Annotated in this window: 58 protein-coding genes (1 of these 58 running past the window's edge); 11 read left to right on the top strand and 47 right to left on the bottom strand. The window is 40.0% G+C overall.

Annotated features, from left to right (window positions below; genetic code table 11):
• The first annotated feature begins 62 nt into the window (after positions 1-62).
• Complete coding sequence (locus ADS77_RS08625) at positions 63-1286, top strand: EAL and HDOD domain-containing protein (protein ID WP_054203276.1); 1224 nt, start codon at positions 63-65, stop codon at positions 1284-1286.
• Positions 1287-1424: 138 nt separating this feature from the next.
• Here ADS77_RS08625 and ADS77_RS08620 read toward each other — a convergent pair whose 3' ends face one another.
• Genes ADS77_RS08620 through ccmA form a run of 10 tightly spaced genes read right to left on the bottom strand, consistent with a single transcriptional unit; the run spans position 1425 to position 9167 of the window.
• Positions 1425-2156: a VacJ family lipoprotein gene (locus ADS77_RS08620; RefSeq protein WP_054203277.1), complete on the bottom strand. Its 732-nt coding sequence runs from the start codon at positions 2154-2156 to the stop codon at positions 1425-1427.
• A 9-nt stretch (positions 2157-2165) separates the two neighbouring features.
• Positions 2166-3440, bottom strand: coding sequence for a c-type cytochrome biogenesis protein CcmI (gene ccmI / locus ADS77_RS08615; RefSeq protein ID WP_054453900.1), 1275 nt, complete (start codon positions 3438-3440; stop codon positions 2166-2168).
• Positions 3441-3902, bottom strand: a complete 462-nt coding sequence (locus ADS77_RS08610) for a cytochrome c-type biogenesis protein CcmH (protein ID WP_054203279.1) — start codon at positions 3900-3902, stop codon at positions 3441-3443.
• Positions 3899-4471: a redoxin family protein gene (locus ADS77_RS08605; protein WP_054203280.1), complete on the bottom strand. Its 573-nt coding sequence runs from the start codon at positions 4469-4471 to the stop codon at positions 3899-3901. Before ADS77_RS08605 ends, ADS77_RS08610 begins: the two co-directional genes overlap by 4 nt.
• Entirely contained in the window at positions 4468-6438 is a 1971-nt protein-coding gene (locus ADS77_RS08600) for a heme lyase CcmF/NrfE family subunit (RefSeq protein ID WP_054203281.1), read from the bottom strand. The genes ADS77_RS08605 and ADS77_RS08600 overlap by 4 nt, the downstream gene beginning before the upstream one ends.
• A gap of 1 nt (position 6439) precedes the next feature.
• Entirely contained in the window at positions 6440-6919 is a 480-nt protein-coding gene (ccmE, locus tag ADS77_RS08595) for a cytochrome c maturation protein CcmE (protein ID WP_054453898.1), read from the bottom strand.
• Entirely contained in the window at positions 6916-7119 is a 204-nt protein-coding gene (gene ccmD, locus ADS77_RS08590) for a heme exporter protein CcmD (RefSeq protein ID WP_054453897.1), read from the bottom strand. Before ccmD ends, ccmE begins: the two co-directional genes overlap by 4 nt.
• A gap of 2 nt (positions 7120-7121) precedes the next feature.
• A complete protein-coding gene (locus ADS77_RS08585) occupies positions 7122-7859 on the bottom strand; it encodes a heme ABC transporter permease (protein WP_054203284.1) in 738 nt (245 codons plus the stop codon).
• Position 7860: 1 nt separating this feature from the next.
• Entirely contained in the window at positions 7861-8547 is a 687-nt protein-coding gene (ccmB, locus tag ADS77_RS08580) for a heme exporter protein CcmB (protein ID WP_054453895.1), read from the bottom strand.
• Complete coding sequence (ccmA, locus tag ADS77_RS08575) at positions 8547-9167, bottom strand: cytochrome c biogenesis heme-transporting ATPase CcmA (protein WP_082355638.1); 621 nt, start codon at positions 9165-9167, stop codon at positions 8547-8549. Before ccmA ends, ccmB begins: the two co-directional genes overlap by 1 nt.
• 103 nt (positions 9168-9270) lie before the next feature.
• Here ccmA and ADS77_RS22675 point away from each other — a divergent pair, with 103 nt between their 5' ends.
• Positions 9271-12111 (top strand): flagellar hook-length control protein FliK, encoded by a 2841-nt coding sequence (locus tag ADS77_RS22675; RefSeq protein WP_054453894.1) that lies wholly within the window; start codon positions 9271-9273, stop codon positions 12109-12111.
• 15 nt (positions 12112-12126) lie between these two features.
• Complete coding sequence (locus ADS77_RS08565) at positions 12127-12435, top strand: EscU/YscU/HrcU family type III secretion system export apparatus switch protein (protein ID WP_054203288.1); 309 nt, start codon at positions 12127-12129, stop codon at positions 12433-12435.
• Between the two features lie 265 nt (positions 12436-12700).
• On the opposite strand, the gene ADS77_RS08560 is transcribed toward ADS77_RS08565, so the two are convergent.
• The 31 genes from ADS77_RS08560 to ADS77_RS08410 form a co-directional block, all read right to left on the bottom strand.
• Positions 12701-13105 (bottom strand): DUF2802 domain-containing protein, encoded by a 405-nt coding sequence (locus ADS77_RS08560; protein ID WP_054453892.1) that lies wholly within the window; start codon positions 13103-13105, stop codon positions 12701-12703.
• Between the two features lie 16 nt (positions 13106-13121).
• Positions 13122-13619: a chemotaxis protein CheW gene (locus tag ADS77_RS08555; RefSeq protein WP_054453890.1), complete on the bottom strand. Its 498-nt coding sequence runs from the start codon at positions 13617-13619 to the stop codon at positions 13122-13124.
• Between the two features lie 19 nt (positions 13620-13638).
• The gene (locus tag ADS77_RS08550; protein ID WP_054203291.1) at positions 13639-14433 is read right to left on the bottom strand and encodes a chemotaxis protein CheW; all 795 of its coding nucleotides are present in this window, start codon (positions 14431-14433) and stop codon (positions 13639-13641) included.
• Between the two features lie 3 nt (positions 14434-14436).
• On the bottom strand, positions 14437-15207 hold the full coding sequence (locus ADS77_RS08545; RefSeq protein WP_054203292.1) for a ParA family protein: 771 nt from the start codon (positions 15205-15207) through the stop codon (positions 14437-14439).
• Positions 15208-15215: 8 nt separating this feature from the next.
• Positions 15216-16175 carry a flagellar motor protein MotB gene (locus ADS77_RS08540; protein ID WP_054203293.1) on the bottom strand — a complete coding sequence of 320 codons (960 nt, stop codon included), beginning with the start codon at positions 16173-16175 and terminating at the stop codon, positions 15216-15218.
• 5 nt (positions 16176-16180) lie between these two features.
• A complete protein-coding gene (locus ADS77_RS08535) occupies positions 16181-16945 on the bottom strand; it encodes a flagellar motor protein (RefSeq protein WP_054203294.1) in 765 nt (254 codons plus the stop codon).
• Positions 16938-18092 carry a chemotaxis response regulator protein-glutamate methylesterase gene (locus ADS77_RS08530; protein WP_054453888.1) on the bottom strand — a complete coding sequence of 385 codons (1155 nt, stop codon included), beginning with the start codon at positions 18090-18092 and terminating at the stop codon, positions 16938-16940. Before ADS77_RS08530 ends, ADS77_RS08535 begins: the two co-directional genes overlap by 8 nt.
• Before the next feature lie 66 nt (positions 18093-18158).
• Positions 18159-20342 (bottom strand): chemotaxis protein CheA, encoded by a 2184-nt coding sequence (locus tag ADS77_RS08525; protein WP_054203296.1) that lies wholly within the window; start codon positions 20340-20342, stop codon positions 18159-18161.
• A 14-nt stretch (positions 20343-20356) separates the two neighbouring features.
• The gene (locus ADS77_RS08520; protein ID WP_054203297.1) at positions 20357-21121 is read right to left on the bottom strand and encodes a protein phosphatase CheZ; all 765 of its coding nucleotides are present in this window, start codon (positions 21119-21121) and stop codon (positions 20357-20359) included.
• 17 nt (positions 21122-21138) lie between these two features.
• Positions 21139-21522, bottom strand: coding sequence for a chemotaxis response regulator CheY (gene cheY / locus ADS77_RS08515; RefSeq protein ID WP_054203298.1), 384 nt, complete (start codon positions 21520-21522; stop codon positions 21139-21141).
• Between the two features lie 40 nt (positions 21523-21562).
• Positions 21563-22273, bottom strand: a complete 711-nt coding sequence (locus tag ADS77_RS08510; protein ID WP_054203478.1) for an RNA polymerase sigma factor FliA — start codon at positions 22271-22273, stop codon at positions 21563-21565.
• Positions 22274-22299: 26 nt separating this feature from the next.
• Entirely contained in the window at positions 22300-23160 is an 861-nt protein-coding gene (locus tag ADS77_RS08505; protein WP_054203299.1) for a MinD/ParA family protein, read from the bottom strand.
• Complete coding sequence (gene flhF, locus ADS77_RS08500; RefSeq protein WP_054203300.1) at positions 23153-24631, bottom strand: flagellar biosynthesis protein FlhF; 1479 nt, start codon at positions 24629-24631, stop codon at positions 23153-23155. Before flhF ends, ADS77_RS08505 begins: the two co-directional genes overlap by 8 nt.
• Positions 24632-24654: 23 nt before the next feature.
• Positions 24655-26763, bottom strand: a complete 2109-nt coding sequence (gene flhA / locus ADS77_RS08495; RefSeq protein ID WP_054203301.1) for a flagellar biosynthesis protein FlhA — start codon at positions 26761-26763, stop codon at positions 24655-24657.
• 93 nt (positions 26764-26856) lie between these two features.
• A complete protein-coding gene (flhB, locus tag ADS77_RS08490) occupies positions 26857-27987 on the bottom strand; it encodes a flagellar biosynthesis protein FlhB (protein ID WP_054203302.1) in 1131 nt (376 codons plus the stop codon).
• A gap of 9 nt (positions 27988-27996) precedes the next feature.
• A complete protein-coding gene (gene fliR, locus ADS77_RS08485; protein ID WP_054203303.1) occupies positions 27997-28776 on the bottom strand; it encodes a flagellar biosynthetic protein FliR in 780 nt (259 codons plus the stop codon).
• Position 28777: 1 nt separating this feature from the next.
• Positions 28778-29047 carry a flagellar biosynthetic protein FliQ gene (locus tag ADS77_RS08480; RefSeq protein ID WP_054203304.1) on the bottom strand — a complete coding sequence of 90 codons (270 nt, stop codon included), beginning with the start codon at positions 29045-29047 and terminating at the stop codon, positions 28778-28780.
• A gap of 44 nt (positions 29048-29091) precedes the next feature.
• A complete protein-coding gene (gene fliP / locus ADS77_RS08475) occupies positions 29092-29832 on the bottom strand; it encodes a flagellar type III secretion system pore protein FliP (RefSeq protein ID WP_054203305.1) in 741 nt (246 codons plus the stop codon).
• Between the two features lies 1 nt (position 29833).
• Entirely contained in the window at positions 29834-30220 is a 387-nt protein-coding gene (gene fliO / locus ADS77_RS08470) for a flagellar biosynthetic protein FliO (RefSeq protein ID WP_054203306.1), read from the bottom strand.
• A complete protein-coding gene (fliN, locus tag ADS77_RS08465; RefSeq protein WP_054203307.1) occupies positions 30217-30615 on the bottom strand; it encodes a flagellar motor switch protein FliN in 399 nt (132 codons plus the stop codon). The genes fliO and fliN overlap by 4 nt, the downstream gene beginning before the upstream one ends.
• Before the next feature lie 18 nt (positions 30616-30633).
• Positions 30634-31725, bottom strand: a complete 1092-nt coding sequence (gene fliM / locus ADS77_RS08460; RefSeq protein ID WP_054203308.1) for a flagellar motor switch protein FliM — start codon at positions 31723-31725, stop codon at positions 30634-30636.
• A gap of 9 nt (positions 31726-31734) precedes the next feature.
• Entirely contained in the window at positions 31735-32259 is a 525-nt protein-coding gene (fliL, locus tag ADS77_RS08455) for a flagellar basal body-associated protein FliL (protein WP_054203309.1), read from the bottom strand.
• 91 nt (positions 32260-32350) lie between these two features.
• Positions 32351-34861, bottom strand: a complete 2511-nt coding sequence (locus tag ADS77_RS08450; protein WP_054453886.1) for a flagellar hook-length control protein FliK — start codon at positions 34859-34861, stop codon at positions 32351-32353.
• Positions 34862-34995: 134 nt separating this feature from the next.
• On the bottom strand, positions 34996-35442 hold the full coding sequence (gene fliJ / locus ADS77_RS08445; RefSeq protein ID WP_054203311.1) for a flagellar export protein FliJ: 447 nt from the start codon (positions 35440-35442) through the stop codon (positions 34996-34998).
• Positions 35442-36776, bottom strand: coding sequence for a flagellar protein export ATPase FliI (fliI, locus tag ADS77_RS08440; protein WP_054203312.1), 1335 nt, complete (start codon positions 36774-36776; stop codon positions 35442-35444). Before fliI ends, fliJ begins: the two co-directional genes overlap by 1 nt.
• 18 nt (positions 36777-36794) lie before the next feature.
• Positions 36795-37613 (bottom strand): flagellar assembly protein FliH, encoded by an 819-nt coding sequence (fliH, locus tag ADS77_RS08435; protein WP_054453884.1) that lies wholly within the window; start codon positions 37611-37613, stop codon positions 36795-36797.
• A gap of 3 nt (positions 37614-37616) precedes the next feature.
• Positions 37617-38663 carry a flagellar motor switch protein FliG gene (gene fliG, locus ADS77_RS08430; RefSeq protein ID WP_054203314.1) on the bottom strand — a complete coding sequence of 349 codons (1047 nt, stop codon included), beginning with the start codon at positions 38661-38663 and terminating at the stop codon, positions 37617-37619.
• On the bottom strand, positions 38656-40371 hold the full coding sequence (gene fliF, locus ADS77_RS08425; RefSeq protein WP_054203315.1) for a flagellar basal-body MS-ring/collar protein FliF: 1716 nt from the start codon (positions 40369-40371) through the stop codon (positions 38656-38658). Before fliF ends, fliG begins: the two co-directional genes overlap by 8 nt.
• A 20-nt stretch (positions 40372-40391) precedes the next feature.
• Positions 40392-40724: a flagellar hook-basal body complex protein FliE gene (fliE, locus tag ADS77_RS08420; RefSeq protein ID WP_054203316.1), complete on the bottom strand. Its 333-nt coding sequence runs from the start codon at positions 40722-40724 to the stop codon at positions 40392-40394.
• A 155-nt stretch (positions 40725-40879) separates the two neighbouring features.
• On the bottom strand, positions 40880-42325 hold the full coding sequence (locus ADS77_RS08415) for a sigma-54-dependent transcriptional regulator (protein WP_054453882.1): 1446 nt from the start codon (positions 42323-42325) through the stop codon (positions 40880-40882).
• Entirely contained in the window at positions 42322-43434 is a 1113-nt protein-coding gene (locus tag ADS77_RS08410; protein WP_054203318.1) for a sensor histidine kinase, read from the bottom strand. The genes ADS77_RS08415 and ADS77_RS08410 overlap by 4 nt, the downstream gene beginning before the upstream one ends.
• Before the next feature lie 139 nt (positions 43435-43573).
• Between ADS77_RS08410 and ADS77_RS08405 the strand changes: the two genes are divergently transcribed.
• Complete coding sequence (locus tag ADS77_RS08405) at positions 43574-44161, top strand: DNA-3-methyladenine glycosylase I (RefSeq protein ID WP_054203319.1); 588 nt, start codon at positions 43574-43576, stop codon at positions 44159-44161.
• Positions 44162-44591: 430 nt separating this feature from the next.
• Here ADS77_RS08405 and ADS77_RS08400 read toward each other — a convergent pair whose 3' ends face one another.
• On the bottom strand, positions 44592-46028 hold the full coding sequence (locus ADS77_RS08400; RefSeq protein ID WP_054203320.1) for a sigma-54 interaction domain-containing protein: 1437 nt from the start codon (positions 46026-46028) through the stop codon (positions 44592-44594).
• A 164-nt stretch (positions 46029-46192) separates the two neighbouring features.
• Complete coding sequence (locus ADS77_RS08395) at positions 46193-46978, bottom strand: flagellin (RefSeq protein WP_054453880.1); 786 nt, start codon at positions 46976-46978, stop codon at positions 46193-46195.
• Positions 46979-47187: 209 nt separating this feature from the next.
• On the opposite strand from ADS77_RS08395, the gene pseB reads away from it, so the two are divergent.
• The 3 genes from pseB to ADS77_RS08380 are packed head-to-tail and all read left to right on the top strand — an operon-like array spanning position 47188 to position 50534.
• Entirely contained in the window at positions 47188-48189 is a 1002-nt protein-coding gene (gene pseB, locus ADS77_RS08390) for a UDP-N-acetylglucosamine 4,6-dehydratase (inverting) (protein ID WP_054203322.1), read from the top strand.
• Positions 48186-49340, top strand: a complete 1155-nt coding sequence (gene pseC, locus ADS77_RS08385) for a UDP-4-amino-4,6-dideoxy-N-acetyl-beta-L-altrosamine transaminase (RefSeq protein ID WP_054453878.1) — start codon at positions 48186-48188, stop codon at positions 49338-49340. Before pseB ends, pseC begins: the two co-directional genes overlap by 4 nt.
• Before the next feature lie 39 nt (positions 49341-49379).
• Positions 49380-50534 carry a Gfo/Idh/MocA family protein gene (locus tag ADS77_RS08380; protein ID WP_316244663.1) on the top strand — a complete coding sequence of 385 codons (1155 nt, stop codon included), beginning with the start codon at positions 49380-49382 and terminating at the stop codon, positions 50532-50534.
• A gap of 5 nt (positions 50535-50539) precedes the next feature.
• On the opposite strand, the gene ADS77_RS08375 is transcribed toward ADS77_RS08380, so the two are convergent.
• The 4 genes from ADS77_RS08375 to pseI are packed head-to-tail and all read right to left on the bottom strand — an operon-like array spanning position 50540 to position 54939.
• Complete coding sequence (locus ADS77_RS08375; RefSeq protein WP_054453876.1) at positions 50540-52069, bottom strand: class I adenylate-forming enzyme family protein; 1530 nt, start codon at positions 52067-52069, stop codon at positions 50540-50542.
• Positions 52062-53648: a UDP-2,4-diacetamido-2,4,6-trideoxy-beta-L-altropyranose hydrolase gene (pseG, locus tag ADS77_RS08370; RefSeq protein ID WP_054453874.1), complete on the bottom strand. Its 1587-nt coding sequence runs from the start codon at positions 53646-53648 to the stop codon at positions 52062-52064. Before pseG ends, ADS77_RS08375 begins: the two co-directional genes overlap by 8 nt.
• The gene (locus ADS77_RS08365; RefSeq protein ID WP_054203326.1) at positions 53645-53893 is read right to left on the bottom strand and encodes a hypothetical protein; all 249 of its coding nucleotides are present in this window, start codon (positions 53891-53893) and stop codon (positions 53645-53647) included. Before ADS77_RS08365 ends, pseG begins: the two co-directional genes overlap by 4 nt.
• 5 nt (positions 53894-53898) lie before the next feature.
• A complete protein-coding gene (gene pseI / locus ADS77_RS08360) occupies positions 53899-54939 on the bottom strand; it encodes a pseudaminic acid synthase (RefSeq protein WP_054453872.1) in 1041 nt (346 codons plus the stop codon).
• Positions 54940-55125: 186 nt separating this feature from the next.
• Between pseI and ADS77_RS08355 the strand changes: the two genes are divergently transcribed.
• The 4 genes from ADS77_RS08355 to ADS77_RS08340 form a co-directional block, all read left to right on the top strand.
• Positions 55126-55851, top strand: coding sequence for a cytidylyltransferase domain-containing protein (locus tag ADS77_RS08355; protein ID WP_082355637.1), 726 nt, complete (start codon positions 55126-55128; stop codon positions 55849-55851).
• Positions 55852-55919: 68 nt separating this feature from the next.
• Positions 55920-56867, top strand: a complete 948-nt coding sequence (locus tag ADS77_RS08350) for an NAD-dependent epimerase/dehydratase family protein (RefSeq protein ID WP_054453870.1) — start codon at positions 55920-55922, stop codon at positions 56865-56867.
• A complete protein-coding gene (locus ADS77_RS08345) occupies positions 56864-57469 on the top strand; it encodes an SIS domain-containing protein (protein WP_082355636.1) in 606 nt (201 codons plus the stop codon). Before ADS77_RS08350 ends, ADS77_RS08345 begins: the two co-directional genes overlap by 4 nt.
• Positions 57462-57671: the 5' end (the start) of a GDP-mannose 4,6-dehydratase gene (locus ADS77_RS08340; protein WP_054453868.1), read on the top strand. Its footprint extends 789 nt past the window's final position; the window shows 210 of its 999 coding nt (coding positions 1-210); it begins with the start codon at positions 57462-57464; its stop codon lies off the right edge, out of view. The genes ADS77_RS08345 and ADS77_RS08340 overlap by 8 nt, the downstream gene beginning before the upstream one ends.

The following is a 57671-nucleotide window of genomic DNA, read 5'->3' as shown; positions in this document are numbered from 1 at the left end:
ATTTGCTATGTTTTACCTTATATTGCTGATGTAATCGTTTAACTGATGTGGATCTGTTGTTTATGTATTTTTATGCTGCGCGCCAACCAATTCTAGACCGTGAAAAAAAACTTGTAGGTTACGAGTTACTATTTCGTGATGGCGTTGATAATGTATTTCCCAACATCGATGGCGATGAAGCGACCTCGCGACTAATTGAGGGCAGCCAGTTTAACTTTGGTTTAGAAGATTTAACCGATAACAAACCTGCTTTTATAAACTTTACACTCGACACATTGCAAAAAGGCTACCCTACTCTATTAGGCAAAGAACAAATTGTGGTCGAAATATTAGAGACAATTCAACCAGGGAAACGTTTACTTTCTTTAGTCAAAGACTTAAAAGAAAAAGGCTATACCTTAGCGCTTGATGATTATATTCACCAGCCTGTATGGCGTCATTTTTACCCTTTTATTGATATCATCAAAATCGACTTTTTGACCTGTGAACTTGATACTATCCATGAAGTTATTGAAGCAATTAAGCCATTCCCACAAATTAAATTATTGGCTGAGAAAGTCGAAACATACGAAAAGTATCAATTAGCACTTGAACTAGGGTTTACATACTTTCAAGGGTTTTTCTTTTCTAAACCTGAAATGGTACAAAGTAAAACACTGCCTCCATCAGAAATGGCACTTGCTGAATTACTCTATGAAACGTCGACTGTTGACTTAAACTTAAAGAAAATTACTGAAGTTTTTGAAAGAGATGTAAACTTATCTTACAAACTTCTGCGCTATAGTAATTCTGCTGCATTCAAGCGAAGAGCTGAAATAAATACCATAAAACAAGCCTTAATTGTTTTAGGCGCACAAGAAATTAAAAAGTTTTTATCGCTACTTTTTGCATCTCAAGTTGCCGCAGATAAACCTGCAGAACTAATTAGATTATCGCTCACTCGCGCACGCTTTACTGAGTTACTCGCAATAAATCATAATAAATTTAAAGATACAGGCATGGCATTTTTGACCGGTATGATGTCGTTAATGGATGCCATACTCGATGAAAGCATGGAAAGTGTTATGGAAAAGTTACCACTATCCAATGACATAAAATTAGCACTCGTTAAAGACGAAGGCTTGCTGGCACAATACTTACGTTTAGTAAAACTCTACGAACAAGCAAATTGGCAAGGCGCGAATGCAATACAAGAGCAGCTTGGCTTAGCGACAGATAAAGTGCCAGATGCGTACCATGACGCCGTAAACTGGGCAAACGAACAAATGAGAGTACTTGGTGAATAATAAGCTTTCAGCCTAATCATCTAATACCAATCAGCGTAGATATGGGGGCTATTTAATTCGTTAAATTGTTCAAATATTTATGCAGATTAGTATAAACATAAAAAATGCCAGCTTAGCTGGCATTTTTTATGTTTTCAATTACAAACTTTCTAAAAAGTCTTCATCAAAATCTTCAGGCTCTTTCTCAATTGGTGGATTACCATCATACAATTCATATAACTGACGTTGGAAATAGATATCCTTCATAAAAATATAAGGGTCTAAAGATTCATTCAGTAAGCTTTCTTGTGGAATTAATGACGCTCGCGCTTCAATTGCTTTAAAAGCAAATACTAGCACTGTTTGTGGTGTGGTTAAGGCTATCTCAGGTAATACAAAACCATCGACCACATCGCCAGCTAGATTACGCGCTGTTGATGGTCCCATACCTGGTAACATTAAATACGCACCATCGCCGACTCCCCACACACCTAGGGTTTGTCCGAAATCTTCATCTATAATATTTAGACCAAGAGAGCTGGCAACATCAAAAACACCAAAAATACCCACGGTTGAATTAACTAAAAAGCGAGCAATACTAATGCCCGCATTACCAGCTTTACCTTGTAATGTCGCATTAATAACATCCGTTGGGGCACTGATGTTATCTGTAAAATTAACTAAGCTTCGTCTTACAGGTGTTGGTGTAACAGCAACATACCCAACTGCAACAGGGCGAAGAATGTAAGCATCCAACACATCCATATTAAAGTCATACATTGGACGATTAAATGATTGCAGCGGGTCACGCTCATCCGCTTTTTCTTCTGGTACTTGTGCGCATCCCGCGCTCACTAGCAACCCTAATATAATCAAACTCTGTCTTAACATCTTTTATCCTTAAGGTATTAGCTCATCTATTAATAGAGTGTATTCGCTCGTTTCACTGCGCTGTAAAATACCTGATTTTCCTTCAAGCTCACCACTTGATGGCATTACAGAAGCGTCTTTTGAAATACGTGCTGTTAATATTATTTGCTCGGTACTTGAAAGCGTTAAACCTTCAACCATTGAGTTGTTATCGCTTAATTGGACTTGAAGAGGAAAACTATATTGCGTTAACTTTACAACTGCAAGCGGCATTGCAGGGCCACTGGCTGCTTTTGCAAATACAAATAAAGTGCCTTTTTCAGGTAAGTTTGCTATCAGTTGAGGAGCAAGCTCAATCGTGACGGAAATATTACTTGTCTCTGTACTTGCAGCAAACGACTTCTCTACAGGGGTGATCTGCGTGTTCTTGGCTGCAATATTTTGATCAATCTCTGCGATTCTCTGTGCAATCATATTATAACGACTATCTTGTTCATCCATGCTGTTTAAAAGCATCTCAAATGCAGCTTTTGCTTCCAGCCAATCGTGGCGTTCATAAGCAATAAGCGCTAATAATGAAATAGCATCAAGATTTGCAGGTTCATCTTTTAATACACGTGATAGCATTTGCGCTGCTTTATTCATACTAACATCGTCGCCTTGGAGCAACATTAACTGACTATAACTGATCAATACAGCCAAGTTTTCAGGGTTTAAACGCAGTACTTTATCAAATGATTGCTGAGCCATGTCATATTCATTTAAAGACATCGCAACGCGACCTAGTAACATCCATGCAACTTCATCATCACCACTTTGCGCAAGCTTAGTGCGTAAACCCAACGCGAACGCTTGAAGCTCATTCTGCGTTAATGGTTCACCTTTTTGCATCACTGCACGCTCACCATATTCAGGTAAATTTTCCATCGCAGCCTTCCAGCTTTCTAATTGATGCTGCGAACCTGTTGCGGTATAAAATATTAAGGTTAAGACGACTAAAAATGCACTGCCCGTCAACGCAAAAATACGATTATTTCCACGACTGAAGAGTGACTTTTCTGGCGATAGCTCATTTAACAATCGACATTTCAATTCAATAATTGACTCATCGTAACTTTGTTGTTCTATGCGCTGCTCAGCCAGATCTAAACTAAGCTCACCAAGTCGTTGCTCATAAATAGCAATTAATTCAGAGTTAGCATTATAGGTTAGATTCTGTATTCGCTCTTTGGTTAAAAAAGGCAAAGCCACAAACGCGATAGCCAAAAGCGTCAGTAGCACAAACGATGCCCACATTAAAATCATTTAGTTTTGCTCCTGACGCTGGTTTTTTGCAATTAACTTAGTTAATAACACTTCATCTTGATCATTCCATGTTTGTTTGACAGCCGCTTTACGTTGGCGAAACACAATGAAACCAAAACCAAAAATAACGATTAATACTGGTAATACCCACAATACTAACGTGGCCGGCGTAACGGGTGGTTCGTAATGAACAAAGTAACCATAACGATCTATCATATAGTCAATTACTTCATCTTTTGTTTTGCCATCTTTAACGAGCAACAGTACTTTATCACGCAAATCTTTTGCAACTACAGCATCAGAGTCTGCAATGTTTTGATTTTGACATTTTGGACAACGCAGTTCTTTTGTTAACTCACCAAAGCGCTGAGCTTGCTCATCATTGGCAAAAACGTAGCGGTTTTGTTCAGCGAGAATTCCTGTGCTGAATAATAAGAAAAAACTAATTAATACATACTTCATGGCTTTAACTCCTGCATTAACGGTGCAAATTTAGCACGCCACACGCGTGGATTAATATCCCCCGTGTGATGAAGCAAAATAGTACCTTTGCTATCCACTAAAAACGTTTCTGGTGCACCCGATACACCTAAATCCAATGCCAGTGTGCGGTTTAAGTCTAAGATATTAAATTGGTATGGGTCACCTGCACGACCTAACATCGTGCTGACTTCATCACGCAGTGCGACAATATCAAACTCACCATCAAAGTCACTGTCATAACTTTGTACGTAATAGAGCCCTATAATTCTGACGCCTTGTTCTCGTAATTGGGTAAGATAATCAAGTTCTGCTAAACACGTTGGGCACCATGTGCCCCACACATTTAATAAATAGACATCGCCTTTTAAATCACTTTCTTGCCAACGCTTTGAGTCTTGCATTAAATCTGGCAAATTAAATGCTGGCATTTGTTGACCCAAGCGACCCGTTTGAATCTCACGGGGATTAGCAAATAATCCCTGAAATAAAAACACGCATACCAGTGCGAATGCTAATAAAGGCAATAGCGCTAAAAATTTACGGTTCATACAACACCCTTCGGCTGTAATTGCTCGTCACTTTTTCTGCTTGTCCTGTAGCGTTTATCACCTAAAATCATAAACCCAGCCAACGAAATTAAAATACCACCTAACCACATCCATCTCACGTATGGTTTGTGATAAATGCGTAACGACCAGCCCCCATTACTGAGTTGCTCACCTAGCGCTAAATAAAGATCTCGAGTAAACCCTGCATCAATCGCCGCTTCAGTCATAAATTGCATGCCAATATCATACTGACGTTTCTCTGCGTATAATTTCGTTACGAGTGAGCCATTTTTCAATACGCTTACTACACCAGCATGACCACTGTAATTTGGCCCGCGAATGCTTTTTACACCCTCAAAGCGGTAGTCATACTCATTAAGCTGAACAACGTCCAATGGCTGCATTGAAACATCTCGTTCAACTGAATAAGCTGATGTTAAAGTTACTCCAGCAATAACAAAGGCAATACCAACATGCCCCAATACCATTGCCCAGTAGCTTAAAGTCAAACGTTTTAACCCTTTAATAAAGCTGCCATGAACAAGGGTTTTATCATATAAATCTGATGCTGTTGTGAACATAATCCACATGGCTAATGTCGTTGCTAATAATGTAAGGGGTGCAACATCCTCATAACTTAAAAATAGCCAGCCTGCGGTGACCACTATGCTTGCAACTGCTGCTATGAGTAATTTATTTTGTAAAAATGCCCATTTATTTTGCTTCCAACGTAATAGCGGCCCAATTCCCATTAGTATTGCAAATGGTACCAATAAAATTGCAAACATCTTATTAAAGAATGGTTCGCCAATTGAAATGCTGCCTAAGCCCATTTCTTTGTGGATCATAGGTAACAAAGTGCCTAATAAAACAATGAATGTCGCAACCACTAAAAAGATATTATTCAGCCATAATGCAACTTCTCGAGAGACTAACTTATAGCGCCCTTCACTTTTTACTTGCGATACTCTAAAGGCATAGAGCGTTAAACCACCGCCTACAACAATCGCTAAAAATGCAAGAATAAATAAACCACGATCAGGGTCTGTCGCAAATGCATGGACCGAAACAATAATACCTGAACGAACAATAAACGTGCCTAATAAGCTCAAAGAGAAAGCTGAGATAGCAAGTAAAACTGTCCATGATTTGAATACGCCACGTTTTTCAGTCACTGACAGTGAGTGTAATAACGCTGTGGCAACAAGCCATGGCATTAGAGATGCATTTTCAACCGGATCCCAGAACCACCAACCGCCCCAACCTAACTCCGCGTATGCCCACCAGCTACCGACTGTTATACCCAAAGTTAAGAAGCCCCAGGCAGTCATAGTCCAAGGACGTGACCATTTTGCCCATGTATTATCGAGTTTGCCGGTCAATAACGCAGCAATAGCAAATGAGAATGAAACAGATAAGCCAACATAGCCCATATATAATAATGGGGGATGGATAATCATACCGGGATCTTGTAATAACGGATTTAAATCACGGCCTTCAACTGGATAGTAAGGTAAGAGTAGCTCAAATGGACTAGACATTAAGAGCGTATAAAGCATAAAGCCTACCCCTAAAAAGCCTAGCACGCCAAGCACGCGAGCCCTGAGTATCCAAGGTAAAGAACCTGAACGCATCGCCACGACAGCAGTCCAACCAGCTTGCATGACTAACCACAATAAAATTGCGCCTTCATGTCCGCCCCATGTAGAGGTGATTTTATAATACCAAGGTAATGAACTACTTGAATGGTATGCGACATACGCCACAGTAAAATCATCGGTTAAACTTGCATAAATTAATGCTGCAAATGAGATTAAAACAAAAACGAATTGACCAATAGCCAATGAAGGCGCTGCACGCATTAGGCGTAAATTGCCTGTATGCGCACCCCACAATGGAAAAATACACAATAAAACACTCAGCACCATAGCGAGTGTTAAAGAAAAATAACCGATTTCAGGGATCATATTAATAGTCACTTCCTAAGTTGTACTTCGGTTTCTCGTGTTTAATTCCTTTTACTGCCTCAGCAACTTCAGCTGGCATATACTCTTCGTCATGCTTGGCAAGTACTTCAAAGGCTTCTATCACATTAGCTTCAACTAATAACCCTTGCGCCACAATCCCTTGTCCCTCGCGAAATAAATCCGGCAAAATACCTTGATAACGTATAGTCACTAAAGGCCCAGTATCAATTAGCTTAAAGCTCACTTCTAAGCTCGTTTCATCACGGACCACTGAACCTGGCACTACCATGCCACCGATACGTAATTTTTGGCCTATATACGGCAACTCTTTATTCGGTCCTTTACCTTCTATTAGTTCACTGGGGGTGTAAAATAAATTAATATTCTCTTGCAGTGCATAAAGCACTAATCCAATAACCGCACCTACACCAAATACAATTGCAGTGACTGCTAATAAACGTTTTTTACGTCTTGGGTTCATACTTGCTGCTCCTGTTTAGCCTGTTTTATACGTGCTTCACGGTCAACCTGTTGCTGAACAGACGATAAAATGCGTTTAGTGTCGTTTAACGAGCTGAGTAAAATACCTATTAAAATCAGCGCGCAGGAACCAAAAGATAACCAAACATAAAAGCCATAACCACCCATGGCTATAAAATCAGAAAAAGAATCAAACTGCATAACTAGCCCCTATTTAACAACTGACGAACCCAAGGACGGTGTTTTTCACGTTGTAAAATTTCATTTTTAAGACGCATTAAAGTTACAGTGCCGACGAATGCAGCAAACGCAACAATATTTAACATTAGTGGCCAAAACATACTTGGATCAATGGCATTAGTATTGAATTTAGTAATACTTGCTCCTTGATGTAGTGTGTTCCACCATTCAACTGAGAAATGAATGATCGGTAAATTTATAACTCCTACAATGGCAAGAATAGACGCAGCTCGACCCGCTGCTTTCTTGTCTTCAAAAGCGTGGTACAACGACAGCACACCTAGGTATAAGAATAATAAAATTAACTCTGAGGTTAAACGCGCATCCCACACCCACCAAGCACCCCACATAGGTTTACCCCATGCAGCACCAGTAATAAGTGCGATAGCTGTAACACATGCGCCCACAGGTGCAATTGCAATAACGGCAAGCTCTGCATTACGAAGTTGCCATACAAGTGCCACGATAGCGGCTATGGCCATAGAAGAATATGCTCCCATTGATAAAATTGCTGAAGGAACATGAATAAAAATAATACGATAGCTGTCTTTTTGTTGGTAATCAGCCGGCGCGTACGCCAAACCCCAAACCCAACCAACAATCATACACACAACCGTTATTACGGCAAAATAGGGCAGTAACGTATTACATAATTGATATGCACGATCTGCTTTAGCGTAGGGATGTAACCACTTCCACATATTAACTTACACTCACTTTTAATGCTGACGATATGGCAATTGGTGCGCTTAATATAGCAACGACTAACATCGCACCAAGGATGGCAAGCTGCCCACTATAATCCAGTGACATTGTACTGGTATCAATAGCAGACGTTGCAAAAATCAAAACCGGAATATACAAAGGCAGTACGAGCAAACTCATTAAAATCCCTCCCTTTTGTAATCCGACAGTTAAACCCGCGCCAATAGCGCCAATAAAACTTAATAATGGTGTGCCCAACAATAAAGTGAGCACTGTTGCGATTAACGCATTCGTGTCTAAATTCAGTAATAGCGCAAATAAAGGTGTCATTAGTACCAACGGCAGTCCTGTAATAATCCAATGAGCAACCACTTTTGCTAACACCGTAAGCGGTAGCGGGTAAGATGATGCTATTAACTGCTCAAGACTGCCATCGTGATAATCATCACGAAATAATTTATCCAACCCCAACATAGTAGATAACAGCGCAGCAACCCAAATAATACCAGGAGCTATACGTGCTAGAAGTCCTGGCTCAGGACCAATTGCTAACGGAAATAACGTAATAACAATTAAAAAGAATAATAATGGATTAACAATTTCTGCGCGTTGGCGAAAGGCTAACTGTAAATCTTTTTTACAAACAGCACTAAATAGCTGCCAATAAGAATGCTGGCGTATCATCAGTGTCTGTACTCCAACGTGACAGTTTGTAAATCATTAAAGTGGGTTGTTAAATCTTGGTGGGTAGTTAGTAAAATAGCCCCCCCCTGCTCTAGGTGGGTTATAAAGCGTTGCTGTAAAAAGGCAACACCAGCTTTATCTAGCGCAGTAAATGGTTCATCTAAAACCCATAACTTTGCGCTATTTAACCATAATCTAAGTAAGGCAACACGTCGCTGTTGTCCTGCAGACAACATTCGAACGGGGACATCTTCAAGGCCAACTAAACCAATTTTGGCAAGTAACGCATAAAGGTCTTGGGTATCGTTATAGCCTTGTATCTGTAACCAAAACTGTACATTTTCCAATGCGGTCAACTGACTATTAACGCCCGTTTTATGGCCAATAAATAAAAGCTCACGCGCAAATTCGTCATAGTTCTTAATTATCGACTTACCTTGCCATAAAACATCCCCCTCATCGGGGACTGAAAAACCCGCGATAATTCGCAATAATGATGTTTTACCTGCCCCGTTAGGGCCAGCTAACTGCATAATTTGTCCCGATTTCAAACTGAAATTAAGATCCTCAAACAAACAGCGCTCTTGCTTGATGCAGGTGACGGACTTAATGTGTAACAAGATGACGATTCTCTATCCCCAAAATTAGGTGTTAGTCTACCATAATGATAGGGTAATACGAATAATCCGATGAAACCGATTAATGATAATTTGATTTAAAATAATGAATAAACCTACACAGATATCTTTAGCTAACTCACTGACTGTTAACCAGCCTGCAGTCGGTGCTACGCAGCAAACAATCATCTCAGGTGAACAAACACTCAGCGCGAAAAATATCGTGTTTGCTAAAGGCTCTGTACAGATAGATATACTTGTTGATAAACACTGGCAAACGTTACGCTTAGCAACCACTCAATCTCCTGAGCAGGCGCAAAAGATTTCCAGTGCGCAAGTACAATTAAGTGCTGATGGTAAACAACTCACCATTTTACCAACGCAACTAAATATCCCTTTAACACAACATAAGCAGCTACAAAGTTTATTAAATTTCATAAACACTGGCAGTCAGTTAGACAATAAACCTTTCCCGGTTAATGTGATTACTGCGCCAATTGCAAAATTACTTATTAGCCAATTGCACGCCAGCTTACCGCTTAATAAAGAAGTCGCTCAGTTATTACAGGCAGAGCAACCTTTACAAGCGCTCATTAATGTCCAAGATAAAAACTTTAGGTTAACCGTAATTAATCGCTTTGCCGACAACCTCCATCAGCAACCTATTAGCCAAGGAAAACTAGCAACATGGCTTGCGAGTCTTGTTCCTCTAGCACAATTAAAAACGGTAAATAAAAGCGTACAATTAACTATTCCACAACAAAAAAATGCATTTAACATTCCAGTAAAAACTGAGCATGTACATCAACTCAGCAATACGATGCAAAAAGTCACTCTTGCAGCAGTGAATGAACAACTACAGATTAAAACGCATGTACCCAGTGTTGATCTTGTTTTAAAAAATTCTCTTACTCATACATTTAATTCATTACTCAGTGCTCAGCATTTAGCAAAGACAACTGCACTTTCGCAAGCAAATACGGTTACCTCAAGCCCTTCACTTTCCAGCAATAGCCCTATTAGCTCATGGTTGCAACATAGTTTCGCTGATTTAAAAACACGTATTAAAGATGCTGTGCAATACTTTGAAAATAAGCCGTTTACTAAGCCAAGCCCCTCTTTTAACAAAGACGAAATGAGTCAACCTCCATCACCGCGTACAATCAAAAAAATGGAATTGGCAACCCTATTACCTGAGTCATTGCGCAGAATTAACTTAACAGCCCTTGCTAATAATAATCTAGACCCACTACAAGCTGATATCAGTAAAGGGTCTTCGCTACCTAAACATTTTCATTCATCGCCTCCCTTAGTGCAATTTTTCCAACAAGTTAAAGCTGCGCTGAATACGTTAACAACACCAATACAGCCAGCGGTAGCAAACACTCAACATGCTGCCACTGAATTACCACTAAATAAATTAGACTCATTAAAGACTGTAAATACCCAGATGCCAACCTCTTCAACCAGTAACCGGCAAACAGCTGAGACGGGGCTATTTTTAACGCAAACAACCCCTAACTCACAAACAAAAATGGGGCAAGCTAATACGGACAAGGGATCGCAGATTACACCGACCGAAAAAATTCAGACTCCTGTGCTTAAAGAGCCTTCCATACCGTCTTCTATAAAGGATGACGCGACTGTTCGAATACCGAAAAGTGTGCCTATGAATGAACCTCTGATAACTAATTCAGCACAATCTCGAGATAAGAGTAAAATAAAAACACCTATTAATGAACTCGTTCAGAAACCCCTCCCCATCGACGAGAATAAAAATAAATCGACACAAACGAGTTCGCATTACGGCACAGTCAAAAACGTTGAAGTAGTAGAATCAAATAAAGTAACGCTTAAACCTGCTCATGCTCCTATACACAGCTCAATAGACTCAATGAAGCAAAGTCTTACTGCTAACATCAAAACAACACCACAAATGCATAACCCCTCAATACCGACGCTAAAAGCACCACTAACAGTATCGCCAATAGCAAGTCAATTAAGCCTACCCATTGAGGCAAAACTACTAGCCCCTTTATTAAATATGCCGATAGAAAAAACACCTCCTTATACACTATCGCATATATCACACAGTGAAAAAAATTTACTGTCTCGTCAAATACTCTCAGCAAAAATAGAGCAGTTAGCACAACCGAAATTTAGTGATAATGTTGATCTTAACCGCCTTGTTAATCAGGCCTTTAGCCGTATGATTGATAGCCAATCACATCAACCCTTGACCATTCAACGGGAAATCCTCAGTATAATTCAACCACAAAGCCTCCCCGCAAGTGCACTACACATGAGTTTTAGCCAAGCCATTGAGCACTTAACTGTTAGTATTTTAGCCGCACCGGCTTTAAATACGATCAGCGCATTGACGTTTAACGGCCAAAATTCTGTTGATGCATTATTGCAGGTGCTTGTACCAAACTTCAAAGCGGTTAATAGCCAAAAATTACAAGAGCAGCTGCTGCAAGCAAATAGCCAAGTCTTAGCGGCCGACTTGAGTCAAATAAAAACAGCACTAAGCCAAGTAACGACAACTCCAATAAACCAACAGCCAGATACCAACCCACTGGTGCAATTTTTACTGCCTATGCGGCTGCCACCAGAAGCAGCACAAACAGAAATATCACTTGGCCAATATAAAAAACCCAGTAAAGATAAGTTAGAGGCCAAGAATGTCTGGTTTGTACGTTTAAATTTTGACTATGCCACATTAGGTCAATTACAAATTACTGCGGAGTTAATGGATAAAGCATTAGACTGTAAGTTACTCGCATCTAGCCAAGAAATAACGGCTATGGCGCATCCGCATATAGAGAGTCTTCGGCACAAGCTCACAGCGCATGGTTTACAAGTGGGAGAGCTTAACCTTAGCCAAGGTGCGCCACAGCATCAGGCATTTTACCAATCCCACGCCATTATTAATATTAAAGTGTAGTTATGAGGTGTAGTTATGAATGAAGAGCCAAAACAAAAGTCGGCAATAGGCTTACTCTATGAAGCAGGCCGAGCACCTACCGTTAGCAGTAAAGGTTTTGGGGAGCTTGCAGATGAAATAATTAAAGCAGCCCAAGAAAAAGGTATTTTAATACATAAAGACGAAGCGCTGGCAAAAACACTGTCTCATTTAGAGCTTGGTGAAGAAATTCCAAAAGAGCTTTATTACGTTATTGCAGAGCTTATCGCATTTTCATATGTTTTAAGAGGTAAGTTTCCGCCAGGCTGGCAAGACTTCCACGGCAAATTAAATATAAAAGCTTAAAACCCTTTATTCATTGCTAATTGAATTTTCTGTCGCATGCTTGCTATTTAAATATAGCAAAATCTATGTAGTGTGATTACTTCATATAAAAAGGTGATAACACGGTATAACTACCAAACACGCACTGCTTGAACATTTTACTTAAGAGATATTGGCTTCTTGTAGCTCAATTCTTACTTAGCCCACAAGTCTCATGCCGTGATTAAGATTGAAAGTTCACTCATTAAAGTATCTGCAGTCCTTAAACTTATATAAATAAAAGGCGCTAACTAGCGCCCTTCTGTTGATGTAACGACATGAGTAACTCAGCTTCAGCACGCGGCAATTCGCATTCTCGAATGATCTCTTCTATATCTGCACCAAGTTCAACCATTTTCACTGCGCGTGAATAAATTTTCGCATCAGGGTCATCGTATTTTTGCGCATCTTGTTGCTGTGCAAGCTCTTGATTACGCTGCTCTACAGTCACCAAGCGCTTACCGATACTAAGCATACCAGTTCGCATTTCTGCAACTTCACTTCGCAAAATATTGGTTTGCTGTAGTACATCGCTCAATTTTTTTTGATGTAGAAATTCAATCTGAGATATTTTTCTATTCATGACATATAAAACAATAAAGCACACTAATATCAAAATTAGTGCGCCACAAACTAAAGAGAGTAACAACATAGTTTATCTGTAAGCGTTAAATATCGCTTAACTCATCCCACTCTTCATCATTTAGTAATTTATTTAAATCAACTAGAATGAGTAACTCACCATCACGGTTGCTTACACCTTGAATAAATTTAGCACTTTCTTCAGTGCCTATATTTGGTGCGCTGTCTATTTCTGAACTTCGAAGGTAAACAACTTCTGCAACGCTATCAGCAAGAATACCAATAACCTGCTCTTCCGCTTCAATAATCAAAACACGTGAGTTATCAGTAGTTTCCGCTGACATCAAACCAAAGCGTGAGCGAGTATCAATAACTGTCACTACGTTACCGCGTAAGTTAATGATCCCCAACACGTAACTTGGCGCACCAGGGACTGGGGCTATTTCAGTGTAACGCAAAATTTCTTGCACCTGCATTACATTGACACCGTAGGTCTCTGATTCAAGTTTGAATGTTACCCACTGCAATACTTCATCATTGCTATCGGCATTTCTACTGCTTGATAATACTCTTTTTTCGCTCATGCTATTACTCCGAATATCGTTACTGCTCACGGCTATCTAAGCCTTGCTCCAGTAATTGATTTAAATTTTCAACATCAATTAAGGCACACATTTTTTCTTTAATAACACCGGCAAGCCAAGGGCGCTTGCCATTTTTTGTCCGCCACTTAACATCTTCACTACGCAGTGTAATATTATTAACTAACTTTTCAGCTAACAACCCCCACTGGCTATCACCTAACGTGATCAGGTATTGGTAATTTAGCTTATCTTCTAATTCTTGTGTATACTTTTCAGGCATTACCCATCGAGCAGTATCCACAACATTTAGGTTTTCCTCACGGTTTAACATGACTCCTTTAAACCATTTTGGTTTCCCAAACAATTGATTCACTTCGCTTAACTGATGTATACCACCTAGCGCTTTTAACGGTACGGCAAGCGTTAAACCCGCCACTTCAAAGAACAACGCTTGAAATTCACCATCAAAATAATCCTCTTGACGTTGAATAGGGGTTTTCGGCTGCGTTGTACTAAGTTTCGGCTCAGTATTTGCTATACCTTTGATCTTAGCTTGGATCTGTGGTTTCTCAAGGACGGGGTTTAATTGTTCAGTAATTTCTTCTTCATGAGGCTTCACATCTTCAAGCGCATCCAACATTATAATTGGTTGTTGCGATGCCTTTGCTGGTAAATCTGTATTTTTTTGAGTTGAAGTAACTTGCTCAAGCAATTTAGCTACAGGCTGTAAATCAGTTGAATCTTCGTCCTCGCACAGTAAAGCCCCCAAATATTGGGTCATAACTTTTTCATTAGCAAATAACTGCTTGCTCATTAATTAACCTTGTTCAATCAAATAATCGAGTAATGCACGATAGGCGTATACACCACGAGATCGTGGACAATACTGAATGGGCACCTGTTGAGCAAGACTCGCATCACGAAATTTAGTATCTACTGGTATTACTCCAGGCCACACTTTTTCTTGATATGTTTGTTGCAGTGTTTTGTATGCTTCAAGAGAAGCATTAGTTCTCTTATCATACATTGTAGGGATAATGGTATATTGATACTGCTTTGATTGCGAGCTTTGCATTAACTCCATAGTTCGCATCATTCTATCCAGCCCTTTTAATGCTAAAAACTCCGTTTGTACCGGAACTAAAATACGCTCACTTGCAGCCAAAGCATTCACCATAAGAACACCAAGTACTGGTGGACAATCTAAAATAGCGTAATCATAATGATCACTAATTTTTGCTAAGGCTTTTTTTAATATCAACCCCATACCTGTTCTATTACCCATACTGCGATCGAGCGTCGCAATTGCCATGGTGGCCGGCAGGATATCTAAATTATCTATATTAGACGGACATAAAGCCTGTAAAATTTCTTCACTTTGCATCGAGTTACCCCGTGCAAAAATATCGTAAACACTGACTTCTAAATCTTCAGAGTCAATTCCAAAATAATAAGTTAATGATGCATGAGGATCAGTATCAATCAATAATACTCGCTTTCCCTGCAGCGCTAAAATACCAGCAAGACTGACAGCAGTGGTTGTTTTACCCACTCCGCCTTTTTGATTTGCCACCGTCCAAATTTTCACATCACACCTTATTTTTTTTCGTTGCGCGTTGTAATTCGTATTCCACCATGTGGTAATTGGATCACTTTAATAGTGTTATCGTCCGATGGCAACTCAATTGATTCAAGTTCGGGCTCTTCGATTGCTGGGCCACCTTCTACTTTCAGTATTTTTGGCGGTAATCCATATTTAGATAAGGCAACAACCACTTTACGATTTTCAGCGCGCCCTTGTTCTGTATCATTATCAGCAAATGGCGAATATTGACCGTAACCCTCAATTGCCATTCTGGCAGGGTTTATACCTAGGGCTTCTAACTCGACTAAAATAGAAGTTGCACGAGATACTGATAGCTCCCAATTAGAACGGTAAATTTCGTTCTGTATAGTCTCATTATCCGTATAACCACGCACTCTTATATAATTATCAACGGGCGCTATTATATCTTTAACGACACCGATCACCGTTTTCGCACGACTATGTGCGACAGCACTCCCGCTAGAAAATAGCATGCCTGAACTTAACTCAATAATTAACCAATCTTGATGTAATTCTAAACTTGCTTCACCATCACGAATTTCATCAATCAGTGCTGATTGCAATTTAGTTAACAAACTATCTAAGGGTTTGCCTAAATGTTTTTGTTTAATGTTACTAGTCTCACTTTGCCCATCGAGTAATTCGGGCCCAGCTTCTTGTTTTTGTATGCTTTCACCAAACAACAAGTCATTTTCTGGCGTAACGCGGTCAGTCAATAATCCTGTGCCTGTAACACCTTTACCTTCTTGACTATGTTGGCGAGCTGATTGATCAAACACCTGCTCCAATGAATCTGATAGTATTTGAAAGCTTTCATCTTTATTGATTGCTATTGCATACATAACAACAAAAAACGCAAACATAATTGTCATGTAGTCAGCATAAGATACAAGCCAACGCTCAGTGTGCTGATTGCTTGCTGCTGAAGAACGAAGACGACGGCGGATCATAAATATTACTCTTGCATCAAGTTAGGGCGCTCAACGCGATATGCTTCTAGCTTTAATTCAATATTTGCTGGGCTGTCACCTTGGCTCATTGCAATGATGCCTTCAGCTAATAGTTCATGTAAAAGCATTTTTTGTTCAACTTGATATTTTAGCTTATTCGCCATAGGTAAAAATAAAAGATTTGCCAAACCGACACCGTAAATAGTTGCAATAAATGCCGTAGCGACACCTGCGCCAAGTTTTTCCGGTTCGGTAATAAATGACATTGCCTGAATCAGGCCAAGCACTGCCCCCAGAATACCTATCGTGGGACTGTAGCCCCCTAAAGCCTCATAAACTCGACTTGATTCAAGTAGACGATCTCGCTCTAGTAATAAATCGATTTCAAGTGCATCACGAAGCTTATTCTCGCTTGCACCATCAATGAGCAAACTGAGGCCTTTCGCCGCATAGGGGTCCGGGTGGGTAAGAGCTGCATCCTCAAGAGCTAAATACCCCTCCTGACGAGCTTTATGAGACCATGCTTTTACTTGCTCAATCGCACTATCTATATCGCGTTTTGGCGGGAAAAAAACCCAATGGCTAATTTTTAAGGCTTTAATGAAAGTACTTGCTGGAGATTGCAACATCACAGCACCTAATGTACCACCGAGCACTATAACTAAAGCAGGACCATTGAATAAGGCACTAACAACGCCTCCCTCTAGTACATAACCAAAAGCAATCGCGCCTAACGCGATTGCTAAACCAAAAAAAGATAACTTATCCACAACCTATCTCTCGAACGATTCGCCCTGCTACTTCATCGAGCGCAAGACTTGCAGATGATAGACCTGCATTCGCAACGGCTTGTGGCATACCATAAACAACACTTGTTTTTTCGTCTTGTGCCCAAATAGTTGCCCCTGCTTGTTTAAGCATTCTAGCACCGTCGCGGCCATCAGCTCCCATACCAGTCAACACAACTGCTAATACATCACCTTGGTAAGCTTTTGCAGTACTTGCAAAGGTTACATCTACGCTTGGCTTATAAGTGATCCTAGCACTATCGTCTTCAAATACCTTTAATGTTCGACTGCCACCACGCCCCTCAATCAGCATTTGCTGACCTCCTGGCGCGAGGTAGGCGACACCAGGTAACAGTCTGTCACCTTGTTGTGCTTCTTTTACTTTAATTTGACACAACCCATTTAAACGAGCCGCAAAAGCAGGTGTAAACGCTGCAGGCATATGCTGTATCAGTAAAATAGGATGAGGGAAATTGGCTGGTAACTTTGTTAAAATTGCTTGCAATGCAACGGGCCCACCCGTTGATGTTCCTATCGCGACAATTTGGTATTTTTTTCCTGATGCACGTAAACTATTAGATGACGCTACAGAAGGACTGGCAGGTCTACTGCTAAAAGTACGATCAGGCTGAGGAGTTGTTAACGATCGCGCTGAAACTCCACCGACCCTTGTTGGTGTTTTAGGTGCTGTTGGTCGTGTTTGAGCTGTTGGCCTACTAATACGTGATAGGCGCCTGCGGCTAATTTCTTTTACTTTATTTTGTAATAACTTAACTGCGTCTTCATTATTACGAGCGATATCTTCAAATTTTTTCGGTAAAAAATCCAAAGCTCCAGCATCAAGCGCATCTAATGTTGCTGTTGCACCATCACGGGTTAATGAAGAAAACATTAAAATAGGTGTAGGGTTTGCAGCCATGATTTCTTTCACAGCACTAATACCATCAAGCACAGGCATTTCGATATCCATGGTGATTACATCTGGACGTAACTGACTGGTCTTTTCTACTGCTTCACGGCCATTAACCGCAAAACCAATAACTTCAATATCCTTATCTTGCTCTAGTATTTCACTCACACGGCGACGAAAAAAACTAGAATCATCAACAACTAATACTTTAACTGCCATTGGTATTCTCTTGTTAAGTTTATCAACGGGAGTAATTTAGACTCCCGTATTAAGATAAATATATGGTTATCCTGCGTAATGCTTCAATAGATTAGGAACATCTAAAATCAAGGCGATACCACCGTCTGAGGTAATTGTTGCCCCAGCCATACCAGGTGTCCCTTGCAATAAAGCATCCAATGGCTTGATTACTACTTCTTCTTGGCCTATTAAAGAATCCACCACAAAACCAACTTGCTGAGTTCCGATTTGCACAATAACCACATGGCCTTGTGCTTTTCGTAATGATCTATCAGCTCCTTTGACCAACCAATGCTCTAAATAAAACAGCGGTATCGCTTTCTTACGAACGATAATAGTCAACTGACCATCAACCACATTCGTTTTAGTTAAATCCAAATGAAATATTTCATTTACACCGGCCAAAGGTAAAGCAAATGTTTGCTCACCAACTACCACCATTAATGTGGGTAGAATCGCTAAAGTTAACGGCACTTTGATTTCAAGTATAGTGCCAACACCTAATTCCGATTGGATATTAACGGAGCCATTAAGCTGCGTGATTTTGGTTTTCACCACATCCATTCCAACACCACGCCCTGATATATCTGAAATCTCTTCTTTGGTAGAAAAGCCTGGTGCAAAAATTAAGTTATAGGCTTCAGTATCAGATAATCGACTCGCTTGATCATGATCTAACACGCCTTTATTAATCGCGATCTTTTTAAGTTTCTCTGCATCCATTCCTGCGCCATCATCTTTGATGGTCAGTAAAATATGATCGCCTTCTTGAGAAGCTGAAAGTGTGACTGTACCTGTTCGAGATTTACCACTTGCTTCACGCACGTCTGGCATTTCAATCCCGTGGTCAACAGAGTTACGTACTAAATGCACTAATGGGTCAGCTAAAGCTTCAACTAGATTTTTATCTAGGTCAGTTTCTTCACCAACAAGTAATAAGTTTATATCTTTTTTCAAACTACGCGCTAAATCTCTTACAACTCGTGGGAAACGACCAAACACTTTCTTAATCGGCTGCATTCGGGTTTTCATTACGGCACCTTGTAAATCAGCCGTAACGACATCGAGATTAGAGATAGCTTTACCCATAGTTTCGCTATCAGTATTTGTTGCTAAGCTTACTAAACGATTACGAACCAATACTAATTCACCGACCATATTCATTATTTGGTCAAGGCGCTTAGTATCAACACGAACTGTTGTTTCTGCTTGCGTTGGTGCTGGTTTTTTAGCTACCGCAGCTGGTTTATCAGCAACTTTTGCAGGCTGACTCACTGGTGCTGGCTTAGAAACTGGCGCAGGAGCAGCAGCTTTAGGTGCTGCGGGTGCTACTTTTGGAGTAGCCGCTGCAATAGGTGCTTCTTCTGTCGCTTTTGGAGCACTGCCTTTACCATGTAATTCATCAAGTAATGCTTCAAATTCATCATCACTGATTTCATCATCGGTTTGACTTACCACGGGTTTATTTACCGGTGCTATTGGGTCTTTTGGTGCTTCAGGTTTGCTGACCGGAATATCATTACTAACAGCACCAAAACTACCTACACCATGTAATTCATCCAATAAATTATCAAACTCGTCATCGGTTATATCACTACTATTAGCACTACTTGCCGTCGTACTTGATATTATCGGACTTTGTCCTTTGCCATGAAGTTCATCAAGCAAATTTTCAAATTCATCTTCCGATATATCATCAATTTGTGTATCGGCTTGCGGGCTATCTACTTGTCCATCAAATAACAAATCAAATGCAAATGGATCGTCACCTGAAGCTGACTCATCATTTACTTCAGCTGGTGCTTCTGTAACTTCGATGGCGCTTTCTTCATCAGCTGTGGGCGGTTGCCCCAATCTATGCATTATCGCTAATAATTCAGGATCAGCAGGGGTCGGCTTTTCTCTACTTTGAATTGTAGCGAACATCTCATTTATAGTATCTAATGCTTGTAGGATAACATCCATCAGCTCAGAATTTACTTTTCGAACACCCTGGCGTAACAAATCAAAAACATTCTCTGCACCATGACAAGCATCAACTAACTCGGTCATGCTTAAAAAACCGGCGCCGCCTTTAACCGTATGAAATCCACGGAAAATTGCATTGAGCAACTCGGTATCATCAGGGTTATTTTCAAGTTCTACTAGCTGTTCTGATAAAAGCTCAAGAATTTCTCCAGCTTCAACTAGAAAATCTTGTAAAATATCTTCATCGACTTCAAAGCTCATGCAGTCTTCTCCTCTTAGAAACCCAAGCTTGATAACAAATCATCAACTTCATCTTGTCCTGAGACAACATCATCACGTGATTCTTTATCAATTATTGGCCCTTCAGGACCTGCAAGTGTATCTTCAGCAGGCGGTGTTTCAATGGCTTGTTGTTGTACTTTAGTGTCGCCATCATCATGGGTACCAAATGCAGTAAGCAAATGGATTAAGCTATCTTCAACTTCTCTTACAAGTTCAATAACACGGCGAATTACTTGCCCAGTTAAATCTTGATAATCTTGTGCCATCAATACATTGGTCATTAGACCTTGTAATTCATCAGTCTTAGAATGCGAGTTATTCATAAACTTATCTAAGCTATGGCAGAGCGTTTTAAACTCGCCCAATTCAATTTCACGGTTCATCAAACGATCCCATGTGGGTTTGATATGTGAAATTTCATCTGCTAGTTGCTGAGCTATAGGTAAACTAGCCTCTACCGCATCCATCGTTTTATTAGCAGCACTTTCTGTCATTTCCATAACATAATTGAGCCGCTGTTTAGCATCCGGTAAGGCTTCGGTGGTTAAATCAGCTAGACGTGTATCGAGTTCAAAATTTTTCAGCGCATCATGAAGTTGGCGAGTTAACTTACCAACTTCTGCAAAAAGTTCTGACTGCTCTTTTGACGCCGCATCTAGAATTAGTTGATCAGCTTTGTCTTGTTCACCGTTTTCTAAGTAAACCACAAGCTGACGGGCTTGCTCTAAACTGATCTGAGGCGCAGCAGGTGCTGACATAAGCCTCTCCTCTTTATTTAACCTAAACGCTCAAACACTTTTTCCAATTTGGTTTTTAGTGTTGCTGCAGTAAATGGTTTAACGATGTAGCCGTTAACGCCGGCTTGTGCAGCAGCTACAATTTGTTCTTTTTTAGCTTCTGCGGTTACCATTAACACTGGAATATGCTTAAGCGTATCATCCGCTCTGATTGCTCTTAGCAAATCAATACCTTGCATTCCAGGCATATTCCAGTCTGTCACAACAAAATCAAACTCTTGATTTTGCAGCATCGGCAAAGCTGTTGAGCCATCATCAGCTTCTTGCACATTAGTAAAACCTAAATCCCTTAACAGATTTTTGATAATACGTCTCATCGTCGAAAAGTCATCAACAACAAGAATTTTCATGTTTTTATCCAAAACATCCTCCGGTGAGGTCTGAACCTATATTTACTTACTACTAGTTTATCCAGTCATTGATTTTTGCTTTAAGCTTAATCATCGCCTGACCATGTATCTGACTCACACGCGATTCACTTACATCGAGTATGTGCCCAATTTCTTTTAAATTCATTTCATCATTGTAGTAAAGCGATAGCACTAAACCATCTCGTTCTGGTAAAGACTTTATTGCCTCTAGCAATGATTGATTAAACTTATCATTTTTAACATTATTAAAAGGCTTATCTAGTGCTAAATCATGTCCAACTGGTGTAATTACATCTTCATCAACACCAAGGTCTTCAATGCCTAGTATTTTACTAGAATTCACATCATTAAGAATATGATGGTACTCATCTAGCGTAATATCAAGTTTTTCAGCAACTTCAATATCTTTTGGTTCACGATTAAGTCCACTTTCTAACTCTGATATCGCTTCTGCAACCATACGACTATTGCGATGCACCGATCTTGGAGCCCAATCACCACGCCTCATTTCATCAAGCATAGCACCACGAATACGAATACCTGCAAATGTTTCAAAACTGGCGCCTTTAGTGGCGTCAAAGTTTTTCGAGGCTTCAATTAAACCAATCATTCCTGATTGAATTAAATCATCCAACTGTACACTTGGTGGTAAACGAGCAATTAAATGGCACGCCACTTTTTTGACTAATGAAGCATGGCGCTCAACAATCACATTTAAGTTCTGTGTAGATTGATATCCCATCGCTTTATTCACCGATGCCGTCATAATTAGCCGTTTACTAATTTTTCTATGAAAAATTCTAAATGGCCAGATGGTTGATTAGGTATAGGCCATTTTACTGCTTTTGTCGCGAGTGTTTTAAATGCAATTGCAGCTGGTGAGCTAGGAAACAGCTCTACGATTACTTTTTGACGGCGCGTAGACTTTCGCATATTTTCATCATAAGGCACCGTTGCAACTAGTTCCATCGACACATCTAAAAAACGATCTGTGACTTTAGATAACTTTGCAAATAACTCATGACCTTCACGTATACTGCGTACCATATTAGCGACTATTTTGAACTTGTATACGCCGTGTTCACGACTTAATATTTTAATAAGCGCATAGGCATCAGTAATTGAAGTGGGCTCGTCACATACGACAACCATCACATCTTGTGCGGCGCGCGAAAAACTGAGCACCATATCTGAAATACCGGCTGCAGTATCAACAATTAATATATCAAATTCGGTATTTAGCTCACTAAAGGCACGAATAAGACCGGCATGCTCTGATGGCGATAATTCAACCATACTCTGCGAGCCGGAGGTAGCGGGGACTATTTTTATCCCTGCGGGGCCTTCAACTAAAATTTCATCGAGCTCACATTCACCCGACAATACGTGAGACAAGTTACGCTCAACACGTAATCCTAACATCACATCACAGTTTGCTAGGCCTAAATCGGCATCCAATACTAATACTCTGTTTCCGAGTTGACCCAAAGCAATCGCAGTATTAAGTGAAACGTTTGTTTTACCAACGCCTCCCTTACCACCAGTGACAGCGATAACCTTAACGCCGTTATTATTGTTTTGACTCATTTTACGCAGGCCACTTGCTTGATCTAATACTGTGTTAATCATACATCCCTACTGTGCTTGACGCTACTGCTTGACGTCGCGAATGTTGTGCTTTTGTTCTTTTTAAATACAATTGTTCAGCTTTTTTTACTAATTTCTCTGCATTAGCCACCCGGATGTCCTCAGGGACTCGCTGACCATTAGTAAGATACCCTATTGGGAGGCGATTTTGAATCGCTATACTAATTATCTCACCTAAACTTAGTGATTCATCTAATTTGGTGAAAATACAGCCACTTAATTGTACTTTTTTAAAGTGTCTTACGGTTTCTTGTAAAACGTTAATTTGCGCTGTTGCACTAAGCACCAAGTAATTGCGAATATCAACTCTTTGATTGCGCATTAAGGTGTTTAATTGCTCTGTTAAACGTAAATCACGCTGACTCATTCCCGCCGTATCTATTAATACTAGACGCTTATTTCGTAAATGGTATAAAACTTCAGCTAATTCATTAGCATCTTTAACTTGCTTAACACCACAGCCGATAATACGTCCGTATGTAGCTAGTTGCTCATATGCACCAATACGGTATGTATCTGTTGTGATCAGTGCCACTTTATCAGCGCCATACTTTTGTGCACCCAACGCAGCAAGTTTTGCAACTGTCGTCGTCTTACCAACCCCTGTTGGACCTACTAATGCAAATACACCACCTTGACGTAATATTTCATTATTAGTTGTATGCATCTGATTTTCAATCATTTGCAATAAGGCTTGCCATGCTTGTTGACGTGATACATCGTCAGGAATAAAGCATGCCATTTGGTCTGCAACTTCACTATCAATCCCCATACCTATCAAGCGATCTATCATGCATGCTCTTGTTGGGTCACGACGAGCCATATCCTGCTGCATTAAACCTGATACTTGATGCTCTAACAACTGACGCATTGCGGCCATTTCATCACGCATTGCTGTTATCTCATCTGTTTTTGCAACCTCTTTAGTAGGCATTGAGGTATCTAGATCATCAAAATCACGGTCTAAGTCGTCATCAAAACCTAAGCTATGAGCTTGAGTTTGTGGGCGTGACACTGGCGCGGTATCTCGATGATAAAAATCTTGTTTAGGCTTTACTTCACTGTGTTGACGAGCACTGTGTTTTTGTTCTTGGTATTGGCTGCCTGTATCAAATCCAGATTGACTAAACATTGATGCAAGTTCAGGTGAGCGTGGACGTGGTGTTTGACGCTCTAACAATGCTTGCAAGCTATCTGCAACTTTTGCTTGTGGTTCAGGCTGAGAGCGCTGTGGTGCTGGCTTTACAAAGTTTGAATTTGTTTGTGCCTGCGCAATAGCTGGTTTTGCTTCAGGCGCTTTTGGGGCTGCTTTGTCATAATCAACAGCGGCAACGATTTCAACACCGTTCGCAAGTTTTTTATTTGACATAATAACCGCATCAACACCTAGTTCATCTTTTACTTCTTTAAGTGCCGTGCGCATATCTTTAGCAAAAAAACGTTTAATTTTCATAATTCAACCCCTTTAAAATCCGATTATTGGCCTACTGAGCTGACAATCTTGATCTGTCTTTCGTCTGGTACCTCTTGATAAGACATCACCCGTAACCCTGGTATGGTGTACTTAACAAAACGAGATAACACAGTGCGTAACATTCCTGACGTTAGCAATATCGAAGGTTCACCGGCCATTTCTTGATTTTGATGCGCTTCATTTAATGATTGCTGAAGTCGCTCTGCAAGTCCTGGTTCAATTCCGGCACCTTCGTCGCCTGCATTCTGTAGTGACTGATGCAACATCTGTTCCAACTCAGGCGCCAAGGTTATGACAGGGATTTCTGATGACATACCAACAGCGTCCTGAACAATTAATCTACGCAGTGAAATTCGCACTGCAGCCGTTAATACATCAGGGTCTTGGCTACGTGGGCCATACTCTACTAGGGTTTGTACTATTGAACGCATATCGCGTATTGCGACACCTTCATTTAATAAATTTTGTAAAACTTTAACGATTGTTGTCAACGGTAATACATCTGGGACTAAACCTTCAACTAAACGAGGGTGACTCTTAGCTAGCATATCAAGTAAATTTTGTACTTCTTCATGGCCAAGTAGTAAAGCTGCACTATTTGTAAGTAGTTGACTAATATGGGTCGCGACGACAGTGGCAGCATCTACAACGGTGTAACCTAATGATTGCGCTTCATCTTTTTGATCGGGTTTAATCCAAACTGCATCTAAACCAAAAGCAGGGTCTTTCGTCGCAATCCCTTTAATCGCTCCAAACACTTGTCCCGGGTTAATCGCTAACTCGTCACCATGTTTAAGCTCCCCCTCACCACTTGAAACACCCATCAGAGTAATTCTGTATGCGTTTGGATCTAATTCTAAGTTATCGCGAATGTGTACTGGCGGTACCAAAAACCCTAACTCTTGAGAAAGCTTTTTACGTACACCTTTAATTCGATTTAGTAGCTCACCACCTTGTGATTGATCAACGAGCGGAATTAAACGATAGCCCACTTCCAAACCAATAACATCGACTTGCTGAACATCATCCCAGCTAAGTTCTTTTTGCTCTTTTTTATTTGCAACACCTGTTCCTGATGCACCACCATTCGCTGTTTCAGCTTCTTTTACCGCTGCGGCTTTGATCTTACTTTGTTGAGTGTAATATGCTAAATACCCCAGTAGTGCACCAAGGCTTAAAAATGCAAAGTGTGGCATGCCTGGCACTAAGCCCATTACAATCAAAATGCCTGAGGCGATAAATAGTGACTTTTCATTGCCAAGTTGTTTCTTAAATTGATCACCCATATTGAGCGATTCATTTTGACGGGTTACTACAATGGCCGTACCAATTGAAAGGAGTAATGAAGGTAATTGAGCAACTAGGCCGTCACCAATAGTAAGCAAAGTGTACACTTCCATTGCATTACTAAAACTTAAGTCATGTTGGATCATTCCAACAAATAAACCACCTACAATATTGATAATCAAAATAACGATACCGGCTATGGCATCGCCTTTTACAAACTTACTGGCACCATCCATAGAACCATAGAAATCAGCCTCGCGAGTAACCTCTTCACGACGGTCACGTGCTTGCTCAGCGCTTATAAAGCCTGCGTTCAAATCAGCATCAATTGCCATTTGCTTACCTGGCATTGCATCAAGGGTAAAGCGTGCAGATACTTCTGAGATACGGCCCGCACCCTTAGTGATTACTACAAAGTTGATGATGATCAGAATTAAAAACACCACTAGACCAACTGCGTAATTTCCGCCAATTACTACGGAGCCAAAGGCTTCAATAACTTTACCTGCAGCATCGCCTCCATTATGGCCTTCTAAAAGTACAACTCGAGTGCTGGCAACATTGAGCGCTAAACGCATGATGGTTGCAATAAGAAGTACAGCTGGAAACATGCCAAATTCTACTGGCTTCATGGTGTAAACTGTCACCAATAACACAACTAGTGCTAAAGCTATATTAAACGAAAAAAGAATATCGAGTAAAAATGGCGGTAACGGTAAAATCACCATTCCCAGCGCAGCAAGTACCAGTAAAGGGGTACCTACACCTTTTAAATACTCTTTTTTATCTCTATTAAGTTGTTGTAATACAGCTTTAAATTCCATAATTCTACAATTTCAAAAAATTGACACTACACGGAATTTGCAATAACTATTCCAGTTATTAATTATTTATTAAAATAGGTTAATAACTAAAAATCAATGCTTGTAGGCATCGGGGATGGGGAGGTTTTTATTAAGTTTTGTCGGGCGTTTACCACGGCCTTTTTGAAAGCGCTTAAGCTGAAAGACAAATGCGAGCACTTGCGCTACAGCCGTAAATAATTGATCCGGTATTTGATCGCCCACCTCAGCGGTATGATATAACGCACGCGTAAGCATTGGGGATTCTACAATTGGCACTTCATTACCTAATGCTACTTTTCTAATTTGCATAGCCATCTCATCCACACCTTTAGCAAGCACGATTGGTGCACCTGCACGCTCTGTGTCGTACTTTAATGCAACTGAGTAATGTGTTGGGTTAGTAACAACAACGTCAGCATCGGGCACATCTTGCATCATTCTACGTTGAGACATTTGTCTTTGAGTTTGCCTAATCCGCGCTTTTATTTGCGGATCACCTTCGGAGTTTTTATATTCATCTTTTACTTCCTGTAAAGTCATTTTAAGTTGTTTATGATGAGTATGACTTTGATAAGGAGCGTCTATTGCTGCAATAATTGCCATGGTGCATGTGAGTCCTAAAAACATCCACGCTAAAATTTCTAAAGAATGAAGAATGTTCCCGGGCGCCCCCTCAATACTCAGATGTAGAATTTCATCAAAAAAGGTATTAATCAAAAAAACAGCAAAACCGGCGACCACTGTAAATTTTAAAATAGATTTAATCAATTCAACGCCTGCTTGCGGCCCAAGCATGCGTTTAATACCTTTAGCTGGGGACATTTTACTCGCTTTGGGTGCCGCAGCTTCCCAGCTAAAATTGAAGCCGCCTAACAGTGTATTACCAATAATACCCGCTAAAACAATAATAAAAACAAACATCGCCATTGGAAAAACAAGTGCATCGGCAACTTCAGCCCAAACAGAGAACATCTTTGTTGTATCGTATGTTTCACTGCGATTTAAACTAAGCATTCGGCCCATAATATTATACAGACCCTTACCTATATCAGGGCCGTACATTAATAAGGAGATTGCAGAAAAAATCAGAACGAACATAGTACCCAACTCTTTTGAACGGGCTACTTGGCCTTTCTTTTTCGATTCATCTATTTTTTTACCCGTGGGTTCTTCTGTTTTTTCTTGACCTGAATCTTCAGCCATCACTGCCTCCTAAGGGGAACAACCAACTAAAGTACACATTAGCTCAACCATTTTTAACCATTGAAATTCAAATTGAGTCATAAAGTTACCAAGGGTAGCCCAAATAATGACTAAACCGGCCACCAATGTAAACGGAAAACCAATTGAGAAAATATTTAACTGCGGGGCTGCTCGGGTCATCACGCCAAATGACAGACTTATAACAAGCATTGCAGTTAAAGGTGCAAGTGAAAGAACTAATGCAGTGGTAAACATCCAGCCCCCCCAAGTAACAATATCCCAATAATGATCAACCGCCCACCACGTACCATCTATTGGTAATACTTGAAAACTATGTACCACCATTTGAATCATCATTAAATGACCATTAAAAACAAAAAAGAGTAAGGTGGCTAAGATTAAATAAAATTGCCCTACTGCTGGCACACTCATACCGTTTGAGGGATCAACTACCGACGCAAAACCAAGGCCTGTTTGCATTGCCAATATTTGCCCTGCTATTACAAAGGTATTTAGCATAAGCAGCGAAGCAAACCCAATTGCAACCCCAATCAACATTTGTTGGATCACCACAAGAACCATTTCAAATGAAAATAAATTATTGAAACTAGCGGGGGGCAGTACTGGGACAACAAGAAAAGTAGTGACTACAGCAAGACCCATTTTTATACGTGTAGGGACATTTTTTGCACCAATACCCGCCATTACCATGATCATTGAGCTAATGCGTACTAGTGGGAGTAAAAAATCGCTGAGCCATTGAATTATTACTGAAAAAGGAAATTCCATATTAACCTGCAATTTCAGGAATAATCAGCACCATGCGTGTAAAAAAATCCATTAACTCTTGCGTTAACCAATGCCCACCGACGATCAGGGCGCTAATCGTAATTAATAAACGTGGTAAAAAACTTAATGTTTGCTCATTAATTGACGTTGCAGCTTGAAACACGGCAACGACTAAACCTATTATCAGACCAGGTACAACGATTGCCGAAACTAATTTAATAACAAGAAACAAAGCGCCACTTAAAATATCAACAAATACTTCTGGTTCCATACTAGCCTCTTAATATTTAAAAGCGCTTCTATTAATAAACATTGTCATTCGCCAAGACCAAAACTTTTTGCCAATGTCCCCATTACTAAACTCCAGCCATCAACAAGTACAAACAACATTATCTTAAATGGCATGGATACAATCATTGGCGATAACATCATCATACCCATGGCCATTAATACTGATGCAACCACTAAATCAACAATCAAAAAAGGAATGAAGAACATGAAACCGATGATAAATGCAGTCTGTAATTCACTGGTGACAAATGCGGGGATAAGTACTATTAATGGTGTATCTTCGGGTGAATCTAATTTATCGTAACCGGCTATTTTTGCAAACGTTTCAATATCTTTAATACGTACTTGTGACAGCATAAATGCTTTCATTGGTTCTTTTGCAAGCTCAAGGGCTTGTACGGATGTTACTTGCTCATTGAGATAAGGCTCAATCGCTTGCTCGTTCACCTTTTGATAAACCGGCGCCATGATAAAAATACTTAAAAATAGTGACATACCTAAAAGTATTTGGTTTGAAGGCGTTTGCTGCAACCCAATTGCTTGACGCAAAATAGCTAATACAACAATAATACGAGTAAATGAAGTCATCATAATAATTGCCGCTGGAATAAAACTCATAGCGGTCATTATCGCAAGTACTTGCAAAGTCACAGAGTATTCTTGTGAACCATCAGCATTGGTAGTGATGTTCAGGGCTTCAATCCCTTCGGCACTTACAGAGGGCACAAAAACAAGGGTAAGAAGAATAAGCAGCCACTTAGTCATATTATAGATTCTTTTTATTTTGATTCGATTGTGGGTTTAGTAACTTGCTAAAGCGTTGTACTAATGCCGGTAACTCTTTTTCTGTTAGCGGGGTTTCGAGTTTATGTAAGTAATTGATGCTATGAGGAGTTACCCCTAGTAAATGCTGACAATTATCAATTTCAACCACCATTAACCGCTCACGAGTACTAAGTGGCAAACTTCTCACAATTTTAAATTCGTCACTGTTAGCAATATTCGGGTTGAGCTTTTTAACCAAAAAAGCCAGTATCACTATCAATACTAGCACCATGACTAATGACATAACCATCGAGATTAAATCGCCAGAAGCGGCAGCTTTCGGTATGACTGAGCTGCTCGCTGTTGATAATAAAAGCCAACTGCTCATCGCAGTTTTTTAATCCGTTCAACCTGGCTTATTACGTCAGTTAAGCGTATACCAAATTTATCATTTACGACGACAACCTCTCCATGCGCGATCAAGGTACCATTAACGAGTACATCTAATGGTTCACCCGCAACGCGATCTAGTTCAACAACCGAGCCTTGGTTTAGCTGAAGTAAATTACGAATATTAATTTTAGATCGCCCAACTTCCATTGAAATTGTAACGGGTATATCTAAAATAGTATCAAGCTTGCGCTTTTCATCGCTGCTCATTTCATGCTTAGCATCACTTAACTCATCAAGTTCAGCAAGTTGTGCATCGCCGCTATCATCGGTGCCTTCTGCTTCAGCTAACGCAGCAGCCCACTCATCCATTGTATCTTGGTCATCGCTCATACATTTAACCCTATTTCTTTACCAGTCTAAATCTACACCATCTGAAAGGTGTAAGTCATCTTCTAGTTCTGCTAATTCTGCATCTGAATCAAGTTTTTTGCCACCTTTAGTAAAGACGTGCAGTTCTGATTTAACTGATTCAGGACGTTTAATTTTTTCACTGATTTGTAAAGCTACATTATCGCGAGAGCGGCCCATTTTCGCCCTATAGGTAGGTAAGTCTTCAACAAATACAGTAATATGTTCAGGCATTTCAACTGGAATTATATCGCCAGCTTTAAGTTCCATAATTTGCGCTAAAGTTAAATCAACTTCAAGTAGTTGCGTTGACATTTCAACTTCTACATCCATTATTTCATCGCGCAGCGCCTTACTCCAGCGAAGATCTGTATCTTCTGTATCTGATTGCACACCGGCATCGAGTAGTTCACGAATAGGTTCAAGCATGGAATATGGAAGTGCAATATGAAAATCCCCGCCGCCGCCATCTAATTCAATGTGGAATGAGCTTATTACCACCACTTCTGTGGGGCTCACAATATTCGCCATAGCAGGGTTTACTTCTGAATCAAGATATTCAAATGAGACATCCATAACCGGCGCCCATGCTTCTTTATAATCTTCAAAGATTATTTTTAGTAGCATTTGCACAATACGTCGTTCGGTGGGAGTAAATTCACGGCCTTCTATTTTTGCATGGTAACGGCCGTCACCACCAAAGAAGTTATCCACTAAAATAAATACTAACCGTGCCTCCATGGTGATCAATCCAGTCCCTTTTAGAGGACGAAAACGCACCATGTTCAAACTTGTTGGCACAAATAAAGTGTGGATATATTCACCAAACTTTATCATTTGCACGCCATTTATGGATACTTCTGCCGTACGTCGCATCATATTAAATAAACTGATCCGCATATGGCGAGCAAAGCGCTCGTTAACAATTTCCAACGTTGGCATGCGGCCACGAACAATACGGTCTTGTGAGGAGAAATCATATTGGAGTGTATTACCACTACCATCTTCACCATCTTGTATATCTTCCTCTTCAACATCATCAACACCATGTAAGAGGGCATCAATTTCGTCTTGGGATAATAAATCGCTCACGCTGACCCCTTATTGCATCACAAAGCCGGTGAATAATACCCGCTCAATAACTTTGCTTCCTTCAACATCAGTGAGCGCCGCTTGCACCTTATCAAGGGCAGCAACGCGAAGCGTTTCTTTACCTTCGCTCGTTCCTAACTCATCAGCTGTAGTGGTTGAAAGTACACCCAAAAGTGTACTTTCAATTAAGGGTATATGTTTTTTAGCTGTTTCTTCATTTACATCACCACGTACTAATAATTGTACTTTTATTTGCACTATGCGGTCTCTGCTAGCTCCTGGGACGTTAAATACAAATGGTCGTGGCATTGCAACATATAAAGCACTGCCAACAGAAGCCCCCGATGTTGAACTTTCAGCTTCTTGAGTTGTAACCGTTTCTTCAGCTAATGTTTCTTCTGGTGAATCAGAGCCAGACATTAAGAAAAATCCAACGGCACCACCGATAACAAGCACTGCAGCAGCAATAATAATTATTAGCTTTTTCTTACTCTTACCGCCATCTTCAATTTCTAAATTTGCTTCTTCTGCCATGATGGTTTCCTCTATGCCTTAATAATGGGCATATTACGAGTATCGTATGCCCATCAAGTTATTTATTCTTATGCTTTTATAATAGCAGGTGTTAGGCGTAGTAATCTATTGATGATGTCGATTGTTGTCCTGACATTCTCGTATTTTGCTCAGCTAATGTACTTTCACTCTCATTTTGCTGCTGATTATTTGCATGCTGACTACTTTGCGATTGCTCATCCGCTCCAGATCCATTTTGGCTATTACCTTGCTCAATACTGCTTTCACCTAATTCAATACCTTGTTGAGCTAACATTTCTCGTAATTTTGGCATTGATTGTTCGAGTGCTTCTTTAGCTTGTTGATTCTGTACTACAAAGTTAATTTGTGCTTGCTCTGCGTCGCTGCGAATACGTATTTGCATGCTGCCCATTTCTGGTGGATCAAGGCGAATCTCAGCTTCTTTATTATTGATACTTAATAAGGCACTCACTCGCTCTTGCAATAATTTTGCGGCATCACTTTTCACTATGTTTAATGCTTGGAGTAATGTTGGATCCAAGTTCACTTGTTTTGTTTGCGACGTTGGGCTTGCCTGTTGAGCTTGTAAAACCTGCATATCTGTAATTTCTTGCTGATAACGCTGCTCACTACTTTCAGCTATTGGCGCTACAAGTGTTGCGACCTGCCCTGTAATTTGTCCAAATAACTGATTGATACGCCCTACTGCTGACTCTCGCGGTAAAACCTGTTCTTTGTTATGACTTTCAAGCAATGCATCTTTTATCACTGCTTGTTGCGTCTCTGATTTTACTACGGCCTCTTGTGTAACTGACTTAATCAATGCCTCTTGCGAAGTCTGAGCTTTGCTAGCCTCTGGACTTGTTACAATGCTTGCAGCTGTACTATTTAAAACTTGAGCACTTTGGGGGGAGATCACTTTTTCTGATTTTTGAGTGTCCGCGGCCACGTGCAATTGATCAAGTTTATCAATAACCGCCGTCACATTATTTAATGCCGCGCCTTTTGGCTGTGCCGTTGCTAAAAACTGTTGTAATTGAGTCCTCAAGGCCTGCTTATCAGCATTATTTAACTGTCCAATCGCAACATCAAGCTCTTTACTTACTTTTTCTGATTGCGACATTAATAATGGTTTTTCAACTGTATTTTGAGCTACTTTTTCATTTTTGTTTACTAACTCAGTAATATATTGTTTAAAGGTATCAAGTTTAGCCGGCGTCACCCCCTCCTCAACTATCACAGCAGCTTGACTCTGAAGGGTTTTACGCTGTTCATCTGTTAGATTAGCTAATACAGGGTTACTTTTTATCTCTGTCGCTGACTGGCTATTAAGTAGTGCTTTACTTGCTTTTTCTATCTCAATATCACTTGGTAATATATTTTCTGCCTTATCCGCAATAGCTGCTTCCTTAACTAAATACTGTGAAGATGATGCCACCTGATTTTTAATTTCTTGCGCTGTATTTGTAAGATTGTTGCTAGTCATTACGCGTTTATCTAGGTTATCTGTAGATGTGTTATTTAGTCTATCCGCTGCGTTATTATCTTTATTAGTCACTTCAACTTTATTAGGTACTTCAACTTTCTGTGTTTTATCGCTTGGTAATATAGAAGCTGTCTGTGTCGCTTTATTTTCGGATACTAATGACGCTGTACTTTGTAACTTATCAAGAGGTATAGGCATAGCATCTTCCTTAAGCACTAAACCACTTTTATTGTCAGCAGTGTTAGTCTCAACTTGATTTGAGTTGTGAGTTTTTCTTCGTTCAATCAATTCATCTTTTTCATTACTTACTTGAGCACTGACTGTTGGTGCATCTTTGGTGCCTATTGCTGTTATTTGCGGTTCTGCTTTTGCAGTTTGCGTTGTAGTATTAATTACATTTGCTTCGCCATTATTCACTACACCTTGAGCTGTGTTAACAGGCACGCTTTGCGCTGCATCGCCTTTCTCTTGAATATCGCCAACAATTGGTTCAACAGGTATTGGCGTAACAGTATCACCTGGTCCTTTATTTATCTTTACATTCAACTGCTTATCAATTGCCTCTGAAATGATAGTCTTCCCACTGATTACGGCTAATCTAGGATCAAGTAATTCACTAGTATCGTCAGCGGGTACAGGTTCAATAATAGGTGTAATATCGTCAATCGGGCGAGGCGCTTTAATATAAGGGATTGAAGGATCAAATTTTTCATGTGTTGCGCGATCTAGCAAATTTCCAATCGAGTTTGCATTGGCCACTTTTGGTGAATTAACTCGTGTATCGATGCTATTAGCTGCATTTATATGAGCAAGCATAGCGTCACCAGAACTATCTACTTTATCATCACTTTCAGCGCTGCTCGCTAGTATATCGCTTTCAATTAATGTAAGTTTTTCTTCGGCCGAGTTTGGTTTAGCTTCAACTGAGTCAGCCTTTGTTTCATCTGTCGCTCGACTAGCCTTCACCTTTAACGTATCAGCATGGCCGCTGGCATTTTGCAAAAGACTAAAAAAATCACTTGCTGTACTTTGCGGATCTTTGGCTTCACTGCCCTTTTTAGTTAGCTGGACATCTTGTTCAGTTGAAATGAGTACTGATAGATCACTAATCGCCATAATTCACCTACATAATAAGTGGCAACTTGCCGCCGCAGCTTGCCAGAATAAATACTTCACTGATAAATAAAGCAAGTTATGTGCCTAAGGTAAAAAAAGCAGAAAATAACTTAGCCTCACTATTACTGCACTCGTTATAAAGCGCGGCGCCTTTGATAAAATTGATTTGACGAAAATTCATCTAACATTTTCTGTTCATTTTTTTGAGCAATAACATTTGCTTTAAGTTGCTGTTTTTCTATTAATTTAGCTACTGCCTTAGCTTTAATTTGTTGCTTTAACCATAGGCTTTGTCGCTGTGATACAACTTGTTTTGCTGTATTTACAGTATTTGCTTGTTGGCGTATTGCTTCTTCTATTTTTGCGATAAAGGCATGATACTGACTAAAACCAGCACTGCTTAAACCTGACTGACCTTTTAAGTGAAGTTGTTGCGTATACTCCAATCGAAAGTCATTCAAACCTTGCAGCTTTTGTTGATTACTTTGCAGATGTTGCTGCGCCTGCAGATAATTCATCCTTAGTGATTCTTCTTTCTCAGTTTCTAGTCTAAGCACTAAATCAAGTTTATTTTTCGTCATTATGCTTGTCCTAATAATTGAGCCAGCCCTTGCAGACCTTCGTCATAGCTGATCACATCTTTCATGCCTTGTTGCAAAAAAGCGTTTACTCTTGGCATCATATTAATAGCTTGATCGAGCATCTGGTCCGTACCTTTTTGATATGCTCCTAAAGTGATCATATCTTTATTCTGTTGATACATAGAATAAACTTGTTTAAGTACTCGAGCTTGCTGCATGTGTGGCTCAGACACAACTTGTGGCATCACCCGTGAAATCGATTTTTCAATATCAATGGCAGGATAATGCCCACTGTCAGCGAGCTCTCGCGATAGTACGATATGCCCATCTAAAATCGCGCGCGCAGCATCCGCAATAGGATCTTGCATATCATCGCCTTCACTCAGCACAGTAAAAAATGCAGTGATAGAACCCTGCCCTTCGCCACCATTACCAGCGCGCTCAACCAAGGCAGGTAGTTTCGCAAATACTGATGGTGGGTAACCCTTTGTGGCAGGCGGCTCACCAACCGCTAACGCTATTTCACGCTGAGCCATTGCATAACGCGTAACAGAATCAAGTAATAGCAAAACATTTAACCCTTGGTCGCGAAAATACTCCGCGATTGTGACGGCACTTTCGCACCCTTTTAGACGCATTAAAGGTGACGAGTCGGCTGGCGCTGCAACCACAACTGAGCGCTTTCGTCCCTCGACGCCTAAAATTTCCTCAATAAATTCTTTAACTTCTCGTCCACGCTCACCAACTAAACCAACCACAATCACATCAGCCTCAGACCCTCTGGTCATCATCCCTAGTAATACTGATTTACCGACACCAGAACCTGCAAACAAGCCCATTCGCTGGCCTTGCCCTACTGTAATAATTGAATTTATGGCACGCACCCCCACATCCATCGGTTGACTGATAGGTCTGCGAGATAAAGGGTTTATCGAATTTTGTGCAAATTTAAGATGATGTTCAGCATTGATCGGACCAAGTCCATCTAATGGGCGGCCTAATCCATCGACAACTCGACCAAGTAGACACATTCCAACTGGAAGTCCGGTTTCATTAACTTGAGGTATTACTCGTGCGCCAGGTAGCACCCCTGAGATGTGATCATTAGGCATGAGATACAATGTTTGGTCGTTAAAACCCACAATTTCTGCATCAACAAAACCATGCATGGTTTCAATTTTACACTGGCTACCTACTGGCGCGCGCAAGCCTTTTGCTTCTAAAGTTAAACCAACAACACGCGTTAAAATACCTGCGACCGCAGGGACTGGTACGTGAATATGCTTTTGATATTTTTGTAAACGTTCACTTAAAGGGCGCGATTGACTACTCATAGCAAGCCAGTAATATACTTAGATACCACTACTATGCAAAAAGCTATCCAACGTTTCTTTGACGCGGGTTTTGACTGTCATATCAATTGATGATTGTGCTGTTTTAACTTGGCAACCACCACGTTCTAAAGTGGGCTCTGGTATTAGTTGCCAACCACTCACTGCCAATGCCTCTTCTGTGTAACTATTTTTAATAAGCTCTATGTCTTCTGGGTTTAAATGAATACGTATATTCGGTTGCTCTGTACCCAGTGCATCTATGCATTGCTTTAAACTATGAAGAACAATATCTGGTGACGTTTTTATTTCTTGATAAATAAGCGCTTGTGCAAGCATTACTGCTAGTTGCACAAGCTGTTTTTCAGCTGCGTCATCTACTTTAGCTAATGGTTCACTCAAACTATCTAGTAGACTTCGCAAGCTTGTTAATTGCTCTTCAATTAATGGCTTTACTTCCTCTTGACCTTGAGTTTTACCTAACTCTACGCCTTCTTTGTAACCTGCTTCTTTTCCTTCACCGACGCCTTTCTCAAAACCATCAATATAGCCTTGCTCATGACCTTGTTTTAAACCTTCTTCGTAAGCGTCTTGGCGAATACGCTCTAATTCTGCCATCGTTAACGAAGGGAGTTCAGGCTCTTCAGGTTCAACCTCTGGCTCACTCCTTTGTTGCTCTTTACGATACAGATCAGCAAGCGGTGTACCAAAAGCAGTTGAACGTCCATCATATTTACGCGTATCTTGCGTTACATCTGGAATTGGCCAATTTTCTAATAATTCATCAACCGCTTCTCTTGCATGAAGCGGACGACCTTGATTTGAGCGTGAGTTACTCATCGTTTATAGGAACTCCTCGCCACCGCCACCGCCGAGCATGATTTCACCTGAATCAGCCAAACGTCGCGCAGTTGATAATATTTCTTTTTGTGCCGCTTCAACTTCACTTATTCGCACAGGTGCCATCGCTTCTAAATCATCAGCCAGCATTTCTGCCGCACGTTTAGACATATTACCCAGAATTTTCTCTTTCAGTCCTTCATCTGTGCCTTTAATTGCTTTCATCAATACGTCTTGCTGCACTTCTCGAAGAATGGCTTGGATACCACGATCCTCAACTTCCATTAGATTTTCAAACACAAACATAAGATCTTGGATTTGTTGTGACATTTCTTCATCATGCTCACGTATTGAGTCCATTAACTGACCTTCAACATTCGTATCAAGGTAGTTCATAATATCAGCGGCTGCTTTCAAGCCACCCATTTTCGCAGCTTGCGCGCCAGCTTGACCAGCAAATTGTTTCTCCATGATTTCATTCAATTCTTGCAATGCTGCTGGTTGAACTTCTTCTAAATTAGCAATACGCATGGTTAAATCTAAACGCACTTTTTCAGGGAATTGCGCTAATATTTCAGCTGATTGTTCTGGCTCTAAATACGATAAAACAATGGTTTGAATTTGCGGATGCTCGTTGCGAATAATGTTAGCAACTTGCTTTGAGTCCATCCACTTAAGAGAATCCAGACCTTTAGCACCTGATCCCATTACAATTTGATCAATAAGACTTGCCGCTTTATCTTCACCTAAGGCTGCTGTTAATGCTTTTTTAATAAAGTCTTCTGATTGGAAGCCTATCGTGCTAAAGCTTTGGATTTGCTCTATAAACAAGTTATGTACTGCGCTGATTTTAGCTTGCGATAGGTCATCTACCGCAGCCATTGCCATACCCACCTTTTGAACTTGCTTAGGTTCAAGATGTTTTAATATTTGCGCAGCATCTTCTTCAGATAAACTCAGCAATAAGATTGCGGCTTTATCTACACCGTCTAATTTATCAACATCAAACGCTGTTGGTAGTTGTTTTTGTTCTTGGTCTTGATCAGTCATCTTCTGTTAACCACGCTTTCACAACTTGTGAGGAGAGTTCAGGTTCATTAGCTACAAGGGCACGTACAGCTTTGAGCAAGTCCTCGTCGCCATGTAGGTCTGGTAACTGTAGTGTACCATCACTTGAGAAGCCAACCGAAGCAGAATCAAAATCTTTATTTAGCATATCCAGCGTATTGTCTCCAATATCTACACCTGAACTAAGTGCGTCATCGTCATACTCTTCAAGCGTATCATCTGGGTAGATTAAGCGTTTAAGCATTGGTTTAACAACGGCCATTATAAGCACAACAATGACTAAGAAACCGAGCACTAAACGAACGATCTTCATAAACCAGCTTTGCTCCCAAATTGGTACTTCAATCGCTAACCCCATTTCCTCTCGAACAAAAGGAACGGTCACAACTTCAAGCGCATCACCTCGTTGTAAATCAAAACCTACACCACCTTGCAATAAACGACGAATATTTGACAGCGCTTCGATTGAGCGAGGCACCATGGTCGTTTCACCATTTTCCCCTGCTGTTGCTAAGTAATCTACCGCAACAGAAACACTGATACGACGTATCACACCTGTTTGCTGACGTTTATGAGAAATTGTGGTATCTAATTCGTAATTTCTTGTTGCTTCTTTATGACTACGACTTGGTGAAGTACCTGAGCCAGCTCCGCCTTGACCTGCTACTTCTGGTATGTCTGAATTTGCAGGAGGTTGGTTTGACAAAGCACCAGGTATGCCGATTGCAAGACCACCGATGTTACTTTCTTCAAATGTTGTTTCACTTCTCACTGCCGGTAAATCAGGATTATAACGTTTTTGGGTTTCTTCAATTGAACTGAAATCCATGCTTAAATCTACTTGCGCAGTATAATTGCCCAAGCCCAGTACCGGAATTAGAATGCTATCAATTTTTTCGAGGTATTCCTGCTCACGTTTGCGCTCTACTTCATATTCTTTACGTGAGCGTGACGCAAGTGAACTTTGTGAACCAGAATTTAATAATCGACCATTTTGATCTGTAACTGTAACTCGTGCAGGTTCCAAGCCTTGAACCGCTGACCCTATAATATCAACAATAGAATCAACTTCTTCACTACTAAGCATACGTCCACGCTTGAGTGTTAGCACAACGGTTGCTGATGGTTTTTTCTCACGACGAGCAAACACATTTTCTTTTGGGATGGCTAGTAATACTTTGGCGCGGGTAACATTTTTTAGTTCTTCAATAGTTCGTGCAAGCTGTTGCTCACGACCGTGCTTTAAACGTTCACGCTCTAAACGTTGGCTTACACCAAAACCCATATCTTGCATGATAATATCAGTACCAGAATTTGGGGATTGCTCTAACCCTTCTCGAGTCATTAATAATTTAATGCTTTGATATTCGCCTTCTTCAACAGAAATAACGTTACCATCGAGCTGATATTCAATTTTTTGTGCATCTAAAAAGTCGAGAGTTTGGATAAGCTCTTCTGTTGGCATTTTTCCAAGTGGTCGCATATCTGGTTGTTTTGCCCAAATAATCACAAAAATTGCAATCGCAAGACAAATAGCTAAAGCAATCAGCAGTGTTGCTTGACGTAATATATCAACACCATTAAGAGCACTTAAATAGCCTGACTTTTGTTCTTGTTGCTCTTCACTATCGTTTTGGTCGATACCGCCACCAGCTAAAGCAAGATCTGTTGATTGATTAGATTGCGCCACAATAATTCTCCACTACCTAGTTAAACAGGCATGTTCATGATTTCTTTGTAAGACTCTACAAGCTTATTACGAACCTGAACGGTCGCTTCAAAAGCGACAGATGATTTCTGTGATGCGATCATCACTTCAGCTAACGAAACACTGCGGTCCCCCATTTCTAAGGCCGTCACCTTTTGTTTCGCTTCTTTTTGATGGCCATCGACCGTATTTAACGCGCTAGTAAGTAAATCACCAAATTGTGCTGATGACGTTGGTTGCGCTTCAGTTGGTATGTTATTTACTTGATTACCACGGCTTGTTTCAAGAGCCATGGATTGCATTTCTTGGAATAATGCACTGTTTTCAATTTTCATAATGATCTCTGACGATACAATTTACTTATAACTAGATAAAGCACAAAACGTGCCATAAAATAGTCATTTAAATACAGTTAGTTACAGTTTAATTTAACTTGTCAGAGTTTTGACGGAAGAACGCTCAGTGAGCACTGAGCGTATATTTATAAAAGTTAGGCTGGTAATGCAATACCTAAGTCACGCATTTGCGCCAATTTATAGCGTAATGTTCGCGGACTGATCCCTAAAGTCTCAGCAACATCTTTTCGCTTACCTTGACAGCGAGAAAGCGTTTCTAAAATAATGCGATGTTCTTTATCTTTTAATTCATCTTTGTAGCTGCCAGAGTCCGTACTAATCAATGGCTCACTGTGTGTTGCTTTTGCTTTAATTGTCGGCACTTGTACGTCGTAATACGCTTCATTACTCAATGAGCTTGCTGTGTCAACAGGTAATGGATTGCTAGCTAAAGCGGTGGTTAATGGAGCCGTTGTTAGATTTTCGATAAAAATAGCATTTTCATCGATCACATCACCGTGGCGCAGTATTAATGCGCGCTGGATCACATTATCAAGCTCACGCACATTACCAGGCCAAGCGTGTGATAATAATTTATCCTGCGCTGATAGACTAAGTTGTGCCATTGGCTCTTTGCTTTTACTAATATGACGCTCAATTAAATGCTTTGCCAATATAATAATATCACCAGGGCGCTGACAAAGTGGGCGCCACATCAATGGAAACACATTTAAACGGTAATAAAGATCTTCTCTAAATTGATGCTCACTTACGGCCTCTTTTAGGTCACGGTTACTAGTGGCTAATACTCTAACATCCAATTTAATCGTTTTTCGACCACCTAAACGTTCAACTTCACGCTCTTGCAGTACACGTAGTAGCTTAGCTTGCAGGCTTAAATCCATTTCGGTGATTTCATCAAGTAAAATCGTACCACCTTGTGCTTGCTCAAATTTCCCAGGGCAAGCTTGGATTGCACCTGTAAATGCGCCTTTTTCATAACCAAATAAGGTCGCTTCAAGCATATTCTCTGGGATCGCAGCGCAATTAATTGCGACAAAAGGCTGATCTGCACGATCTGATTTATCATGAATAAACCGTGCTAATACTTCTTTACCTGAGCCACTTGGGCCTAACACCATTACACTGGCATCAGATTTAGCAACTTTACAAGCAAGCTCTAATAATTGAATACTGCTCGGATCTGCGACAATTGGGCCATCCGTTTCTTTTTCTGGTTCTGGTAAATAGCGGCTCACCATATTGAGTAACACTTCTGGCGCAAATGGCTTAGCCATATAATCAATCGCACCTAAGCGCATTGCCTCAACCGCATCATCGATTGTTGCATATGCTGTCATCATCAATACTGGTAAATCAGGGTGATTTAAATTAATGCTCCGCAATAAATCAAGACCACTCATCGCCCCCATTTGCACATCACTTACGACTAAAGAAAAGCTATCTTTTTTCAATAAAACCATTGCTTGTTCAGCGCTATCAGCCGCAACACAATCAATTCCTGACATTTCTAACGTGTCGATCAAAGCCTCTCGAAGCCCTGCATCATCTTCTACAACTAAAATCGTATTGTTACTCATATGACCTCCACTGACTTTGATTCTGCACAAATAGGCAGCAGCAAGCTAAAGCAAGCACCGCCCTGTGTATTATTAGCAACATCAACTCGCCCTTGGTGAGCAATTGTCACTGAGCTAACCACAGCTAAGCCCAACCCTGTGCCTTGGCTTTTAGTGGTATAAAATGGTTCAAATAACTTATCAGCTTGCGTTAAATCAATACCGGGACCATTATCATTAACACTGATCCGAACAAACTCAGGCTCATCTTCATCACGTTGCGCACTTACGTAAACTTTCGCGCCAGCACCAATAACTTGGATACTATTATGAACAAGGTTTTGAATAGCACTCGCCAACGCCGTTTTATTACCGACAATTTCAACATCAGGATCCGGTAGGCTAACCTCAAGTTCGCAATTGTTTAGTGCAACCATCGCATCAGCACCCATTTTCACTTCTGTTAATAGCTGCTGCATAGACACCTGCTCTACCACTTGCTGATCGCCGCTTTTTGCAAATAACAGCATATCGTTCACCTGCGTTTCGAGATCTTTTAACCGTGACATTAATTTTGTATGAAAACTGCCTCGAGAGCTTTCAGGTAAACGCTTGGATCCTAAATTAGCGGCATATAACATAGCCGCAGATAATGGTGTACGCACTTGATGAGCTAAAGATGCCACCATTTTACCCAGTGCACTCAAACGTTGCATATGTGCAACTCGTGTTTGTAAACGACGCGTTTCAGTTAAGTCTGTCATTAAAATTAACTGTCCAGGCTCTGGGGTCAACGCCGTTATTTCTAATTTAATTAAGCGACCATCTTTGAGAGATACTTCATGACCATCATCCTGCTGAGGTCGAAAAGAGCGCTGGATCACGCTAAACCACTTTTCACCTTCAAGTGGCTCGCCAAGCATATCAATCGCTATTTGATTGGCTTTTGCGATCATGCCTCTGGCATCTAGCACCACAACTCCCGCAGGCATAGTATCAACTAAGTGGCTTAACCAGCTGGCTTGTTGACGCAGCTCACTAAGCTCACCCACATACTCTTCTTGCTGAAGGCATGGGTTATATTGGGTAGCTGTGATAAATTGTGGTTTCAAGACATTAGCTAAGGCCATAATCGATACTCTTATAAATCGTTTCTAACGAGTTAAATGCACGATTCATACCACTATTATTAATGTTTATTTTCATAATGTTAGCTTTAAACTTGCGCGACAAAAAAATGACATCGGTTTTAAAAGAAAGGATTATTCAATGAGTAAAGAAAATGTATGTCGCTGCCCTTGGCTCGATACCAGTAAAGAAGACTATGTTAAATATCACGACGATGAATGGGGCGTGCCACTTTATAATGACCAAAAACTGTTTGAGTTTATTACCCTTGAATCAGCACAAGCAGGATTAAGTTGGTATACAATTTTAAAAAAACGCAGTGGCTATCGTCGTGCTTTTTTAGATTTTGATGTAGAAAAAGTCGCGTTAATGAACGAACACGATATTGAACGATTAATGCTTGATGAAACAATTGTTCGCAACCGGCTAAAAATTGCTGCGACAATAAATAATGCAAAACGTTTTATCGAAATTCAGCAAGAGTTTGGTAGCTTTAGTCACTACCAATGGCAGTTTGTGGGTGGTAAGCCGTTAGTGAGTGATTTAGACAAACTCAGTGACTACCCCGCGATTACCGAGGCATCAACTGCGTTTGCAAAAGATTTAAAAAAACGAGGTTTTAAATTTTTAGGGCCAACCACTGTGTACGCCCATATGCAGGCCTGTGGCATGGTAAACGATCACAGTAATGACTGTTTCCGCAAAGCTGAGATTATTGAGCAATACTAGACGCTAGAGAATATTCTCTTTGTACAAAATAACTTTAAGCTGAGTAAAAAGAGTTTAAAGAAGAAAACCCTAGGGCGTGTTTTAGCGCGTTAGGTTAATTTTCAACAAGCAAGACATATGAGAAACAAATTTCCGTCTATGGGGTATATACCCAAGCCACCTCAAGATGCAGACTTCAGCGTTTCACAGGGGCTTAATATCAAGGCGTTACTTTGCAACAATGGCAGTCCCTTTTAAGAAGTAACAACGATGAGAGTAAGCGCCTGTGAAACGCCCAATGGGTTGGTTTAAAAGCGATTTATACTGCGTTATTGAGGTGACTTGGGTATAGTAGGCTCAGATTTATCACGCGCTTGTTTACGGTTCGCGATGTAAAATCGCTGCTACTGAGTCGAACTTCAGTTACTAAGAAGATGAAAACTACCCCGAATTAATCTCGTGATAAGTTATATTTTTTCATCTTTTCAACTAAGGTTGTACGGCGTACCCCTAAAATTTCGGCTGCACGTGCTACCACATAATCGTAACGCTCTAAGGCCTGAGTGATCAGGCTTATTTCTAATTCTGCCAAATAATCCTTTAACTCAATTCCCTCATTGGGAAGTAAATCAACTGAAGACTGACTAACTTCAACATCAGGTTCATCATCATAATCACTAAAACCTGCGCTAAAGATATCATTAAATGCATCACGTTCCATTAATTCTTCTGGGTACTGTGGTTCGTATGCTTCTACTTCAATATAACGGTATTTGGCTGGTAAATCGGGGATATCAACGACTTTATCAGGGAACATTATGACCATACGTTCCACTAAATTTGCTAGTTCACGAATATTACCTGGCCATGCATGTTCCTTTAAGCTATCAATTGCCCGCTCTGTAAATTTAGCAGTTGTACCACTTTGTTCATTTACACGACGCATTAATTCTTTCAGTAATAATGGGATGTCATCTGCGCGCTCATTAAGCGATGGGTTTTCAATTGGAAAGACATTTAAACGATAATATAAATCTTCGCGAAAGCTCCCTTGCTCAATCATCATCTCAAGGTTTCTATGCGTTGCCGCGATTACGCGAACATCAGCTTGAATTGCCTTAGTGCCACCAACCCTTTCGTAACTTCGCTCTTGTAACACACGCAAAAGCTTCACTTGCATTTGCAGCGGCATATCACCAATTTCATCTAAAAAGAGTGTTCCGCATTGAGCAAGTTCAAAACGCCCTTTACGAGCAGAAATAGCCCCCGTAAACGCCCCTTTTTCATGGCCAAACAATTCACTCTCTAATAACTCGGCAGGTATAGCACCACAATTGACTGGTACAAATGGTCCTGAGTTGCGCTTAGAAAGCAAATGTACATTACGAGCCACAACTTCTTTACCTGTGCCTGACTCACCTAATATAAGTACGTTTGCATCAGTTTTCGCTACTTGCTCAATCAAAAAACGCACATCTTTAACAGCTTCTGTTTCACCGACTAACCCATCAAAGGTTTTATGTGGTTTTGCGTGCTTATGTTCATTTGGCAGCATCCGTTGATACTGTTGGCAATCATGCAGTAATTGAGTAGTCACATCATGAGTAAACGGCTCACAGATAAGGCCGACTACATTAGCAATACTTAGTAATGGTTTAAGTGTTTCGCCAATCAATAAAAAGGGAAGTGTCGGGTATTTTTTAATTACAGCTTCATGCTCAAGGTCATTGAGTGCACCAAGAATAACCATGCACTCTTTTTTATCAAAGCTGGAACATATCTGCTCAAAATTTTGTTCATCAAGTAATTGCACCGCTTCACCAATGAAAGTAAGCGCCGCATTTAAGCCTATCGCACGATTATTATTATTATCTAAAATCAAGATCATTATTGGCGAGCCACAATTACTACAAAAAAGATTGATACATTAAATTGTAAGCGACTTTGGGAGGGATGCAAGCACTAAGCGGCAGTTTTTTGACATCAATGCCAAAAAACAGACGCCTAGTTAACTATAAGTAATACTTAATAATTACTGTTTCAATATAACGGTTATAACAAACCTAAAATAGATTCTGCAGATTGGTTTGCTTGCCCACGAAGTGCAATAGATGCTTGCGCTAAAATATCGTTAGATACCTGCTGAGAAATAGCCTGCGCATAATCGGTATCTTGAATTCGACTTTTACTCGCGGCAATATTTTCATTTTGCTCGCCCAGTCCGCGAATGGTACTTGAAAGCGTATTTTCAAATGCACCAAGCTCTGCACGCTGACTATTAATTTCATCTGCAGCTTGATCACTAATATCAATCGCAGCTTGCGCGCCAGCTTGGGTCGAAATGTCAATACCCGCAACCACGCTAGCAATACTCCCATTGCCAGGAGTTACACTTTGCGTAGTATTCGCATCTGGCCCAACTTGAAACGATACTGCCTGACCATCAAATAATGGTTTACCACCAAATGATGCATTCTCAAAGGTGTCTGTTATTTGACTTTGTAATTGCACAACTTCATCTTGTAAAGCTGCGCGATCATTATCATTCAACGCGCCACTACCTGCTTGAATAGAGAGTTCACGAATACGTGACACGGCATCATTAACTCCAGATAAATTAGATTCTGTTGCTTGTGAGTAAGAAATGCCATCATAAGCATTACTCACGGCTTGCCCATACCCATCTTGTTGGGAGGTCAAACGGTCTATAATCTGTAACGCAGCTGCGTCATCTGCCGCAGAGTTTATTTTTTTACCCGTAGCGAGTTGTTCTGCAAGCTTATTTCCAGTTTGCTGTGTTTGGTTTAAAAAACTAGTAGATGGTGATTGAATTTTCATAGCAGGCTCCGACACACTGATTGGTTAAATTATAGCTTAATTTGCCAAATTTTACACTTTGTACCATGGTTAAATTAAATTAACTTGGCATCTTGCTTGCTAACCAACTAAGTTAATAGGTAAAGTACTGAGATGTGTAATGAATTTCACTTTTGCGTATTTAACTTTTATAAACAACTACGCCAATGATAAATAACTTGGGTAACACTATGTTCGATAACAAAACAATTTTAATAACCGGTGGTACCGGATCATTCGGTAAGAAATACGTAAAAACCTTGCTCGAGCGATATAACCCTAAAAAGATTATAATTTTCTCTCGTGATGAGCTAAAACAATTTGAAATGCAACAAGAATTTAATCAACCATGTATGCGATATTTTATCGGCGATGTTCGCGATAAAGATCGCTTAAGAAGAGCCATGCGCGGTGTAAATTATGTTATTCATGCAGCAGCTCTTAAGCAAGTTCCCGCCGCTGAATACAACCCAATGGAATGCATAAAAACAAATATCAACGGCGCTGAGAATGTAATTGATGCAGCGCTGGACAACGATGTTGAAAAAGTTATTGCTCTATCTACCGATAAAGCAGCTAACCCAATTAACTTATACGGCGCCACTAAATTGGCGTCGGATAAGCTATTTGTTGCCGCCAATAATATTGCTGGCGGAAATCGCACCACATTTTCAGTTGTGCGTTACGGTAATGTTGTTTGTTCACGCGGCTCTGTTGTCCCAATTTTTCAAAAGTTTATTGAGCAAGGCCAAGATCACATCCCCATAACACATGAAGAAATGACGCGCTTTTGGATAAGCCTGCAACAAGGTGTAGATTTTGTTTTAACGAACTTTGAACGCATGTTAGGTGGAGAAATATTCGTCCCTAAAATACCGTCAATTCGCATTACCGACTTAGCTAAAGCAATGGCGCCTGACTTACCCGTTAAAATTATCGGTATTCGCCCCGGTGAAAAATTGCATGAAATTATGTGCCCATCTGATTTATGTTTTGATACCTATGAGTTTGATGATCATTTTGTGATTGCTCCTGGTATTAAATTTAGTAGCCGGTGCAATGATTTCGACACCAACGCATTAAATGAACAAGGTAAGAAAGTCGAGGTTGGGTTTGAATATAACTCTTTAAGTAACCCTCATTTCTTAACGATAGAAGAAATAGATGCTTTTAATATTCAGGCACTTATATGATCCAATACGGTAAACAATTTATCGACCAAACTGATATTGATGCGGTAGTCGATGTTTTAAAGTCAGATTGGCTCACTCAAGGCCCTAAAGTGCCAGCATTTGAAGATGCTGTTGCTAGTTATTGTAAGGCAGTGCATGGTGTAGCTGTTAATAGTGCAACATCAGCATTACACATAGCTTGTTTAGCGCTTGACGTTGGTAGTAACGATATAGTGTGGACATCCCCTATTTCATTTGTTGCTTCAGCAAACTGCGCTTTGTATTGCGGAGCTAAAATTGATTTTGTTGATATTGACTTAAACACTGGCAATATGTCAGTTTTTGAGCTTGAAAAAAAATTGCTTCTAGCAGAACAAAACAATTGCTTACCTAAGGTAGTGATCCCCGTTCATTTAGCGGGTCAATCATGCGATATGCAAGCTATTCATAAACTTGCTCTAAAATATGACTTTAAAATTGTTGAAGATGCCTCTCATGCTATAGGTGCTAAGTATTTAGATAAACCCGTAGGCTGTTGTGAGTTTTCAGATATTTGTGTATTTAGCTTTCACCCTGTAAAAATAATCACAAGTGCAGAAGGCGGCATGGCCGTCACCAATAATCAAGAGCTAGCAAAGCGCTTAAGAAAATTAAGAAGCCACGGTATCACATCTGATCCAACCGAAATGACCGAACCAAGTCATGGCCCTTGGTACTACCAACAAGTAGAACTTGGTTTTAATTACCGAATGACTGATTTGCATGCCGCATTAGGTATTAGCCAGCTAAGTAAAGTTGATGAGTTTGTTAACCAGCGCCACTTTTTAGCTCAGATATATAATACACACCTAGATCTTAATCTGATCCGCCCATTACATCAAAGTGATACCTGCTATTCCGCTTATCATTTATATATAGTTCAACTTAAAGATAGCGATATAACTCGACATAAAAACGCTATAACCCAACTTCGGGCTGCCGGGATTATTGGCCATCTGCATTATATCCCAATACATTTACAGCCTTATTATCAAGCTATGGGCTTTAGTGTTGGTGACTTCCCTAATGCTGAAAAGTATTATCAAGGTGCAATCACCCTTCCCTTGCATCCAACGTTGCAAGAGCAAGAAGTACATTTTGTACTTAACACCTTACAGCAAATCTTAAATTAAAGTTTTTAACTTTTTTGACGATATAAAACATATCATTTAATGAAACATGAGGCTGCTATGCTACACACTCACCCAACGTTCAAACTCGCTTTTATCGGTGGGGGTAACACGTCTGCGGTTGGATACGTACACTTTTGTGCAGCACACATGGATCATAAGTTTCAAGTTGTTGCTGGTGCTTTTTGTCGTAACCAAGAAAACAACAAAGCGACAGGCATTCATTGGGGTATATCTTCAGATCGTGTCTACGATGATTGGAAATACATGGTCGAAGCTGAAAAAGATCACATTGATGCGTTTGTAGTGCTCACTCCAACACCTCATCATTTAGAAGTTCTACAATACCTATTTGAAAAAAAGCTTCCTGTGATCTGTGAAAAAGCCATGGTTTGCGGCCCGAAAGAAATTGCTGCACTAAGGCCATACTATGACCCTGAAAAGCAATTTTTAGCGGTAACCTTTAACTACAGTGGTTATGCTATGGTGCGGGAGTTAAAGCACCTAATTAATTCAGGAAAGTTAGGGGAAATTCAAAAAATTCATTTAGAAATGCCACAAGAAGGCTTTCGCCGACCTCCTGATATTGCCGGTAAAACGTCGCAACCGCAAGCCTGGCGCCTGCAAGACGCTGAAGTGCCTACAATATGTCTAGATTTAGGTGTACACCTTCACCACCTAAGTAGTTTTTTATTAAATGAAGAACCAAGTCACACACTCGCAGAGTTTAGTAACCACTCTCAATATGCTAATTTAGTCGATGACGTACACATGCTCGTAAAATACGCCAGTGGCATTAAAGGTAGCATGTGGATGTCAAAAACAGCTATTGGTCATCGTAATGGGTTACAAGTTAGAATTTATGGCGATATTGGCAGTGCCAAGTGGCTACAATTAAACCCTGATGAATTAGAACTTAACTTTAACGATGGTAGACGAGAAATCCTCGACCGTGCAGGTCAATGTGATTATGCTCATCAATTTAGATATAATCGAATGAAACCAGGGCACCCAACTGGCTTTGTTGAAGCGTTTGCCAATTTATATAGCGATATAGCCCAAGATCTCGCGTCTTTTCAACAAGGTCAAACAAGTAGCAACTCATACGTGTTTGGTTTAGAGCATGCCGCTGATGGCTTAAAGCTATTTGCTGCCGCTAAACGCTCAACACAAACCTTGGGATGGGAGAGCGTGTAAGACGCCTAATGACCGCTCTCGAGATAAGCCTGCTTGATACTCGGTTTATGGATTTTACCCAATTCAGTTTTGGGTAAAGCAACCATCTCAAATAAAATGCGGGGTTGTTGGTAGTCAGTCAGTTCTTTGAGTAAATGCATTTGTAATTGGGCTTTTGCATTACTAGGCGCGTTTTTACTGCATACAAACGCTAATAAAATAACTTCACCAAATTTATCATCGTCCACCCCAAATGCGGCACACTCATCAACCCAAGGTAAGTAATTAGTCACTAACTCTATATCACTTGGGTAAACATTGATCCCACCTGATTTGATCACTTCTTTAGTACGACCAACATAATAAAGATAACCATCGCCATCAAGATAACCTAGATCGCCTGTGAAAAAATAACCCTCATCATCATAACTTTGGGCAGTTTGCTCTGGTAAATTATAGTACTGTGCAAATGCAGTAGGCGAGCAACAGGCAATTTCACCTATACTTCCTGTAGATAAAAGATGACGTTCAGAGTCACATATTTTTATTCTCAAATTTGGTAAAGGCTTACCTACACTATTAATCGGCACATTAGGTTGAGTTATATCAAAATCACTGATCACACCCATTTCTGATGCCCCGTAGCATTCATGGAAATGGCAATTTAAGGCTGATAATAGTAGTTTTTTATCGTCACTTTCAAGGGTTGCAGAAGATGATACAACACATTTCAAGCTTGTTAATTGCGCCTTTTTTAACTCAGGAAGTAAGGCCTTTAATTGGCTTGAAACAGCGAATAAAAAACTAATTTTATGAACTTCAATCGCATCAAGCCAAGCACCTACAGAAAACTTGGGTAATATAACCACACTCGCACCCAACATTAATGGCATAAGCAATGAGCGCTGTGCTAACGAATGATATAAAGGAGTTGAAACTAACACTACATCAGTTTTATCTAATTGGTAATAATGAGCCGTTGCGTCAAACGCGCGGACAATTTTGGTCGCTTGAGTAAATACGATTGGCTTAGGTTGACCCGTTGAACCAGAGGTCATTGTAAGAATAAAAGGAGCGTTAATATCTGCAAGAAAAGAATCACAATGCTCACCAGACAATGACATTAGCGAAGCCATGTCCTTTGCCCCGTCAATATGACCGCCTAACGAAATGATTTTGTCGCTAGGCAATACATCGTTTTTTACTAGTTGATTTGCAACACTTACCCATGCAATCGCGTAACTGCAATCAGCTACCTGTAACGCTTTTGATAATGCATGCCCTTTAAGCGTCAAAGGCAATGGAGCCAATGCTACTCCCAGTTTAGCTGCCGCTAATAGGCAATAAGCAAACTCTAAATTGTTTGGACAAAATAACGCCAACTTATCACCTGATTTTATGCCAAATTGTATTAAACCTGCCGCTAAATGATCTACCTTATCAATTAACTGCTGATAACATATGGATGTATTTTGGTATACGCAGGCTATCTTATCGGGTTGGCTCACTGCATGAGATTGAACTAACTGGTAAATATTATTATTATTATTATGCATTTGGATCCCACATCACAAAATTAAATTGTTCATCGGCTAAAGGGAATAACTGTTGGGTTGTAGTATATTCAACAGAGTCGATAGGCGTTGACACAAACCCCATATATTTATTGAGCAAATTGACGAATTTATTATCTTTGTGGATCACGGCAAGCCAAATAGCGTTGGGATGACTGACTTTACAAAAATCAAGCTGCCATTGAAGGGTCAACATAGCCAAATTAAAAGGCACATCATTGCGTGCTGTAAACCAACCACCATATAAATAATCATGCGAGTTTGCAGATACATACTGGTGCCATACATACATAGCAGGAATACCTATTTTCTCAACAACATACGATTTTCTTTCACTTCGAAACCACCATAAGTAATGTTCAAGCCTCGGTATATCTGCGTTAATGGTCATCTTTTGTGAATTACTTGGTAAATTCCTAGCAATTAAGTAATTATTTACATCGCTATCCTCAACCTCGCGTACTGCGTATTGCGTGGTAAGTTGGGCAATGTGGTTTGCGTCCCTTACTTGGCTACTTATGTCAGTTACGTCAAACTCCTGCGCTTGCAAAATTGCAGCAACTCTCTTTACACCTAAACCATCAACAGTAACAATTGCATTATGGCGTAGCTTTTTAATACGAGGTAAACAACAAATAAAGCCACCCAGCTGAGCGCCTAATAAACATGCTTGGGAATCTGTGAATTCATCTAGATGTAAAAAGTGCCCTAATTGCTGTAAGTGAGTTATATCATTTTCTTGATTAGCTGCGATAGAAAATGTAATTGCAGGTACTTTTAATGCAGCCAGTTCGTATAATGATGTACCCAATGCTCCAATAAATAAATCAGTATTGCGATATTCGTTTGCTATAGATAAAGGAGAACATAAAATCGTTATGTTTTTAAATTTCTCCCCAAGGCGAGTAATAACCTGTTTATTTTCAGCTTTAGGACCAACTACAAACGTAAATTGGATCTGACTATGTAGCTCATTAGGTACTGAATTAACTAATGATGCAAAAATGCTAAGATCGCCACCACCACCTAAAGAACAAAGAATATTCGTTTTATTTTTACTTTGTGAAACGTGCGTATTCAAAGTTTGGCTAAATGGGGGGGCTAATAATGAAAAGTCAGGCCCTAAAAAGTGACGAGTTTTTACTGGTGATTTTTTATCATAGCGTTTGTGGGTTAGCTCTCCCACCCACTTAGCATCGAATAAAAAATCACAATCATGATCTCTGCCTAAGTCATCAAATACCGCTAATTTTGCGCCTACACTACCAATTTGTTTTTCATATTCAATATCTAAATCGTAATGATCGAGTATTACCAAATCAGCATTTGAGGTTTTTATTACGCTTAGTAAAGTAGCAATATCTTGTTTGGACGCCGTTTTAACAAAATGTATATCATCACATATCAGCTCTTGTATAAAAGGCGCTATATCAGCTTTTTGAATATCCAAAACCAAAGTGAGGCTAGCTTGAGTATTTGACTGCAACTCAAGCAGCAACCACTTTATACGCATTAAATGGCCAATACCTAAACACGTAGAAACTCGAGCTACAATATTCATTGCTTCCTCAATAGCGTTTCAATCAAACCACCCACAGTTGCATTATTTTCATCCATGAGTTCATCAGGGCTCAGATGAATATTAGTAAGCATCTCAAGCTCCATAATCATGCTAAGAATTTCAAATGAATCAATGCTACCTGAACCAGTAAAATTAAAGTGATTAATATTTTTCTTTGAAATACTAATACCGCGTGCGATTAAAAAATCACAAAAAAAACCTTGTAATAACTCTTCATTTATCATGCTAATTATTCCATATCCTGCCAACATAGCTGTGTACCACGAGGTAAAAATAGGCGCGCCTTCCTACCAATAACATTCGGTAATTCTTTTGGGGCTAACTCACCACCACCTGGTCGAAGATTCGCAACATTATCAACGGTTAAAATCTCTCCTGATTCAATATCTTTAGTCGTGTATAAGCAACGGCGATTAGGTGAAGGTTTAAGGGGATAATGTACTGTTCCAATCGCTTTTTCGACTTGTCGAACACCATGTATTAATGCTTTAAGTTCATCTGGTGTCATTGAAAAAAAGCTATCAGCCGTTTCATCATCTTTGCTTAATACAAAATGTTTTTCGATAACATGTGCGCCAAAAGCGACTGATGCTATGGGTACATCATTACCTAAAGTATGATCTGAAAGCCCCACTGGACACTTAAAACTATCCGCTAGATGAGGAATTGTGGCTAAATTTATTGACTCTGCAGGGGCTGGATAAGTACTAGTACATTTTAATACGCACAACTCTTTCACCCCCGCTTGCTCTGCAACTTGAACCGCATCAGTTATTTCAGCAAGGGTTGCACCACCGGTTGACATGATCATCGGTTTTCCAGTTGCTGCGACTTTTCGAATCAGCGCATGATCAATCAACTCAGGTGAAGCAATTTTATATGCCGGTGAATCTAACGATTCCAATAAATCCACAGCAGAGTCATCAAATGGAGAAGAGAAAATTGTTATACCTATTTCATTTGCCAATTGGACCAACGGAGCATGAAAATCCCATGGCATATATGCACCTTCGTAAAGATCATATAAGTATTGCCCTTTCCATGGCCCAGTTGCTTCAAAGTGCGGTAATTTACAATCCATCGTTAAAGTATCTGCACGGTACGTTTGCAACTTGATTGCATCCGCTCCAGCCTCTTTAGCCGCCCTTACCAACGCCTTTGCCTGCTCTAAATCTTGCCCGTGATTAGCTGACATTTCGGCAATAATATACACAGGGTAGCCTGACCCGATAGTTCTACCATTAATGGTAATTTCAGAATTAAACGCCATTTACGATCCCTAAATTGCACTGTCAAAAACCATTACATTTAAGCAAACTTTATACCTAAACCTATTCGACTAGCTTATAAATTAATAAATCACATTGATCCAAAAGGATTTTAACCTTTAAGTTATGTGCAAGAGTGTAATGATTTGCTATATTTATCTCAATAATAATTATGATTACCATTAAACATGTCTGATGTATTAGTAATAATTCAAGCACGTATGACATCAACTCGATTGCCTGCAAAAGTGATGTTACCACTGTGTGGCAAACCCGTGTTACAAGTTATGCTTGAACGCTTACCTAGTTGGCATAAACATATCATTATTGCAACGACGAATGATGGAACTGAACAACCCATTTTAGATTTGTGCGCGCAGTTAAATATAAAAACCTATCAAGGCGACACGCACGACGTGCTAAGTCGTTATTATTTAGCTGCAAAGCATTATGGCGCAAAACCATCAACAACCATAGTCAGGTTAACCAGTGATTGCCCCTTGATTGATGAAGCGCTTTGTACGCAAGTCATTAATGAAAGAACGAGTCAAAATTATGACATGGTTAATTTAGGCCCGCACAGTGGTTACCCTAGGGGGCTAGATTGTTGTGCTTTTTCTTTCAAATTATTAGAAAATACTTATTTAAAAGCCACATCACCCGCCGATCGTGAACATGTGACGTTAGGCATGGCAAAATTTAATACCATAACGACCCACACATTCAGTGCGCATGAAGATTATAGCCACTTTCGCCTAACACTTGATGAACCAGACGATTACAAAGCAATTACCGCTGTTTATGATCATTTTTTGAATAAAGTTGATTTTTCTTATAATGATTTAATAAAAACATTAAAGGAAAACCCTTACCTCACCGATATAAATAAACACGTAGAGCAAAAATCTACTTAAGTTAGGCATAATAATTGTATGTCATTGAACATTATATTTATGACTACCAAAGAATTAGAGAATATTAAATGAATCCAAAAACAATATTAGTTACCGGTGCAACTGGCTATAAAGGAACCGTATTGGTTCCAAAGCTACTGGCTTTAGGCCATCGCGTAATCGCATTTGACACCCAATGGTTTGGTAATTTTTTGCCCTCTCATGACAACCTCTCAGTCATTAAAGGTGACGTACGCGACACTGATACGATTAACTTAGACGGTGTGGATTCTATTATTCATCTTGCTTCTATCGCAAACGATCCCTGTGGTGATTTAAACCCTAAATTAACATGGGAAGTGAGTGCGTTAGCAACTATGCGCTTAGCCGATAAAGCAAAGTGCTCTGGGGTGAAGCAGTTTATTTATGCGTCATCTGGTAGCGTATACGGTATCAAAGATGAAGAACATGTAACTGAAGACTTAACGCTTGAACCTATTTCAGAATACAACAAAACAAAAATGGTTGCAGAGCGTGTTTTACTTAGTTATGCCAGCGATATGGCGGTACAAATTGTTCGCCCAGCAACCGTATGCGGCGTATCTAAACGTATGCGTTTAGATGTTTCTGTTAATATGCTGACAATGCAAGCTCTGAAAAATGGAAAGATTACGGTTTTTGGTGGCGATCAAGTCAGACCAAATATTCATATTGACGATATCACGGATCTCTATATTTATATGTTAGATAATCCAGATAAAGTCTCAGGTGTGTTTAATGCAGGGTTTGAAAATATTTCAATTATGGATATTGCAAAAATGGTGCAGGCTAAAATAGCGTGTGAGATTGATGTAACGCCTTCAAATGACCCTCGTTGTTACCGTATTAACTCAGATAAATTACTCGCAACTGGTTTTACACCCAATAAAAATGTCGACACTGCCATTATCGAAATTATTACAGCTTACAAACAAGGTTTACTAAAAGATGAAGATCATTTTTACAACCTTAAATGGATGCAAAGAGAGGTTCTATGATTAACAACCAGCGAACCCCAGCGGTACCTAATGATTTAGTAGAAGACCTAACAACAAACTATATAGCCAGCCTAACGGCTGTGCTAAAACAGCTAGATAGCAAAAAAATTAAAATCCTTGTTGATGCTTTGCTAACTATGAAAGCAAATAATGGCACGTTGTATTTATGTGGAAATGGTGGTTCGGCTGCAAATGCAATCCACCTAGCAAATGACTTTACATTTGGTATAAGCCCGCAAGGTAATGCACTTAAAGTTGAAGCGTTACCTGCTAACAGCTCTGTTTTAACTTGCTTAGGTAATGATATTGGTTATGAAAATATCTTTGCACATCAGCTAAAAGTTAAAGCGAATAGTCATGATATTTTACTAATTTTATCTGGCAGTGGTAACTCTGAAAATATAATTAGAGCGACTCAACAAGCACTCGATATTGGTATGAAAACAGTCGGTATTTTAGGATTTTGTGGCGGTAAAGTTAAGCCTATGCTTGACCAAGTTTTCCATTTCGAAATCCAGGATATGCAAATATCAGAAGATACCCAAGTTATTGTCGGGCATATTTTAATGAAAGCTCTTTATCTGGAATTACAAAATGACTGACTCACCAATTATTGTTATAGGAAGTAATTCTTTTTCTGGCGCCTCTTTTTGCTCTCACATGCTAAAGCAAGGTAAAAGAATCCTCGCGATCAGCCGCTCTAGTGAACCCGTTAATGCCCTGTTACCTTATAAATGGCAAGATTGCCACACAACGAATCTAGCATTTAAACAACTCGATTTAAATCATCATTTAGATGACATA

The sequence above is a fragment of the Pseudoalteromonas porphyrae genome (assembly GCF_001298125.1).
Taxonomy (GTDB): Bacteria; Pseudomonadota; Gammaproteobacteria; order Enterobacterales; family Alteromonadaceae; genus Pseudoalteromonas; species Pseudoalteromonas neustonica.
The sequence above is the reverse complement of the archived record's forward strand: the minus strand, read 5'-3'. Positions and strand labels throughout refer to the sequence as shown.

Excerpts from the sequence above, each read along its gene's own strand:
- fliN (WP_054203307.1), bottom strand. The coding sequence starts at position 30,615 with ATGAGCGATGACCAAGATACAATGGATGAGTGGGCTGCTGCGTTAGCT.
- flhB (WP_054203302.1), bottom strand. The coding sequence starts at position 27,987 with ATGGCTGAAGATTCAGGTCAAGAAAAAACAGAAGAACCCACGGGTAAA.
- ADS77_RS08450 (WP_054453886.1), bottom strand. The coding sequence starts at position 34,861 with ATGGCGATTAGTGATCTATCAGTACTCATTTCAACTGAACAAGATGTC.
- ADS77_RS08400 (WP_054203320.1), bottom strand. The coding sequence starts at position 46,028 with ATGATCTTGATTTTAGATAATAATAATAATCGTGCGATAGGCTTAAAT.
- pseB (WP_054203322.1), top strand. The coding sequence starts at position 47,188 with ATGTTCGATAACAAAACAATTTTAATAACCGGTGGTACCGGATCATTC.
- ADS77_RS08530 (WP_054453888.1), bottom strand. The coding sequence starts at position 18,092 with ATGGCAGTTAAAGTATTAGTTGTTGATGATTCTAGTTTTTTTCGTCGC.
- ADS77_RS08565 (WP_054203288.1), top strand. The coding sequence starts at position 12,127 with ATGAATGAAGAGCCAAAACAAAAGTCGGCAATAGGCTTACTCTATGAA.
- fliJ (WP_054203311.1), bottom strand. The coding sequence starts at position 35,442 with ATGACGAAAAATAAACTTGATTTAGTGCTTAGACTAGAAACTGAGAAA.
- ADS77_RS08625 (WP_054203276.1), top strand. The coding sequence starts at position 63 with ATGTATTTTTATGCTGCGCGCCAACCAATTCTAGACCGTGAAAAAAAA.
- ADS77_RS08345 (WP_082355636.1), top strand. The coding sequence starts at position 56,864 with ATGATTAACAACCAGCGAACCCCAGCGGTACCTAATGATTTAGTAGAA.
- fliH (WP_054453884.1), bottom strand. The coding sequence starts at position 37,613 with ATGAGTAACTCACGCTCAAATCAAGGTCGTCCGCTTCATGCAAGAGAA.
- ADS77_RS08605 (WP_054203280.1), bottom strand. The coding sequence starts at position 4,471 with ATGAACCGTAAATTTTTAGCGCTATTGCCTTTATTAGCATTCGCACTG.
- flhA (WP_054203301.1), bottom strand. The coding sequence starts at position 26,763 with ATGGAATTTAAAGCTGTATTACAACAACTTAATAGAGATAAAAAAGAG.
- fliG (WP_054203314.1), bottom strand. The coding sequence starts at position 38,663 with ATGACTGATCAAGACCAAGAACAAAAACAACTACCAACAGCGTTTGAT.
- fliE (WP_054203316.1), bottom strand. The coding sequence starts at position 40,724 with ATGAAAATTGAAAACAGTGCATTATTCCAAGAAATGCAATCCATGGCT.
- ADS77_RS08480 (WP_054203304.1), bottom strand. The coding sequence starts at position 29,047 with ATGGAACCAGAAGTATTTGTTGATATTTTAAGTGGCGCTTTGTTTCTT.
- ADS77_RS08405 (WP_054203319.1), top strand. The coding sequence starts at position 43,574 with ATGAGTAAAGAAAATGTATGTCGCTGCCCTTGGCTCGATACCAGTAAA.
- flhF (WP_054203300.1), bottom strand. The coding sequence starts at position 24,631 with ATGAAAATTAAACGTTTTTTTGCTAAAGATATGCGCACGGCACTTAAA.
- ADS77_RS08555 (WP_054453890.1), bottom strand. The coding sequence starts at position 13,619 with ATGAGCGAAAAAAGAGTATTATCAAGCAGTAGAAATGCCGATAGCAAT.
- ADS77_RS08610 (WP_054203279.1), bottom strand. The coding sequence starts at position 3,902 with ATGAAGTATGTATTAATTAGTTTTTTCTTATTATTCAGCACAGGAATT.
- ADS77_RS08600 (WP_054203281.1), bottom strand. The coding sequence starts at position 6,438 with ATGATCCCTGAAATCGGTTATTTTTCTTTAACACTCGCTATGGTGCTG.
- fliI (WP_054203312.1), bottom strand. The coding sequence starts at position 36,776 with ATGAGTAGTCAATCGCGCCCTTTAAGTGAACGTTTACAAAAATATCAA.
- ADS77_RS08395 (WP_054453880.1), bottom strand. The coding sequence starts at position 46,978 with ATGAAAATTCAATCACCATCTACTAGTTTTTTAAACCAAACACAGCAA.
- ADS77_RS08550 (WP_054203291.1), bottom strand. The coding sequence starts at position 14,433 with ATGAGCAAGCAGTTATTTGCTAATGAAAAAGTTATGACCCAATATTTG.
- fliL (WP_054203309.1), bottom strand. The coding sequence starts at position 32,259 with ATGGCAGAAGAAGCAAATTTAGAAATTGAAGATGGCGGTAAGAGTAAG.
- ccmE (WP_054453898.1), bottom strand. The coding sequence starts at position 6,919 with ATGAACCCAAGACGTAAAAAACGTTTATTAGCAGTCACTGCAATTGTA.
- fliO (WP_054203306.1), bottom strand. The coding sequence starts at position 30,220 with ATGAGCAGTTGGCTTTTATTATCAACAGCGAGCAGCTCAGTCATACCG.
- pseI (WP_054453872.1), bottom strand. The coding sequence starts at position 54,939 with ATGGCGTTTAATTCTGAAATTACCATTAATGGTAGAACTATCGGGTCA.
- ccmD (WP_054453897.1), bottom strand. The coding sequence starts at position 7,119 with ATGCAGTTTGATTCTTTTTCTGATTTTATAGCCATGGGTGGTTATGGC.
- ADS77_RS08380 (WP_316244663.1), top strand. The coding sequence starts at position 49,380 with ATGAAACATGAGGCTGCTATGCTACACACTCACCCAACGTTCAAACTC.
- ADS77_RS08350 (WP_054453870.1), top strand. The coding sequence starts at position 55,920 with ATGAATCCAAAAACAATATTAGTTACCGGTGCAACTGGCTATAAAGGA.
- ADS77_RS08375 (WP_054453876.1), bottom strand. The coding sequence starts at position 52,069 with ATGCATAATAATAATAATAATATTTACCAGTTAGTTCAATCTCATGCA.
- ADS77_RS08520 (WP_054203297.1), bottom strand. The coding sequence starts at position 21,121 with ATGTCAGCACCTGCTGCGCCTCAGATCAGTTTAGAGCAAGCCCGTCAG.
- ccmB (WP_054453895.1), bottom strand. The coding sequence starts at position 8,547 with ATGATACGCCAGCATTCTTATTGGCAGCTATTTAGTGCTGTTTGTAAA.
- pseC (WP_054453878.1), top strand. The coding sequence starts at position 48,186 with ATGATCCAATACGGTAAACAATTTATCGACCAAACTGATATTGATGCG.
- ADS77_RS08540 (WP_054203293.1), bottom strand. The coding sequence starts at position 16,175 with ATGATCCGCCGTCGTCTTCGTTCTTCAGCAGCAAGCAATCAGCACACT.
- ADS77_RS08525 (WP_054203296.1), bottom strand. The coding sequence starts at position 20,342 with ATGAGCTTTGAAGTCGATGAAGATATTTTACAAGATTTTCTAGTTGAA.
- fliR (WP_054203303.1), bottom strand. The coding sequence starts at position 28,776 with ATGGAATTTCCTTTTTCAGTAATAATTCAATGGCTCAGCGATTTTTTA.
- ccmI (WP_054453900.1), bottom strand. The coding sequence starts at position 3,440 with ATGATTTTAATGTGGGCATCGTTTGTGCTACTGACGCTTTTGGCTATC.
- ADS77_RS08560 (WP_054453892.1), bottom strand. The coding sequence starts at position 13,105 with ATGTTGTTACTCTCTTTAGTTTGTGGCGCACTAATTTTGATATTAGTG.
- ADS77_RS08620 (WP_054203277.1), bottom strand. The coding sequence starts at position 2,156 with ATGTTAAGACAGAGTTTGATTATATTAGGGTTGCTAGTGAGCGCGGGA.
- ADS77_RS08410 (WP_054203318.1), bottom strand. The coding sequence starts at position 43,434 with ATGGCCTTAGCTAATGTCTTGAAACCACAATTTATCACAGCTACCCAA.
- ADS77_RS08415 (WP_054453882.1), bottom strand. The coding sequence starts at position 42,325 with ATGAGTAACAATACGATTTTAGTTGTAGAAGATGATGCAGGGCTTCGA.
- ADS77_RS08365 (WP_054203326.1), bottom strand. The coding sequence starts at position 53,893 with ATGATAAATGAAGAGTTATTACAAGGTTTTTTTTGTGATTTTTTAATC.
- fliP (WP_054203305.1), bottom strand. The coding sequence starts at position 29,832 with ATGACTAAGTGGCTGCTTATTCTTCTTACCCTTGTTTTTGTGCCCTCT.
- ADS77_RS08505 (WP_054203299.1), bottom strand. The coding sequence starts at position 23,160 with ATGATTAACACAGTATTAGATCAAGCAAGTGGCCTGCGTAAAATGAGT.
- ADS77_RS08585 (WP_054203284.1), bottom strand. The coding sequence starts at position 7,859 with ATGTGGAAGTGGTTACATCCCTACGCTAAAGCAGATCGTGCATATCAA.
- pseG (WP_054453874.1), bottom strand. The coding sequence starts at position 53,648 with ATGAATATTGTAGCTCGAGTTTCTACGTGTTTAGGTATTGGCCATTTA.
- ADS77_RS08510 (WP_054203478.1), bottom strand. The coding sequence starts at position 22,273 with ATGGGATATCAATCTACACAGAACTTAAATGTGATTGTTGAGCGCCAT.
- ADS77_RS08355 (WP_082355637.1), top strand. The coding sequence starts at position 55,126 with ATGTCTGATGTATTAGTAATAATTCAAGCACGTATGACATCAACTCGA.
- ADS77_RS22675 (WP_054453894.1), top strand. The coding sequence starts at position 9,271 with ATGAATAAACCTACACAGATATCTTTAGCTAACTCACTGACTGTTAAC.